Annotated in this window: 50 protein-coding genes and 1 pseudogene (2 of these 51 cut by a window edge); 29 read left to right on the top strand and 22 right to left on the bottom strand. The window is 40.5% G+C overall.

Going from position 1 to position 57,671, the window contains the following annotated elements; genetic code table 11:
* Positions 1 to 155, bottom strand: partial view of a polyphosphate kinase 1 gene (gene ppk1 / locus SJ2017_RS08800; RefSeq protein WP_080915512.1) — the 5' portion only. Its footprint begins 1,972 nt before the window's first position; 155 of the gene's 2,127 nt are visible here — the first part of the coding sequence; its start codon is at positions 153 to 155; its stop codon lies beyond the left edge, outside the window.
* A 328-nt stretch (positions 156 to 483) separates the two neighbouring features.
* On the opposite strand from ppk1, the gene yegD reads away from it, so the two are divergent.
* The 3 genes from yegD (at position 484) to SJ2017_RS08815 (ending at position 2,908) form a co-directional block, all read left to right on the top strand.
* The gene (gene yegD / locus SJ2017_RS08805; RefSeq protein WP_080915513.1) at positions 484 to 1,848 is read left to right on the top strand and encodes a molecular chaperone; all 1,365 of its coding nucleotides are present in this window, start codon (positions 484 to 486) and stop codon (positions 1,846 to 1,848) included.
* 92 nt (positions 1,849 to 1,940) lie between these two features.
* Positions 1,941 to 2,363 (top strand): CreA family protein, encoded by a 423-nt coding sequence (locus tag SJ2017_RS08810; RefSeq protein ID WP_156003436.1) that lies wholly within the window; start codon positions 1,941 to 1,943, stop codon positions 2,361 to 2,363.
* Between the two features lie 62 nt (positions 2,364 to 2,425).
* Positions 2,426 to 2,908, top strand: a complete 483-nt coding sequence (locus SJ2017_RS08815) for a zinc ribbon domain-containing protein (RefSeq protein WP_080915515.1) — start codon at positions 2,426 to 2,428, stop codon at positions 2,906 to 2,908.
* 449 nt (positions 2,909 to 3,357) lie between these two features.
* Here SJ2017_RS08815 and SJ2017_RS08820 read toward each other — a convergent pair whose 3' ends face one another.
* The 5 genes from SJ2017_RS08820 to pdsR all read right to left on the bottom strand — a co-directional run bounded on the left by SJ2017_RS08820 (position 3,358) and on the right by pdsR (position 10,058).
* A complete protein-coding gene (locus SJ2017_RS08820) occupies positions 3,358 to 4,422 on the bottom strand; it encodes an alanine/ornithine racemase family PLP-dependent enzyme (protein ID WP_080915516.1) in 1,065 nt (354 codons plus the stop codon).
* The gene (locus tag SJ2017_RS08825; RefSeq protein ID WP_080915517.1) at positions 4,419 to 5,624 is read right to left on the bottom strand and encodes an N-acetyltransferase DgcN family protein; all 1,206 of its coding nucleotides are present in this window, start codon (positions 5,622 to 5,624) and stop codon (positions 4,419 to 4,421) included. Before SJ2017_RS08825 ends, SJ2017_RS08820 begins: the two co-directional genes overlap by 4 nt.
* A 299-nt stretch (positions 5,625 to 5,923) precedes the next feature.
* Positions 5,924 to 7,120 carry a cystathionine beta-lyase gene (locus SJ2017_RS08830; protein WP_080915518.1) on the bottom strand — a complete coding sequence of 399 codons (1,197 nt, stop codon included), beginning with the start codon at positions 7,118 to 7,120 and terminating at the stop codon, positions 5,924 to 5,926.
* 80 nt (positions 7,121 to 7,200) lie between these two features.
* Positions 7,201 to 9,366, bottom strand: a complete 2,166-nt coding sequence (gene pdsS / locus SJ2017_RS08835; protein WP_080915519.1) for a proteobacterial dedicated sortase system histidine kinase — start codon at positions 9,364 to 9,366, stop codon at positions 7,201 to 7,203.
* Positions 9,366 to 10,058, bottom strand: a complete 693-nt coding sequence (gene pdsR, locus SJ2017_RS08840) for a proteobacterial dedicated sortase system response regulator (RefSeq protein ID WP_065108291.1) — start codon at positions 10,056 to 10,058, stop codon at positions 9,366 to 9,368. The genes pdsS and pdsR overlap by 1 nt, the downstream gene beginning before the upstream one ends.
* A gap of 230 nt (positions 10,059 to 10,288) precedes the next feature.
* Here pdsR and pdsO point away from each other — a divergent pair, with 230 nt between their 5' ends.
* The 3 genes from pdsO to SJ2017_RS08855 all read left to right on the top strand — a co-directional run bounded on the left by pdsO (position 10,289) and on the right by SJ2017_RS08855 (position 14,300).
* On the top strand, positions 10,289 to 11,104 hold the full coding sequence (pdsO, locus tag SJ2017_RS08845) for a sortase-associated OmpA-like protein PdsO (RefSeq protein ID WP_174567607.1): 816 nt from the start codon (positions 10,289 to 10,291) through the stop codon (positions 11,102 to 11,104).
* 80 nt (positions 11,105 to 11,184) lie between these two features.
* Entirely contained in the window at positions 11,185 to 13,692 is a 2,508-nt protein-coding gene (locus SJ2017_RS08850; protein WP_080915520.1) for a marine proteobacterial sortase target protein, read from the top strand.
* A complete protein-coding gene (locus SJ2017_RS08855; protein WP_080915521.1) occupies positions 13,689 to 14,300 on the top strand; it encodes a class GN sortase in 612 nt (203 codons plus the stop codon). Before SJ2017_RS08850 ends, SJ2017_RS08855 begins: the two co-directional genes overlap by 4 nt.
* Here SJ2017_RS08855 and SJ2017_RS08860 read toward each other — a convergent pair.
* Both SJ2017_RS08860 and SJ2017_RS08865 read right to left on the bottom strand, forming a co-directional pair.
* Positions 14,292 to 15,317, bottom strand: coding sequence for a GGDEF domain-containing protein (locus SJ2017_RS08860; RefSeq protein WP_080915522.1), 1,026 nt, complete (start codon positions 15,315 to 15,317; stop codon positions 14,292 to 14,294). The two genes, SJ2017_RS08855 and SJ2017_RS08860, sit on opposite strands and share 9 nt — an antisense overlap.
* 193 nt (positions 15,318 to 15,510) lie before the next feature.
* Positions 15,511 to 16,398: a hypothetical protein gene (locus SJ2017_RS08865; RefSeq protein WP_080915523.1), complete on the bottom strand. Its 888-nt coding sequence runs from the start codon at positions 16,396 to 16,398 to the stop codon at positions 15,511 to 15,513.
* A 545-nt stretch (positions 16,399 to 16,943) separates the two neighbouring features.
* On the opposite strand from SJ2017_RS08865, the gene SJ2017_RS08870 reads away from it, so the two are divergent.
* Positions 16,944 to 17,789: a LysR family transcriptional regulator gene (locus SJ2017_RS08870; RefSeq protein WP_080915524.1), complete on the top strand. Its 846-nt coding sequence runs from the start codon at positions 16,944 to 16,946 to the stop codon at positions 17,787 to 17,789.
* Between the two features lie 43 nt (positions 17,790 to 17,832).
* Here the strand turns inward: SJ2017_RS08870 and SJ2017_RS08875 are convergent, their stop codons facing one another.
* Positions 17,833 to 18,207, bottom strand: a complete 375-nt coding sequence (locus SJ2017_RS08875; RefSeq protein WP_080915525.1) for a diacylglycerol kinase — start codon at positions 18,205 to 18,207, stop codon at positions 17,833 to 17,835.
* A 221-nt stretch (positions 18,208 to 18,428) separates the two neighbouring features.
* Here SJ2017_RS08875 and SJ2017_RS08880 point away from each other — a divergent pair, with 221 nt between their 5' ends.
* Together SJ2017_RS08880 and SJ2017_RS08885 are read left to right on the top strand one after the other, a co-directional pair.
* Positions 18,429 to 19,268 carry a DNA ligase gene (locus tag SJ2017_RS08880; protein ID WP_080915526.1) on the top strand — a complete coding sequence of 280 codons (840 nt, stop codon included), beginning with the start codon at positions 18,429 to 18,431 and terminating at the stop codon, positions 19,266 to 19,268.
* Positions 19,269 to 19,401: 133 nt separating this feature from the next.
* Positions 19,402 to 19,875, top strand: coding sequence for a low molecular weight protein-tyrosine-phosphatase (locus tag SJ2017_RS08885; RefSeq protein ID WP_080917443.1), 474 nt, complete (start codon positions 19,402 to 19,404; stop codon positions 19,873 to 19,875).
* Between the two features lie 51 nt (positions 19,876 to 19,926).
* On the opposite strand, the gene ylqF is transcribed toward SJ2017_RS08885, so the two are convergent.
* Positions 19,927 to 20,871, bottom strand: coding sequence for a ribosome biogenesis GTPase YlqF (gene ylqF, locus SJ2017_RS08890; RefSeq protein ID WP_055024412.1), 945 nt, complete (start codon positions 20,869 to 20,871; stop codon positions 19,927 to 19,929).
* Between the two features lie 118 nt (positions 20,872 to 20,989).
* Complete coding sequence (locus tag SJ2017_RS08895; protein WP_055024413.1) at positions 20,990 to 21,829, bottom strand: isopenicillin N synthase family dioxygenase; 840 nt, start codon at positions 21,827 to 21,829, stop codon at positions 20,990 to 20,992.
* A gap of 181 nt (positions 21,830 to 22,010) precedes the next feature.
* On the opposite strand from SJ2017_RS08895, the gene SJ2017_RS08900 reads away from it, so the two are divergent.
* Positions 22,011 to 22,931 (top strand): bifunctional methionine sulfoxide reductase B/A protein, encoded by a 921-nt coding sequence (locus tag SJ2017_RS08900; RefSeq protein WP_080915527.1) that lies wholly within the window; start codon positions 22,011 to 22,013, stop codon positions 22,929 to 22,931.
* A 107-nt stretch (positions 22,932 to 23,038) separates the two neighbouring features.
* Here SJ2017_RS08900 and SJ2017_RS08905 read toward each other — a convergent pair whose 3' ends face one another.
* Together SJ2017_RS08905 and rne are read right to left on the bottom strand one after the other, a co-directional pair.
* Positions 23,039 to 24,598, bottom strand: coding sequence for a SulP family inorganic anion transporter (locus SJ2017_RS08905; RefSeq protein ID WP_055024415.1), 1,560 nt, complete (start codon positions 24,596 to 24,598; stop codon positions 23,039 to 23,041).
* Positions 24,599 to 24,789: 191 nt separating this feature from the next.
* Entirely contained in the window at positions 24,790 to 28,092 is a 3,303-nt protein-coding gene (gene rne, locus SJ2017_RS08910; protein WP_080915528.1) for a ribonuclease E, read from the bottom strand.
* A 605-nt stretch (positions 28,093 to 28,697) separates the two neighbouring features.
* On the opposite strand from rne, the gene rluC reads away from it, so the two are divergent.
* Positions 28,698 to 29,654 carry a 23S rRNA pseudouridine(955/2504/2580) synthase RluC gene (rluC, locus tag SJ2017_RS08915; protein WP_080915529.1) on the top strand — a complete coding sequence of 319 codons (957 nt, stop codon included), beginning with the start codon at positions 28,698 to 28,700 and terminating at the stop codon, positions 29,652 to 29,654.
* Positions 29,651 to 30,307: an HAD-IA family hydrolase gene (locus SJ2017_RS08920; protein WP_080915530.1), complete on the top strand. Its 657-nt coding sequence runs from the start codon at positions 29,651 to 29,653 to the stop codon at positions 30,305 to 30,307. Before rluC ends, SJ2017_RS08920 begins: the two co-directional genes overlap by 4 nt.
* A 167-nt stretch (positions 30,308 to 30,474) precedes the next feature.
* Here the strand turns inward: SJ2017_RS08920 and SJ2017_RS08925 are convergent, their stop codons facing one another.
* Complete coding sequence (locus SJ2017_RS08925; protein WP_080915531.1) at positions 30,475 to 31,086, bottom strand: Maf family protein; 612 nt, start codon at positions 31,084 to 31,086, stop codon at positions 30,475 to 30,477.
* Between the two features lie 240 nt (positions 31,087 to 31,326).
* Between SJ2017_RS08925 and yceD the strand changes: the two genes are divergently transcribed.
* The 10 genes from yceD (at position 31,327) to SJ2017_RS08975 (ending at position 39,386) form a co-directional block, all read left to right on the top strand.
* Entirely contained in the window at positions 31,327 to 31,851 is a 525-nt protein-coding gene (gene yceD / locus SJ2017_RS08930; RefSeq protein ID WP_055024419.1) for a 23S rRNA accumulation protein YceD, read from the top strand.
* 17 nt (positions 31,852 to 31,868) lie between these two features.
* On the top strand, positions 31,869 to 32,039 hold the full coding sequence (gene rpmF, locus SJ2017_RS08935) for a 50S ribosomal protein L32 (protein ID WP_011496728.1): 171 nt from the start codon (positions 31,869 to 31,871) through the stop codon (positions 32,037 to 32,039).
* Positions 32,040 to 32,054: 15 nt separating this feature from the next.
* Positions 32,055 to 33,083 carry a phosphate acyltransferase PlsX gene (gene plsX, locus SJ2017_RS08940; protein ID WP_055024420.1) on the top strand — a complete coding sequence of 343 codons (1,029 nt, stop codon included), beginning with the start codon at positions 32,055 to 32,057 and terminating at the stop codon, positions 33,081 to 33,083.
* Positions 33,084 to 33,092: 9 nt separating this feature from the next.
* Positions 33,093 to 34,052 (top strand): beta-ketoacyl-ACP synthase III, encoded by a 960-nt coding sequence (locus tag SJ2017_RS08945; protein ID WP_055024421.1) that lies wholly within the window; start codon positions 33,093 to 33,095, stop codon positions 34,050 to 34,052.
* Between the two features lie 124 nt (positions 34,053 to 34,176).
* Positions 34,177 to 35,103, top strand: coding sequence for an ACP S-malonyltransferase (gene fabD, locus SJ2017_RS08950; protein ID WP_055024422.1), 927 nt, complete (start codon positions 34,177 to 34,179; stop codon positions 35,101 to 35,103).
* A gap of 9 nt (positions 35,104 to 35,112) precedes the next feature.
* Positions 35,113 to 35,859 (top strand): 3-oxoacyl-ACP reductase FabG, encoded by a 747-nt coding sequence (gene fabG, locus SJ2017_RS08955; RefSeq protein ID WP_080915532.1) that lies wholly within the window; start codon positions 35,113 to 35,115, stop codon positions 35,857 to 35,859.
* 159 nt (positions 35,860 to 36,018) lie between these two features.
* Complete coding sequence (gene acpP / locus SJ2017_RS08960) at positions 36,019 to 36,252, top strand: acyl carrier protein (protein WP_011496723.1); 234 nt, start codon at positions 36,019 to 36,021, stop codon at positions 36,250 to 36,252.
* Between the two features lie 197 nt (positions 36,253 to 36,449).
* Positions 36,450 to 37,694, top strand: a complete 1,245-nt coding sequence (gene fabF, locus SJ2017_RS08965) for a beta-ketoacyl-ACP synthase II (protein WP_080915533.1) — start codon at positions 36,450 to 36,452, stop codon at positions 37,692 to 37,694.
* A 280-nt stretch (positions 37,695 to 37,974) separates the two neighbouring features.
* Positions 37,975 to 38,460: an acyl-CoA thioesterase gene (locus SJ2017_RS08970; protein WP_055024425.1), complete on the top strand. Its 486-nt coding sequence runs from the start codon at positions 37,975 to 37,977 to the stop codon at positions 38,458 to 38,460.
* 53 nt (positions 38,461 to 38,513) lie between these two features.
* Positions 38,514 to 39,386: an NAD(P)-dependent oxidoreductase gene (locus SJ2017_RS08975; protein ID WP_080915534.1), complete on the top strand. Its 873-nt coding sequence runs from the start codon at positions 38,514 to 38,516 to the stop codon at positions 39,384 to 39,386.
* A gap of 132 nt (positions 39,387 to 39,518) precedes the next feature.
* On the opposite strand, the gene SJ2017_RS08980 is transcribed toward SJ2017_RS08975, so the two are convergent.
* Positions 39,519 to 41,027, bottom strand: a complete 1,509-nt coding sequence (locus tag SJ2017_RS08980) for a methyl-accepting chemotaxis protein (protein ID WP_080915535.1) — start codon at positions 41,025 to 41,027, stop codon at positions 39,519 to 39,521.
* A gap of 400 nt (positions 41,028 to 41,427) precedes the next feature.
* Here SJ2017_RS08980 and pheS point away from each other — a divergent pair, with 400 nt between their 5' ends.
* From pheS to lpxM, 4 genes are all read left to right on the top strand, one after another.
* A complete protein-coding gene (pheS, locus tag SJ2017_RS08985; RefSeq protein WP_055024428.1) occupies positions 41,428 to 42,411 on the top strand; it encodes a phenylalanine--tRNA ligase subunit alpha in 984 nt (327 codons plus the stop codon).
* A gap of 15 nt (positions 42,412 to 42,426) precedes the next feature.
* A complete protein-coding gene (gene pheT / locus SJ2017_RS08990) occupies positions 42,427 to 44,814 on the top strand; it encodes a phenylalanine--tRNA ligase subunit beta (RefSeq protein WP_080915536.1) in 2,388 nt (795 codons plus the stop codon).
* Positions 44,815 to 44,818: 4 nt separating this feature from the next.
* Positions 44,819 to 45,118, top strand: a complete 300-nt coding sequence (gene ihfA, locus SJ2017_RS08995) for an integration host factor subunit alpha (protein ID WP_080915537.1) — start codon at positions 44,819 to 44,821, stop codon at positions 45,116 to 45,118.
* Between the two features lie 194 nt (positions 45,119 to 45,312).
* Complete coding sequence (lpxM, locus tag SJ2017_RS09000) at positions 45,313 to 46,248, top strand: lauroyl-Kdo(2)-lipid IV(A) myristoyltransferase (protein ID WP_080915538.1); 936 nt, start codon at positions 45,313 to 45,315, stop codon at positions 46,246 to 46,248.
* Positions 46,249 to 46,332: 84 nt separating this feature from the next.
* Here the strand turns inward: lpxM and SJ2017_RS09005 are convergent.
* The 6 genes and pseudogenes from SJ2017_RS09005 to SJ2017_RS09030 form a co-directional block, all read right to left on the bottom strand.
* Positions 46,333 to 47,463: pseudogene (locus SJ2017_RS09005) on the bottom strand (ribosomal protein uL16 3-hydroxylase).
* 71 nt (positions 47,464 to 47,534) lie between these two features.
* Positions 47,535 to 48,905 (bottom strand): adenylosuccinate lyase, encoded by a 1,371-nt coding sequence (purB, locus tag SJ2017_RS09010; RefSeq protein ID WP_065108269.1) that lies wholly within the window; start codon positions 48,903 to 48,905, stop codon positions 47,535 to 47,537.
* Between the two features lie 40 nt (positions 48,906 to 48,945).
* Positions 48,946 to 49,566 (bottom strand): high frequency lysogenization protein HflD, encoded by a 621-nt coding sequence (gene hflD / locus SJ2017_RS09015; protein WP_055024434.1) that lies wholly within the window; start codon positions 49,564 to 49,566, stop codon positions 48,946 to 48,948.
* A gap of 3 nt (positions 49,567 to 49,569) precedes the next feature.
* Positions 49,570 to 50,688, bottom strand: coding sequence for a tRNA 2-thiouridine(34) synthase MnmA (mnmA, locus tag SJ2017_RS09020; protein WP_080915539.1), 1,119 nt, complete (start codon positions 50,686 to 50,688; stop codon positions 49,570 to 49,572).
* Between the two features lie 140 nt (positions 50,689 to 50,828).
* Positions 50,829 to 51,308 carry an NUDIX hydrolase gene (locus SJ2017_RS09025; RefSeq protein ID WP_080915540.1) on the bottom strand — a complete coding sequence of 160 codons (480 nt, stop codon included), beginning with the start codon at positions 51,306 to 51,308 and terminating at the stop codon, positions 50,829 to 50,831.
* 35 nt (positions 51,309 to 51,343) lie between these two features.
* Entirely contained in the window at positions 51,344 to 51,991 is a 648-nt protein-coding gene (locus SJ2017_RS09030; RefSeq protein WP_080915541.1) for an rRNA large subunit pseudouridine synthase E, read from the bottom strand.
* A gap of 284 nt (positions 51,992 to 52,275) precedes the next feature.
* Between SJ2017_RS09030 and SJ2017_RS09035 the strand changes: the two genes are divergently transcribed.
* On the top strand, positions 52,276 to 54,501 hold the full coding sequence (locus SJ2017_RS09035) for an NADP-dependent isocitrate dehydrogenase (protein WP_080915542.1): 2,226 nt from the start codon (positions 52,276 to 52,278) through the stop codon (positions 54,499 to 54,501).
* A gap of 246 nt (positions 54,502 to 54,747) precedes the next feature.
* Here SJ2017_RS09035 and cspD read toward each other — a convergent pair whose 3' ends face one another.
* Entirely contained in the window at positions 54,748 to 54,954 is a 207-nt protein-coding gene (cspD, locus tag SJ2017_RS09040) for a cold shock domain-containing protein CspD (protein WP_055024439.1), read from the bottom strand.
* 196 nt (positions 54,955 to 55,150) lie between these two features.
* Between cspD and clpS the strand changes: the two genes are divergently transcribed.
* Together clpS and clpA are read left to right on the top strand one after the other, a co-directional pair.
* A complete protein-coding gene (gene clpS, locus SJ2017_RS09045) occupies positions 55,151 to 55,459 on the top strand; it encodes an ATP-dependent Clp protease adapter ClpS (RefSeq protein WP_055024440.1) in 309 nt (102 codons plus the stop codon).
* Positions 55,460 to 55,518: 59 nt separating this feature from the next.
* Positions 55,519 to 57,671 carry the 5' portion of an ATP-dependent Clp protease ATP-binding subunit ClpA gene (gene clpA / locus SJ2017_RS09050; RefSeq protein ID WP_080915543.1) on the top strand. Its footprint extends 106 nt past the window's final position, so only the first 2,153 of its 2,259 coding nucleotides appear in the window; the start codon lies at positions 55,519 to 55,521; its stop codon lies off the right edge, out of view.

Consider the following 57,671-nt stretch of genomic DNA (forward strand, 5'->3'; position numbering starts at 1 on the left):
AAAAACTCATCCATGTTACTTGAAAAAATCCCTAAGAACCTCACTCGCTCAATGAGTGGTACAGAAGTATCATAAGCTTCCTGTAATACACGTTCATTAAATGACAACCAAGACAGTTCTTTATCAACGAATTTTAGATGACGGGATTCAGTCACATTTTGCTCCTGCAAAGCATTGCGGTAATACTTTCATAAAAGCCATAATCGAATGGTGCGAAAATAATACGGTAGGGTGGAATAGCTAATTCACTGTTTAATATGAATAAAGTTCAAAAGGTATTTTAATGCAGTAATATGACAATTTTGTGATGTTATTGAGGCGAACACTGTTTTCAGTAAATTCAATAGTGCAACAAATTGATTAAGCAAATTAAACCAATTGATGAAATTGTCAGCTAAATAACAGTGAACACTAAACTTTATAAGATCCGAAATAAAGCTTGTGTTATTTTTAGCATTGATTTGAAATTTTGAGTGGTAAGAAATGTTTATTGGGTTTGATTATGGCAGTGCAAACTGTTCTGTTGGCGTAGAAAAAAATGGTGAAGTGAGTTTAATTCCAATAAATGGTGATAGTCATTTTTTATCCTCTACTTTATATGCAATGGACAGAGAGTTGATTGCTGAAGCGGTATATCAACGCATTGCACCAGAACTTCAGCCAGAATTTGCTCAGTTACGTTCATCTCAATTAAGCCGTGCACGCCAAGTTCGCCATGAATTAGATATTTACCCTGACGAACAAGTGGTTTTTGTTGGACCTGAAGCGATTGACGCATACCTAGAATTACCTGATGAAGGTTTTTATGTCCGGTCGCCAAAATCATTTCTTGGCGCCAGTGGTTTACGTCCAGAACAAGTTGCTTTGTTTGAAGATATCGTGACATTGATGATGCTAGAGGTTATGTCCCGTGCAAACAAATTAATTAATGAACCGATTACGCAAGCCGTTATTGGCCGACCTGTTAACTTTCAAGGTATTGGTGGTGAGCAAAGTAATCAGCAAGCACAAACGATATTAGAAACGGCTGCAAAACGAGCTGGATTCGCCGAAGTACGTTTTTTGTTTGAGCCAATGGCAGCAGCGATGGATTATGAAGCCTCCATGGATAGCAATCAAACCGTGTTAGTTGTGGATGTGGGAGGCGGTACGACTGATTGCTCTATGGTGAAAATGGGACCAGAGCGTCAGCATAAAACCGATCGCTCAGATGATGTTCTTGGTCACAGTGGTCAGCGTGTTGGCGGTAATGATTTAGATATTGCCGTTGCCATGAACTGTTTTATGCCGCATCTTGGTTTAGGCTCGAAACTAAAAAATAACTTAACAGTGCCTCGCCAACCATTTTGGAATGGGGTTGCTGTGAATGACATTAGTGCGCAGCGTGAATTTAGCGCATTGTCTACTGCTAAGTTGATTGATGAACTAATCAAGGATGCACAACAGCCACAATTACTGACTCGACTAAAATCCTTAAGGTTGCACCAAATGAGTTATCAGTTTGTGCGTCAAGCTGAGCAATCAAAAATTGGGTTATCCTCAGCCTCAACGTATGCTGCAGACTTAACGTTTATAGAGCCAGAATTTGACGTCACTGTTAATCAAAATGAGTTTGAAATCGCTGTTGAGCAACCCATTGCTAAGTTAGTCACTATTATGAAGCAAGCGGTAGATGAAGCTGGCGTGTTACCTAATGTTGTTTATGTAACAGGCGGGACGGCAAAAAGTCCGGTGATACATCAATGCATTGCTGATCAGTTTACTGGTGCAGATATTGTTGTTGGCGATCACTTTGGCAGTGTAACCAGTGGGTTAGTGCGCTGGGCAAGCAAAGAATTTAACTCTTAAGGAAAAGTCGCTTTATGTTTTCTCAATCAAGCTTATTTTTAAACAAAAAACTATCGTCAGCCTTACTGATTGTTGCAACAATTTTCCTCACAATGAGCTGTAGTGATGATGTGGGTAAAGTCAGTTTAGGGGTGTTTACCACTAAAGATATTAAGCTCAATATGATGGTTGATCCCATTGTGACAGGGGTGACTTGTCATGTGGCAAGTATTGAAGCTGATTTAAGCTTTTCAGACCCATCAGATTCAGCTATTTCATGCCGCCAAACGGGTGAAATTACACCGGAAATGATTGCTGCAATTGATATGTCTGCATCGGGCGAAATTGTGTTCAAAAAATCAAAAAGTATCTTTTTTAAGACGATGAAAATACGTCGCATCTTTGATAAAGAAAACCAAACACTAATGTATGTTTCTTATTCTACAAAAGAAACCTCAGGAAGCTATAAGCACAGCCTGTCGACAGTGCCTTTATGGGGAACTAAAGCTTACAGCCAGGTGCAAGCTACAAACTAGTATTTATGGTGTATTAAAGACTTAGATATAGTAACAAAAACAACAATAGCTAAGGTGACTACATGGATTGTCCTTTTTGTCAGAATGAATTAAATGATGGCGCGCTTAAATGTGGTCATTGTCTTGAATATTTATCTAACCATGTGTGCCCTGATTGCCATGGCACATTACCGTTAGAGGCTAAAGTCTGTATGCATTGTCATTATCGCTTCAGCCAAATAAGTATTGATGTCACCCAGTTGTCTATGTCATTTAATTCAGAAGTGTTGGCATCATTGTTATTCAGATTTCGGTTTTTACCCCAAGAAATTGTCACTGATGAAGATAAGATTACGATTAATACACCAGGCATTTTTAGGCTATGGAATAACACTGATGAAGTGCCATGGAATAAGATTGCGGGCTTTAATTATCGTAGCGGCATTATTTGGGACAAAGTCGAAATTGAAACCCGAGGTCAAAAGCCCAGCACTATTCTTGGATTATCGAAAGATAACAGCGAACAACTGCGTAAAGTGCTGCAATCAATCGTGAATGCGAATTAGTATTAATTTTTTGGGTTTTTATTTCGGGATAAAGTGAGATCCACATCGGTTTTAAGAAAACGTTATGTGTCCATTGAGTGAAATTTAATACACCAGATATTGGTTCAGCACTCAATTATGCCCTGAAAACTTATAAGGGTTCAGTGGTTAATGACGCTGGGCGATAAAGATCGTATTTTATATAGTTCAGGTACGGAAGTCTTAAATTAAATTGTTTCTCAAGTTGAACTAGACATAATGGCCAATGTCGGCATTTACCAATGTTAGAAAACCACAATATACAGTTAACTCATTTATAGGATTTGTATAAAATCAATAAATACAATGATAAAGGGAGAATAATGTCGGCCCTTATATTAAGTTATGATTGGTTATGCCTGATATTAAAGTAGCGATAATGGCTTAATCAATCACACCTATTAAGCCTGTTATTATCTAATTTTAAATGCCTAAGTGGTGCTGAAAACCTTATGGACATAACGTGATGACATACAGGATAAAAGAGCACTGTAGTCCAGTGTAAATTTAACAATTTGCCCGACTAGTAGCGGTTCACCGGTTGTTTCGATGATCAAATGATCACTTGTTGATGACATTATTTGCATTCCTGTTGGGGGGCTAAGCCCTGTGACACAAACATCTTGGCGTCCTAATGCAAGAATGGCTTGAGAGACAGTGCCTCTATCACAAATAATATCCTTTTCTCCAAAAGCATTTAATCCTCTTGAACCCCATGGTAAAGATGGTTTTATTTTGGACTCAATGACTTCAGCGCTTAACGTTACTGCATTATCATGTAGCCCAATAATTTTCTCATTCATTAACGATTCAAAGCCTAAAAATATGGCTTCTCCGATCCGAAGGTTATTTACTCGCGTTAAATTTGTACTCGTAAGCGCCCAATTAATTGAAGCCGTATTTCCTCCTGAAATAATGTCGAGATGAATACCAAACTGAGCTTCTATCTCGTTGGCTAAGTCTGATAATAGGCTCATTTTTATATCGTCAGGTGCGATACCATATCGACAGGCTAGATTTGCACCGATCCCCCTTATTGTTATATTGGGTAAAGAAATTATTTTACGGATAAAGCCAACTATGCGCTCAGGCATGACACCTTCTCTTAAATCGCCTAGTTCAACCATAATAATGATCCCATGGTTGATATTTGATTGTTTTGCCGCGCGGGAAAGACTCTGTATAACAATAATTTCAGTATTTAAGCTAATTTCACAGCACCTAACTACAGTTGCGACCTGGCTGAGCATTGGAGTCCGCATCAACATCTTTGAAGTAGTAATACCTGCATTAGTCATTCTTTGGATGTTTTCGATTCTTGAATCTGCAAACATCTTTGCACCTGCAGTGACAAGCACTTTAGCTATGATGGGATGACCTAAAAAAACTTTGGTTACAGGAGTTACTGATATGTTTTTTAACGAAAGTTTACCTATTAGGAACTGTGCATTTTGCTGAATTTTAGTGCAATCTACGTCTAACCTAGGATACTTCATCCCTGCTCAACAAATTTGTTTTCGATTAATGGATATTTTGACAATACTATTTGTAATAGATGCTCTATTGGTTGCGATAAGGGATCGGTAACGGGTATGCCAAATTGAGTTGAATAACCGCTTATTGCGGTGAGCACCTCATCTGTAGACATCTGTTCGTGGTTGAGTGTTAACCCAATAACTGATGTATTTGCAAAGGTCTCAATTAAATGAATTTCTGATGCAAGGGAAGGCATTGACATATTAGGAAAGTCGCTACGAAATGTGCGTTTGGGGGCATGTTGCAAAATAACCGCCGTCGGACAGCTGCCACGTAGAATGAAAGAGCTAGTAGAAAAAGCAGGGTGACTCAATGCGCCTTGTCCTTCAATTATAATAATATCTGGGCTTTCGATTTCATAGGCTTTGAAAATTACAGATTCCAGTTCACCCGCACAAAACTGGGAAGGAACTGCATCGAGGGCAACAGAGTAGGGCGCTCCTTGCATTATGCCTGTTTGTCCTGTAGCTACCATTACAACATTAAGGCCTTGTTTACTCAATTCATTTGCCAACAATGTTGCTGTGGTTCGTTTTCCTAATGCGCAATCAGTCCCCATTATTGCAATTCTTGGGCAATTAACATTGTGGATTTTGCCACTAAATGTTTGTAGCTCCTCTTTTCTCTTGGGCTTTCGAATATCTAATATCTGGACATTATGCTGAATGCTGGCTTGTAAAAATATTGGGTCGTCAGTTAAGAACTCATGTAACCCATTGACGATATTCATTTTTAGTGAGATGGCAGATAGGATGACGTTTTTGTCTAAATCTGATAAAAAACCGCTGGAGGGAGCAATTCCAAATATGAAAAAATCGGGTATGACCTTTGTAAGGATGATAGCTTCTTCAATATTAGCGACGATAGGAATGTTATTTTCTTTTTGATCAAGTACTTGACCAGAATCTAAGCCAGCAAGTTCACTGTCAATAACTGATAATATGCGGTACTTTTGAGAATGCCTGATCAATCCGTTAGCTGTCTTACCATCAATTTTTCCAAAATTACCTTCACAATATACCATCGCTGTTTGTTGAGGCAATTTGCCTTTATGATCAGGGGAAACGCAAGCTTCAGAGTGTGTTATGTTGAAATTATTATCAGTCTTCTTATCACTAACTAGGTTAGTAGTTTCTGTCAATACGGAGTGTAAAATTGGCATAGTTAAGCCTTGTGTAAGGCTTAGGAGGGCGACTAAGGAATGCCGAGATGTTAGGTCGGAAAGGAAAAGAAGTCCCTACTAAGCGGTAGGGAGAAACAACACAATAGCACATTTATTAGATTATAAGTGGATAATTCATTCGCCATGATAAAGCTTGAGTATGTATAAATTACGATTGGCTCAAAGTGAGTGTTTCCATTTTAAGTTGTTGATGTTAAATAGTACAAGCAAGGACAATAAAAAGGCTAAACACATGTGTTTGGCCTTTTTATTTCTATTCACCTGATCGTTAATTGAGCCTAACGGTTAGACTCAACATCAGCATAACGCTCGAATGCAGCAGTTAAATCTGCAATCAAATCATCAGGATCTTCTAAACCGATGTGAAGTCTAATCAGCGGTTTGCTGCTATCCCATTGAGTGGCGGTTCTCAGTTTATTAATACCAAAAACACCAAGGATGAGGCTTTCATAACCCCCCCATGAAAAGCCCATTTTAAAGTGGCGCATATTTTCTACAAATGCAGTGACCGAAGCTAAGTTACCTTGTTTTAATACGAACGAGAATAAACCGTTACCACCACTAAAATCACGTTCAAAAAATTCATGGCCAGGACAAGTATCAAAGGCTGGATGACGGAGATGATCCACTTCTGGACGGCTTGCTAACCAATTAGCGACTATACGTGCATTTTTATCATGTTGAGCCATGCGTACGCCCAAAGTACGTAATCCTCGAGCAGCCATATAAACATCATCTGGCGAGGTGGTTTGTCCCATCAAATAGCTATTTTCACGCAATTGTTCCCAATGTGCTTCATTAGCTGTCGCTGTTCCCATCATGACATCAGAGTGGCCAACAATGTACTTGGTTGCAGCTTGGATTGAAATATCGACGCCCATCTCAAATGGACGTGAGTTGATTGGCGATGCCCAAGTATTATCAAGCATTACCACAATATCATGTTCATGGGCTATACGACTTAATGTCGGTACATCTTGAATCTCCATAGTGATAGATCCTGGAGATTCTAAGAACAAAACTTTGGTATTAGGCTGAATAAGTTCTTTGATGCCTTCGCCAATTAATGGATCGTAGTAGGTGGTCTCAATTCCAAAGCCTGCCAGTAACTTATTACACAAGTCTCGTGTTGGCTCATAAGCACTGTCGACCATAAGTAAGTGATCGCCACTTTTTAGAAATGATAATAAAGCACCACTAATAGCGCCTGAACCAGAAGGGTATAATGCAGTGCCGACACCGCCTTCAAGCTCACTTATTGCTTGCTGGAATGAGAAGTGAGTCGGTGTTCCACGTCTACCATAAAACATTTCACCATTAGTTTTGTTTTTTATCGCAAAACGCATGTCATCCATCGTGTCAAAAACGACAGTAGATGCACGAAATACGGGCGGATTAATAATGCCCTTTGTGAACTTTTTGTCTCGGCCAACACTGACAATTTGAGTGGCTAATTTATCTTGCTGGTGACTCATAAATGCATTCCCAATCTTTACAAGGTGATAGGCGTATTTGCTATTTTAGCCATCCTAACATCTATACGGCTAAAATAAAGTTATTTTACTTCAGTTACAGGGAAGGTGAGCGTGAAAGTAACTCCCGTTCCATCTGCAAGGTTATCAGCTTTTATTGTCCCTTTATGGAACTCAGTAATTAGTCTGCCAATGTATAGGCCTAATCCTAAGTGTGGCTTACTTTGCACCCCTTGAGGACGGATCGATACCATTGATTCGAAAATTTGCTCACTCATGTTGACTGGCAGTAACGGTCCTTTATTGGTGACTTTTAAGGTAGCGATTTTGCCAGATAAGGTTAACGATACTTGTATGGGATCTTGAGTACTAAACTCAATAGCATTATTAATTAATTTATCCATCAATTGCGCTATGTACTCGGGCACGCCATTCATCATCATTTGGTTTGTCGCAATGCCGATTGCAAATTCGTTGTCTGGATAAGTATATTGATAGCCTTGCATACAACCACTGACAACCTGTTGCAGCGGAAATTCACTGCGCTCGGCGTGGGACAAACTTGCTTCTAGCCGCGTGGCTTCGCTTAAGTTATTTAAGATTAAATGTAGGCGGCTAACGCCTTCTTGAGCACGATTAACGTATTTTTCACTTGCTGGTTCAAGTGGCTGCAAGCTTAAATGCTCAAGTGAAGATCGAACAACAGCAACAGGAGTTCTAAGCTCATGAGATAAGCGAGATGACATGTTTTCAAGGTAGTGAGTATATTGGCCTAATCGTCCGACAATATTGGCAAAACTTCGTGATAAATCCCCAATCTCATCACGGGTTTTAGAAGGCACAATTTGCTGTCTAACTCTGCCTTGGCTATCGATGGCTTGCTCTGACTGATCTCGTAACTTACGTATGCGGCTAGAAATACTTGAGGCGAAAATAAATAAGGCAAGTGTACCCATGCTCATAATCGTTAAGATGACATTAAATAGCTTTTCTAATGCACGGTTACGCAATGTACGAATGCCATGCGTGGTTTCTTCAGCAATGACAGCACCCATCACTTTATCATCAATCCAAATAGGGCTCGCAGCAGCCAATACCACCGCTTTATTGTCAGGCGTTAAACGCCAAGTTGAGCCTCGTTTGCCATTTAATGCCTGTTGAATATGACTACCGCTTAGTTCGGTAGAGTCTTGCAACGAGTCGACAAAGTCCTGTGGCGGCTTGGTAAGGATTTTATAATAAAGTGGTAATAAGTAATCTTTTTTAAACTGACCCCAAGCACTACTGGTTTGAGTTTCAGCCAAACTGGATGACCAAACATTGTTATTGGCACGGATATCTCCAGATTTTGCTAACACTCTGCCATGGTTATCGACGACCCAAATCCGAGAGCTGTTATGGCTCATCCCCTTAATGATATTTTCAATTTCTGGTGATGGCACCAGTACCGTACCAAGATGGGCGACTGAATCGATGGCTGAGGTACCAATTATCGTATTTACTGTGCGAGTTTTAATATCATCGACATTGTATATTGCAAAACCAAGCTTGCTTCCCACCATAGATAATGGCAAGCGAAACTCGACATTGTAACCTTCAGCAGTACTTAACCATTGACCTTGGATACGGATCTCTGGAGTAACAGGCATGGATAAAGTGGGATCTTGCGGTAGCTCAAACGCACTTAACCAACCATCTTCTGTGTTGGCAATAATATAACGACGAAATTGTCCATCTGGCGCTTGTGTGGCGATGACTAAATGATCGTTCTTGTCGACCCGTAAACTATTTTTATTACGAAATACCACATGCTTATCATTGACTTGAAAAAAGCCATATAAATACCCAGCATATTTACCCACCATGTGAGTAAAGTGAATATCGACAGGTTGGTTTTCATTTCGATTAAAGATCACGTGCTCATTAGAGTAGTTAATCATTCGATGTTGGTATTGCTGCCAATCGTGCAGCTTACCATCTAATTGGATTGGACCAGAAAGCGGGTAGGCGTATAAGTCACGACCTTTTTCAACCTGACTTAAAAAGCTGGCTTGATGATTAAACAGTTTTGGCCGTTCATGTAAAGCGGTGGCTAAAGCTTGAGTTGTACCTTCAAGGGTTTTTTCCTGACCGTGACGTAAGTACTTTTCCATTTCCCATACATACTCGTACCCAAGCCAAGGTAAGCACAGCAAAAATAGCGATAAAATGACAACTTTGGCCCTTAGTCCAATGGGAATATTAAACATTAATTGACACTGTCCCAGCGATAGCCCATTCCGTAAACCGTATCAATACAATCAAAGTTTTTGTCGGCACTAATAAATTTTTTACGGATCCGTTTAACGTGAGAGGTAATTGTACTGTCATCTACAAATATCTTAGCTTCTTGCATTAAATCTTGGCGACTTCTGACATGACCAGGGTGTTTCGCCATGGCGTGTACCATCCAAAATTCAGTCACCGTGAGCTCAATCGGTTGTTGATTCCAATACACTTGAATACGATTACCATCAATGGTTAACGCGCCGTGTTCAATTAAATTATCTTCTACGTTGGCTGCGCCGATAAGTTCTGAACGTCTAAACAATGCAGCAATACGTGCGATTAAATGCGGGAAGCTAACATCTTTTGATAAATAATCATCAGCGCCTAAACGTAAACCACAGACAGTATCAAAATCGCTGTCTCTAGCGGTTAAAAAAATGATCGGTAAACTGCTAGACATTGAACGTAGTGACTGACATAAAGTAAAGCCACCGTCGATTTCACTCTCTAGGCCAATATCAATGATGGCTAGATCTGGTAATCGAGCATTAAATGCCAGCATCGCAGCAGGTCGGTTGGCATATCCCTGTACGCTGTAGCCCTGTTGCTGCAATAACTCTTTGTAGTTTTCTCTAATAGCGACTTCATCTTCAACGATGGCGATTCTTTTCATCTATTTAATTTTTGTTTTGGCTTATAAGGCTGACTATACATGATTTTAACTGCAAAAAAATCGCCTCAGACACATTGCCATATTGTTGCCACATTTCATCTGCACATTGCCACTTTTATGCCCTGAGGTTGCCATTTCTGAGGTGTTTAATAGTGACATCAACTTAACGACACGCAGTAAACAAGTTGTTGAGTTCATTAATCACATTAAAACACTGAAAGGAAAATATCATGAAAAAACAACTAATCGCCATCGCTATCATCAGCAGTCTTTCTTTTTCAAATGTGTCACTAGCAGATGATGTTAATCATTTCGATGCAAGCGCCTATGACAATGATAACGCTAATACTGAGTTGGTAGTACAGGATGAGGAAAGAGAGCACACAGAAGAATTGGTTGGTCTCACATCAGGTGCTGTACTTGGTGCTGTCGTTGGTGGACCCGTTGGCGCCATCATTGGAGCATTCGCAGGTACGTTAATTGGTAAAACTGTCGGTGATGATACCGAAATTCAGTCGCAAAAAGAGTTATTAGCTCAACAGAAATTATCTATCGAAATGCAAACCTCAGAGCTTACTGCATTACATGAAAAGCAGCAGTCGCTTGCTGAGGTGACAGATGAATACCTTCATGTTCAAGCTCAGCTCTCTGATTTAAAAGCGGCGCAACAGCAGCAATTACAAGAGTTAGCGATTGGCTTAAATGTTCAGTTTAAAACGGGCTCTTCGACCATTGAACCTCATTTTGAGCAACAACTTGATGATGTGGCGTATTTGATGGCGTTATCACCGGAATTAAAACTGGATTTAACCGGATATGCCGATAGACGTGGAGACAGTAAATTTAATCAAGCTCTGTCAGAGCAGCGATTAATAGAAGTGACAAGTTACTTAGTGAGTCAAGGTGTGTCAGCAGAGCGATTACATTCTCAAGCATATGGTGCTTCAGCGCCATTACATGAGCAACAAAGCTTTGAAAATGACTTTTTTGACCGAAGAGTGACATTAAAAGTTATGCCTGTAGGTGAAGCATTAGCTGCCAACTAATTTACCTACTTCATTATCGCCTTGAGCAAGGTGCCATTAGGTATTGGTTTAGGGCGATATTGAATTCATGGAGAGAGCAAATGAAAGGTATCAACTCAAAAGCACACTGCTACGCCATTGCCGATAAGGCATGCCTGTCAGGTTATGAATCTAATAAGCCAACTCCTAGTGATAGAAGTTGTAACAACTGTGGTCAATCAATACTCGGCTACAGCGTTTCTGCATCTGTGTTACTTGGACTAATGGTTTTAAGTGTATTGTTTCCTGTTTATGCCATGGCTACATCGGTTACAACTGATCTCGAAACGGTGATTCCGATTGAAAGTCGGTATCAAGAAGTCACCCAAGGAGTACTACGTTATCAGCAAGTTGGTCAACAGTATGAAAACTTGCCGTTAAGCACGGATGTAACAATGAATGTTTCTGGCTGGACAAATCGGGTGAGTGTTAAGCAAACCTTTATGAATAATTCGTCTGAGTGGATAAATGGCAGTTATGTGTTTCCTTTATCTCATGACAGTGCCGTAGACAGTATGCGCTTAATTATTGGCGATCGAAGTATTGAAGGTGTTATTCAGCCTAAAAAGCAAGCAAAAGCTAATTTTGAAAAGGCAAAATCTCAAGGTAAAAGAGCAAGTTTAGTGAGCCAGCAACGGCCCAATATTTTTACCACTGAGATCGCGAATTTGGGCCCTAGCGAAACTGCAATTGTGGAGATCACTTATCAAGAGAAGCTGAATTATAAAGAAGGCATGTTTAGCTTACGCTTTCCTATGACGATTACCCCCCGTTATACACCGGCGCATTTACAACGACAAGATAGCCAACAAGGCTTGGCGTCATCAGCTGAAAAAAGTAACGCGGACATTAAACAGCATTCTTATTTGTCTTATCAATCTCTTTCGAGCAAGTTACCTGATAGCGTCACTCGTTACTTACCTGAATATTTCATTGACGAAACTCAGTCTGAAATCTTGTCCGACCCATACTTGCAGCAAGACTTGAATGTGGGGCTGGAAGAGTCAAATCATAACGCATTAATGGTGAATATGACGGTAAATTTAGATGCGGGTTTTGATGTGAAAGCAGAGGCGATAACAAGTCCCTACCACAAGATCGCTAAGGTGCGACAAGCAGCTCAAGTTCAGTCGTTTTCGAATCATCAGCAATGGCTTGTTTCGTTTGCCAAGCCAGAAAAAGCGAATAAAGATTTTGTGCTTCAATGGCGGGCAGAGCATCAAGAGTCTTATCAACCAATCGCTGCAGTATTTTCTCAGCAGGGCCAAACCCATCAGAAGAAGACTGATTCGGCTAACTCAAAAAATGATAATTCACCTCATGTATCTGGACTAAAAGATGTTCAATATGATCTTGTGATGCTATCGCCGCCACTGATAAGTGAAAAGCATACTGAAGATACCTCACATACACCCAGAGAGTTAATTCTAGTGATTGATACCTCTGGTTCGATGCAGGGTGCTGCGCTTTCACAAGCTAAGCAATCTATCCTCTATGCATTAGCTGGGTTAAGGGCTCAAGATAAGTTTAATATTTATGAGTTTAATCATAAGGTTAATCGGCTATCTCAGCAGTCTCTCGCTGGCACAAGTAGTAATATTGGCCGTGCGCATCAGTTTGTAAAAGGGTTGCAAGCCAATGGCGGAACTGAAATTGGCAAAGCCTTATCTGTGGCGTTACAGGTTGAGCAAGCACAAGCAGTATCTGATATAAGCCACTTTTTAAGACAAGTTATTTTTATTACCGATGGCGCAGTGAGTAATGAACATGGCATTTTTCAACAGATTGAAGCGGAGTTAGGACAAAGCCGTTTATTTACTGTTGGTATTGGCGCTGCTCCTAATTCTTACTTTATGGAGCGCGCGGCTTTATTTGGTCGAGGTACGTTTACTTATATTGGTAGTACATCAGAAGTGAACCAAAAAATAACTAAGTTAATGGCAAAGATTGAAAAACCAGTTGCCACCAATGTTTCTTTGACGTATGCCGATGGGACAATACCGGATTATTGGCCAGCACAAATTCCTGATTTGTACACAAATGAGCCCATATTGGTCAGTGTTAAGTCGCCAGCTTACAACCAACAAGACTTTATTGTATCGGGTTATACCCAAGGTCAGTACTGGCAAAAACAGATTAAACGTCAGGATAATACCTCTGCAAGTCACAATGCTAGTGGGCTAGATTTGCTGTGGGCTAATGCACAAATTCAGGCTATTGAAGCAACTCGCACACAAGCGAATCAGCAGCGGATTAAAAAACAAGTTGAAGCGCTTGGTATGAAGTATCACTTAGTGACTTCACAAACGAGTTTGGTTGCCATTGATACTACACCGGTTAAACCTATGGCAGAGATGGCCGTGCAAAAACGAGTGAAGAGACATCTGCCAGCAGGAAGAAATCAATCAGTAGGAGTGCTTCCACAAACCGCAACCTCAAGTCGTTTGAATGTGCTAATTGGGCTTAGCCTGTTACTGATAGCCTTATTAAATGCTTGTTGGTTAAAAGGGTATTTACCAGGTCAGAAATTGATATTACCGAAGAAACCTAACGAGGAGGCTTGCTTATGATTTCTATGAAATGGATTATTCCTTGCAGTGTTGCCTTGATTGGACTGAGTTTTTTATCACATGGAGCGTATATGCAAATTAAAGCAAACTTTGCGCAATTTCTTATTGGACAAGCGTGGACTAAAACCTTAGCCGATCAACGTCCTCATAAACCTTGGCGCTGGGCTGACACACATCCAGTTGGGAAGCTTAAACTCTTTGCTGATAAAGAACATGATTTTTACCCAATTGGTCAGCCTATGTTTGTACTAGCGGGTGCTTCAGGCAGAAACCTCGCTTTTGGTCCTAGTTTATTGCTTAATGGAGCAGGGATTGGCGAGCAGGGTAATACCATCATTGCGGGGCATAGAGATACCCACTTTCTGCCTTTACAAAATGTCAAAAGAGGCGACATTGTTGAGCTACAAACATCCCAAGGCGTGTTACAGCAATACCTTATCGTAAGTACCGATATTGTTCACGAAACACAAACCGAGGTGTTAGATATGACAACGGATAATCAATTAACCTTGATTACATGCTATCCATTTGAAGATTTATCAGCCAACAGTGATTATCGTTATGTGGTGACGGCTAAAAAAGTCAACGGCAGTCATCGCCTAATTTGAGATTGGCATGACCCTGTTTCTACCTAGCCTTTTAGCTTCATATAGTAGAGTGTCTGCACTTTCAATCAGTTGACTACTTGTTTGCTGGTGCTTCCACTCGCTAACCCCAAAAGACGCAGTAATGTTATCAATGCGAGCTTCACTACGGCGGTCTTTTACACTGAGTTTTTCTATTGAACGGCGCATTGCTTCTGCAAGTTGTCTTGCTACGCGTTGTTGGCTATTGGGGATAATTACTGCAAATTCTTCACCGCCAAATCGATAGAGTTTTACACCATCTCGACAAGATTCTTGTAAGCGTTTAGCGACCACTTTAAGTACTAAATCCCCTAGCTGGTGGCCGTAAGTGTCATTAAACTGCTTGAAATGATCAATATCAATTAGGATTAAACAAGCTCCATTGGGCGACTGATTGACCAACGCAGAAATGTCATCATCAAATGCACGCCGATTTAATGCTTCTGTTAATGCGTCATAAAGCACATCTTTTTCGGTTTCCGCTAGACGTTGTTTTAAGGCATTGATTTCTGATTGTGCTTTATCAAGCTGCTGGGTAAAACTGGTTGTACTTGAATGAATGTTTGCAGATTCGCTGACGATATTTTTGACAACTTTTATCACTTGTTCCAACGAAAAGCCTTGATTTTCCAGTTCTGCTAATTTGCTGAATTCTTTTTGGATTTTTGTTTGAAAAGTGGTTGTATCGTGGTTGGTGTCTTTAAGAGATTGAGACAGTTCGCAAACCATTGCATCTAGGTTCTGGCGCATGCTTCTTACGTCTAATTCAACAGGATCGGCAATATGTTGTCGATATAGTAACTCGCTCGAAGTCGGAGAGTACTGTTGGTTTTGTGCAATCGTAGCATCAAGCGCAATGTTTAATTTTGGATTAGACTCTGAAACGTAAGCATACCAGAGAGCATAATTGGTTGGCGTGGTAGGGATGCTATGTTTTAGCATCAATGGGACAGCTTTTTTTAAATTTAATGCCGCTGTTTTCAGTAGCTCGTTAGACATTTAATCCCTCATCTCTGATACATCACTTAGCGAATTAAGGCAGGAGTTTAAAACGTTGCACTAATTTTAGGCCAAGCTGAATTAAATACAATTTGGCCAATGAGGGCTTAGTTTTCTTGAACGCGTTAAACTTGCTAAATGATTTAAAAATAACGTCAAACTCAGCACCATAAGATAGGATGCTCAATTTATATTAAAAAGAATAAGATACCGCAAACATTGGGCCAGTGAAACTGTAATTAATATTATAATCAAAGGTTCTAAATTCAGTGTCTAAGATACTACGAGATTGCTCAATATCAACATCAACATCATAATAATTATAGGCTAATGATAAATGCCAGTTCTCACAAATAATAGCTTGAACCCCAGCTCGAATATCAACTAAAGAACCTTTTACATTGTCATATTTTATCGCAAAGTATTGTGCATGAGCATTAAATACCCAGCCAGGGTAAAACTCATAACTTCCGTAAACACCTACATCAGGTAACGGAGCGGTAAGGGCATTATCAACAATACGAGGGGTAAAAGTTGCTGTGTCACACAAGGCATTTGGATCGCTTCGGCTTTCACATAAGCCTATATTGCCTTCAAATACGGTTTCAACAAACATTGTATGTAAGCCGATTGAAGCACCCACTGTATAATTATCACCTTCCCAAATGTCGTAGCCATAGCCTAATCGAAGAATATCAATATTTAAGGTTGTCGAAATTTTGGCTTCACCATCAATTAAAAAGTTATCATCGTTATCACCAAACTCAGGGATTTCGATATCAAATCCTAATTGAGGTGTATCTGCGTTACGGTGCAGTGACTTCCAGTCAAGATAGATATTGTGGCGGTCGTTAAAACTATATGTGAATTCAAAAAAAGGCAGGAATTGCTCTTCAGTAAGTAGCAGATCATCTTCGAAATCTAATAAATAATAACTATTAGTATCTTTGGCGCTTTTAACAAGCATTGTGGAGTCGGAACTGGCATAAAAAGCACCTATGGTGAATTTATACTCATCTGCATTAACATGGCCAGAAAAACTGGCTGCAGCTAAAAGTCCTACGAAGGCTTGCTTTAACATTTATTCTCCGCACTTTAAAATTACTTAAATCAGTAAACTGTGCTTTTATTGTTATTGTTAATCAGGGTTATATCTTATTATGTAGTCATACTAACATTATGTAACTAAATGTGAAGCTTTTGTTGCTGTAAAAATGTAAAAATGAGAACTAAGATCACGATTTATTCGTATTAAACATTTGGCGGTAAAACTATAGAACTATAAGTCTATTTTAAATTGTTTTATTTCAATGGTTTATGGTTGTTGCTTGTCGGCTTTTTTTCATTACTATTTATTTAGCTAGCACGTTTTAATCATCTTTAAATTAGCATTATTTAATGTGTCAGAAGAACTTTAAATGTCATCTTTTTGACTGCGCGTTAACAAATATGTAACGAGCAAGGTGTGGAGAAATATACCCCAAATGGTTAAAGAAAAGCTGCTTCAACTAAGTCCTATACTTAAGTCATATGCGTAAATTAAATTTGATTACACGCTGCCATAATTTTGCTATAAATCGCGATTAGACTGTTTATGTTTTGTTAGACATTGAGTAAAAATCCATTATGGATACTGATTTATTAAAAACGTTTCTTGAAGTTTATCGTACTCGTCACTTTGGCAAGGCTGCTGATAACTTATATATCACCCGCAGTGCAGTCAGTTTTAGGCTAAAGCAGCTTGAATCATTGCTAGGTGTTATTTTATTTGATCGTGAACGCAATAATATCAAACCAACTCCTGCGGGTGAGCGAATGTTAGCCCATGCTAATGCCGTATTAACTGCTCTGGAACGCGCCAAGCAAGATGTTTCCTTAATAGAGCAGCACAGTGTTCAGTTGTCGATAGGCATGGGCCATAATATTTGGGAAAGTTATTTAAAAAGGGCAATACAACCTTCATATAAAACTGAACACGGCCTGTCGCTTCGTACTGATGTGATTACTTCAGCTGTGATGGCAAAAAAGATGGCAGAAACGACACTGGACATCGCATTAAGCTTCGATCCTTTCCATATTGATGGCATTGATACAATTACCTTAAGCCAAGTAAATTTATTACTTGTTTCTACTCAAGCTAATTTGCATATCTCTGATTTAGCTCTTTCGCACTATGTCAAAGTGGATTGGGGCACTGCTTTTAATATTACTCATGCACAAGAGTTAACAGCACTTCCATTACCCGTTTTGCATACGAGTTCAGCGCAAATTGCCCATGACTTTATTATCCAAAATAAAGGGTGTGCATTTTTACCTGAAGTTATGGTTACAGAGGATATTGCCTGCGGAAAATTGCATCGAGTTTGTGATGTGAAAGAAATCCGGCGCCACGTTTATGCATCCTATGCGCTAACAAGTGAGCGAATGAATGAAATTGAAAAAGTTATTGGTTTATTAAACCATATTGCATGAAAGCCTGAACACATTATGGCTGAACCGCTAAATTGTGAATAGGTTAAAGCAGGTAAGCATGAGTTAAAATCCCTATCCAAGTCAGTCCACATAATAATAAACTGAGAAATACTGCTGCAGAGGCAACATCTTTTGCTTGGCCGCTTAGTGGGTGAATTTCATCGCTAATGCGATCGACTACGGCTTCTATCGCTGAGTTAAGTAGTTCAGTTATCAGTACAATAAATAGTGTCATGATCATGAGGACTTTTTCAATCACACTGACATCGACTATTAAAGCGATGGGAACAAGGCAAAGACATAATATTAGTTCTTGTCTAAAAGCAGCTTCATTTCTCCAAGCGCTGGTTAACCCTTTAAATGAAAAACCTGTTGCTCGTATGATGCGTTTAATACCGTGATTATTAGTGGGTTTCATAGGTGACCTAATTATTGATGATATGTCCTAAACCTTTAGCATTGTAAGCTAAATAAGCAAATCAGCCATATTTGACTAAACTGTATTTGAATCATTAATCATTTTAAATATTGGTTTTTAAAATGGTTAGTATAATCAATGAGTTCAATAAATAAAGAACCGTAAAATAAGTACGATAGGATATTGCCACCACCATCACTCAAATTAGCAAGGATGCTACTATGTTTCGATTTATATTGTCAGTGTTAATTGTGTTTATGGCTTTGCTGATTTCAGATGCCGTAGATGCTAATAATAAGCCCGCGCTCCAACTCGCTATGCGTTACCAAACCGACACCGATGTTACTCAATACTTGATCAGTGAAAAGCTTGATGGAGTAAGAGGCTATTGGGATGGAAATCAAATGCTGTCGCGTTCGGGAAGAGTCATGATTTTACCCGATTGGTTTACTGCAGATTTCCCCAAAACAGCATTAGATGGAGAACTTTGGATTAAGCAAGGTGAATTTGATGCGGTATCAGCGTTAGCTCGCAGTTCACATTCACATCATGCTGAGTGGAAGTTGGTAAAATATATGATTTTTGACTTGCCAGAGCATGGGGGGATGTTTGTTGAGCGCGTAAAAGCAATGCAACAAATAGCCTTAGAAAGCAGATATATTGAGGCGATAGAGCAACAGGAGCTTGTCTCTACAGCGCAATTAATGGCTCAACTTGATCATGTTATTGCAAACAATGGTGAAGGGTTAATGCTTCATCTTAAATCTGGGTATTACCAAATTGGCCGCAGTCAGAATATTGTAAAGTTAAAACCTAAATATGATGCTGAAGCGCGTGTTATTGGTTTTAATGAAGGTAAAGGAAAGTTCGAAGGCTTGATGGGTTCACTTAAGGTTGAAATGCCAAATGGAAAACAATTTAATCTTGGTTCTGGATTTTCTAATGAGCTACGACATAATCCGCCTCCTTTGGGCGCTATTATTACTTATCAATATTTAGGACTCACTAAAAATGGCATTCCACGGTTCGCTCATTTTCTGCGTGTTAGAGAGTCGCAATAACAATAACAATAACAAGAATAATGAATAAGTATGAGCAATAGAGTTTATGTCTAGGTTTATATAGAATTGAGCCGTTAACACGGTGAGGAGTAATTTAGTGAGCTTGACTAATACACGTAACGTTACCAGTAAAGTGGATTTCAGCAAGATAAAATCGGTATTGTTTGTCTGTCTAGGTAATATTTGCCGCTCACCCAGCGCTGAAGCGGTGTTTCGTTCGCAGGCCAAATCATTTTCATTAACGGTAGAAATTGATTCGGCGGGGACAGCTGCATATCATCAAGGCAATCCACCAGATCCTCGCTCTATAGCAGCAGGTGAGAAGAGAGGATTAGATTTTACCAATATGCAGGCGCGGCAAGTACTCGATAGCGACTTTGAACACTTTGATTTAATACTTGCGGCAGACAAGAATAACCTTAATGACTTACTGAGGCGTTGTCCTGCTCAATATCAACATAAACTGCAGTTGATATTATCTTTTACTGATACGGAAGGGGAAGCAAGGGAAGTGCCTGATCCTTACTATGGTGGCGAGCAAGGTTTTGAATTAGTTCTTGATTTGCTTGAAGCGAGTTTAAGTCAGTTGGCAAAGAAAATGTCGTAAACAAAATGTCTTAAAATAAAGGCTTACCGAGTGGTAAGCCTTTTTTGTTCATTAACCTTGTTGGTGTCGCTTGCCTGAGCGTTTTAGCTTTTCTTGTTCAAGTTTTTGTTGCTTTAACGCCTCTTTTTCAGCTAATAGTCTAGCGACTTCGGCTTTTTCAACTTCTGCCATTTCAGGCGTTTCTAGTGTTAGTAAACCTGTTTTTCCAGAGCGGAATTCATGCAGTAATAATTCAGACGCCTTATGTAAATCGATACGGCCACCAGGTCTAAGTGCACCACGTTTACGGCCAATCGCTTCGAGTAATTCTATATCGGTTTCCGGGAGCTCGGCGAGCTTGTATCGCTCGCAAATCGCTTTAGGATAAGCTTGTAAGAAATATTCTGCCGCAAACATAGCAACATCTTCGTATTCCATTGCGGTATCTTTAATAGCACCGGTTACTGCCAAGCGGTAACTACTTGATTCATTGTCAACTTTTGGCCATAAGATGCCTGGCGTGTCTGATAGTACAATGCCATTTTTGAGATTAATACGTTGCTGACGCTTGGTCACAGCGGGCTCATTACCGGTTTTAGCGATAGTTCTGCCTGCCAGTGTGTTGATAATGGTTGATTTTCCGACGTTTGGGATCCCCATAATCATCGTACGTATATCTTTTTCTACTTTGTCTCGAGCTGGTACTAATTTACGACAAATATCAGGAATGCTCTTAACTTGCCCTGGTTGAAGCGTGGTAATGGCTGTTGCTTTAACGCCTTGCTCTTGTTCAAGGTATTCAATCCAGCGAGCAGTGACTTCCGGATCGGCTAAGTCAGATTTATTGAGTAATTTGATACATGGCTTATCGCCCCTTAACGTTGACACCATAGGGTTTTCGCTACTGTATGGAATACGTGCATCTAAAACCTCGATGACAAGATCGACTTGAGGCATTGCCTCTTCAATCTCTTTACGAGCTTTGTGCATGTGTCCTGGGTACCATTGAATTGCCATGAGTTTGCCTTTTTTAAACCACTACTTACAAGGGGGGCATATTCTACCTTGTTATGCCTCTAAAAGATAAAAAAAAGCGCCAAAAGACGCTTTAAACTGCTTGGAAACGTTAACAAACTTAAATTACACCAAGTTCTCTTAATCTTTCCATTAAATAACTGTCTGCAGTATAGCGTTCAGAAAGCACAACTTCAGGGTTAGGATGTAAAAATAGTGGCAAAGAGATCCTTGATTTAGTTTTATCTGTGCCTTCTGGATTGATCACACGATGCGATGTCGAAGGGTAATAACCACCAGAGGCTTCTTGTAGCATGTCGCCGATATTAATAATGATATTACCAAAGTCACTTGGGACATCAATCCAAGTATCGTCCTTGGTTTGAACCTGCAATCCTGGTTCATTCGCTGCTGGTAAGACAGTGATAAGGTTAATATCTTCATGGGCTGCTGCTCGGATTGCACCCAGTTCTTCATCACCTAACATTGGTGGATAGTGCAACACTCTTAATAATGTCTTTTGACTATCTTCAATCATTTTAGGTAAAGGAATAGAGAAGTGCTTGGCGACGTCCTCAGGCGCATACTGTTCAATCCAGCCGAGTAGTTCAGCGGCGAGCTGATTTGCATGTTTATAGTAAGCAAGAATATTCTGTTTTAATGATTCAGGAATACGACCCCAAGGGTATACGTGAAAATATTCTTTGATATCTTTTACTGTATGTCCTTTTGCCGTTTCAGATATTGATGCTGGGAAAAAGCCATCTTGGGTTTCAGGTTTAAACAGAAAATCCTGTTTTTGTTCTGATTGAAAAAACTCATACCATTCTTTATAGATGGTTTCTACGAGCTCTTTGCTAATAGGGTGATTTGATAAAACACCAAATCCGGTCTCACGTAATGACTCAACAAATTGCTTTGCGCAATCTTCTGAGCGGTAATCAATGGTTTCTAATTTCATATTTTCTACTTATTGTTTTATTTGACCCATGCTGATTTTAACCTTGGTCACACTTTGTCGCAATTTTTTGAAGTAAAAACAGGTCTAATAAGTCGAATTAGTGATCTTTATTCGGCATACTGCCATATCTAAAAAATTGCTTTAAAGTATGAAGGTCTAGATTGAAGTTAGGACGATGCAAATGAACGAATTAACTGAGTTTGAAAAGTATGTCATTGAGCAAAAAGGAACTGAACGTCCATTTAGTGGAGAGTACGTCAATCATGATGCAGAAGGCTTGTACTTATGTAAAAAATACTTAAACCCATTATATAAAAGCGAATTTAAATTTAATGCTTACTGTGGATGGCCAGCATTTGATGACGAAATTCACGGTGCTATAGATAGAACGCTGGATGCTGATGGTCAACGCACAGAAATTACCTGCCACGAATGCGGTGGCCATCTTGGCCATGTTTTTAAAGGCGAAATGTTAACGGGTAAAAATACACGTCATTGTGTCAATTCAACTTCGATGGTGTTTAAAAGCAAAGAAGAAATTGAAAATGAACGTTCAGCAAAAGCAAAGTCGATGGAGTTAGCAACTTTCGGTGCTGGCTGTTTTTGGTGTATCGAAGCGATATTCCAACGTCTAGACGGTGTTGAATCTGTAATTTCTGGCTATAGCGGCGGTGGAACTGAAGATGCGCATTACGAAGCGGTCACCAGTGGAACTACTGGCCACGCAGAAGTTGTTCAAGTGACTTATGATCCTAGCGTGATAAGTTATCAAACATTACTTGCGGTATTTTTTGCGATTCATGATCCGACGACATTAAATCGCCAAGGCAATGATAAAGGCCCTCAATATCGTTCGGTTATTTTTACTCATGATGCCAAACAAGTTGATGCTGCGACTATTGCTATCAGTAAACTGATTCAGCAAGGTATTTGGCCTAAACCTATTGTGACAGAAGTAACAATGTTTGAAGCCTTTTATCAAGCAGAGAGTTTTCATGAAAATTATTTTGCCAATAATGCAGAGCAGCCGTATTGCCAAATTTTAATTAAGCCTAAGTTCGAACAAGCGATGAAACAGTTTGAGGCTATATTAAAAAAGTGAGTAAAGATGCCAGTTTTTAAGCTATCAATAACGTATTAACATAAAAAAGGCGAACTGAATAGTTCGCCTTTTTTATGTATAAATTAGCTTTAAATGGCTAACGTATTTTATGAGTCAAGTGCATCATCTGCGACTTTGTAGTGTGGATCTTCGATAACATTAATCTCAACTAAGTCACGTGCTTTATGTAGTAACTCTTTACAGTCAGGGCTTAGATGTCTTAAATGCAGTCGTTTACCCGCAGCAACATAACGTTCTGCCAAGGTATCAATAGCATCTAATGCTGAGTGGTCAGCAACACGTGAGTTTTGGAAATCCACAATCACATCTTCAGGATCGCCAGCAGCATCAAATAACTCTAGGAAGTTTGAAACTGAGCCGAAAAACAGCGGGCCATTCAGTTTATAGACTTTCCAATCGTTAGCATCGGTACTGGTTTCAACGTTGATGTGTTTAGCGTGCTCCCATGCAAATACAAGTGCAGACACAATAACACCAACAAACACAGCAAAGGCTAAGTCAGTAAATACGGTTACCGTTGTCACTAACACAATAACAAAAGCATCATGCTTAGGTACTTTACGCATGACTTTAAAACTTGCCCACTCAAACGTGCCTAATACCACGATGAACATTACACCGACCAATGCGGCAAGTGGAATGATTTCGATGAACGCAGCACCAAACAGAATAAACGCAAGTAAAGCTAGTGCAGCTGTGATACCAGATAAACGGCCACGACCACCAGAGTTGATGTTAATCATTGATTGACCAATCATCGCACAACCGCCCATTGCGCCAAAGAAGCCACTGGTAATGTTACCCACACCTTGACCAACACATTCTTTGTTACCACGACCACGGCTGTTTGTCATTTCATCGATTACCGTTAAGGTTAGTAACGATTCGATTAAGCCAACTGCCGCTAAAATACAGGCATAAGGTAAAATGATATAAAGGGTTTCTAAGGTAAACGGCACACTCGGAATTGAGAAGCTTGGTAAGCTGCCAGCAATAGTGGCTTGCTCATCACCACTCATTGTTTTCAAGAAGTCGAGTACATTGCGTGTATCTAAGTCTAGTCCAACAACTAATGCGGTTACTGTTAAAATTGCCACCAATGAAGAGGGGATAGCTGTGGTTATTTTTGGTAAAAAATGAATAATTGCCATGGTCAAAGCAACTAAGCCAAGCATTATCATTAACGGCTCTTGACCTAGCCATACCATGTTGCCTGCAGCATCTTTAACTTGGAATTGACCAAGTTGTGCTAAGAAAATCACAATAGCGAGACCATTAACAAATCCGATCATCACTGGGTACGGTACAATACGGATAAATTTACCGAGTTTAAATATACCTGCAGATATTTGAATTATCCCCGCCAGCACGACCGCCGCAAATAGGTATTGAACGCCATGTTCAACAACTAGTGATACCATGACAACAGCCATTGCACCGGTTGCACCAGAAATCATTCCTGGACGACCACCAATTACAGCAGTGATTAACCCCATAATAAAGGCTGCGTATAAACCTACCATAGGTTCAACTTGTGCGACGAATGCAAAAGCAACAGCTTCTGGAATAAGCGCAAGAGCAACAGTTAAACCAGATAGAATATCTGCTTTGCTACTGCTGGTTTTATGACGTAGTAGATCGAACATTTAGCCTCTGAAAACAATTGAAGTGTTTGAAAATTAAAGTGTGCGTATGTTAACAAAATTTAATGCTTCACTAAACCTGAATTTAAGCTTAATTCAGTTTAATTACTATATTTGACCAACGTAGACTCAAAAAAAAACCACGCTATTTAGCGTGGTTTTTAAGGAGCCTATATTAGGCTCAGTATTTGAGTTTATGCTTTAGTGGTATCAGAAGATGCACTGTTAGCTACTTTTGATTTTACCGTTTCAGCATCAGGTTGTGATTTTTGGTATTCACGACCTTTTGGTACAGCTTGCTGCTGACGCACTTCAGATACAGGTTTAGTTGTTTCTGACATTACCATTGAACCAAAGCGACTAGCAGCAGTTTTTTTAGCTGGTGCATCAGTTTTCGCTTCTGTTTTAGTTTCGGTAGCAACTGGTGCGGTAACCACTTTACGTTCGATTGCAGCAGGCTTAGCCATTGGTGCTGATGCAATTGAATTATCTTTAGTTACTGTTTCAGCTTTTACTGGTTCAGTTTTTACAGTCTCAGCTTTTGCAGGCTCAGCCTTAACTTCAACCTTAGCTTCAACTTCAACATTAGCTTCAACTTCGGTAGGTTTAACTGCATTGTTTGATGTTTCAGCTTGCGGTGCTGTTTCGATAACGTCTGCAGTTTCAGCTACAGGTGCTTCGACTGGCACTTCAACTTCACTAGCTGATTCAACAGGCGTCTCAACCTTTTCTGAAGCCTCGACAACTTTTTGAGTGTCAGTTGACGTTTCTTCTTGCGTAACTTCAACTTTATCGTCAGTCACAGCTGGTGTTTCAGTTTCTACAGTTTGAGAAGTAGGAGCTTCAACAGCAGGAGCTGGCTCTGTAGTGACTTCTACTGCAGCTTGTTCAGCATCAAGTTGCTTTTCTAGTTCATCTACAGGCGTAAATACGGCTGCAGAAGGTGCTGTTTCATCTTCATCACGGCGACGACGTTGTCCAGCTGCACGAAGATGGCGTGGGCTACGACGGCTGCGACGTTGACCTTGTTTCTCTTCGTTGTCTTCTGAGGTTGCTTCATCTGAAGCGTCCGATGATTCAACTTTAGCAGGAGCAGTTGCTTCAGAGGCTGCATTATTTGTTGCAGCTACAACGTCAGTTGTTTCAACAACAGTTTCAGCTTTTGGCTCAACCTTAGTTTCAACAGTGGTTTCAGTTGGAACTTCTGCGCTGGCTTCAACTTTAGATACCGTGGCATCTAATGAGGGTTTAGCAGCTACAGATTCAGCATTCGCTTCAGTTTCAACTTTCGCCTTGTTGTCTTTCCTTGGGCGACGAGTGCGTGTTGGTTTAGCTGATTGCTCCGCATTTGGCTTTGCAGTTACGTCAGCAGATTTAGCATTTTCAGCTACTTCAACTTCATTTAGTTTTGCTTCACTTTGTTCGTTCTCGATACGAACTTTACGACGCATATTACGACGTTGACGACGCTCTCTTGCAGCTTCTTGCTTAGGAGACTTCTCTCCTTCTGGGCGAGACTTATCTGCAGGCTTGTTAGCCTTGTTACGTTGGTCGTTTTTAGACTGACGTTTTTCTTGTTGCTCTTTATTTGCAACATCTCTGTCAGCCTTCTTATTACGGCCTTTGTTGTCTCTGCCTTTGTTGTCAGCATCATTACGATTATCACTGCGGTTATCGTTACGGTTGCGACGGTTGTCATTTCGGCGAGAGTCATTACGACGGTTACGGCGATTATTTTGACCTTCTTTGCGATTCTTATCAGACTGCTTCGATTCTTTCTTAGCAGGTTCATCTGATGAGAATAGCTTGCTGATAGCAGAAACCATTTTAGCGAAGAAACCAGGCTCTGACGGCGCTGATTCCGTTGCTTTTGGTTTTGCTTCGACAGCAGGTTTTGCTGCAGCTTTCGGCGTACCGAAACCTTTAATCGCAGGTTGAGGCGCTTCAGTACGTTCAAGTTTGCGTGGCTCGTATAATTTAGCTTCAGGCTTTTCTACACGCTTGTAGCTTGATTCAACGACTTCATCGTCGCTTCTTAAACGAGATACACGGTAGTCAGGTGTTGTCATGTGAGAATCAGGAATGACATACACTTCAACATTGTGACGTTCTTCTGTAATGCGAATTGCTTTACGTTTTTCATTTAATAAGAACGCAGCAACATCAACAGGAACAACAGCTTCAATTTGAGACGTGTTCTCTTTAATGGCTTCTTCTTCCATTAAACGAAGAATAGAAAGCGCTAATGACTCAGTACTACGAATTGTACCTTGGCCATGACAGCGGGGACATAAATGCGCTGCTGATTCGCCAAGAGAAGGGCGTAGGCGTTGACGAGACATTTCCATTAAGCCAAAACGTGAAATACGGCCAAGCTGAACACGAGCACGGTCTAAATGAACCGCATCACGCATTCTATTCTCAACTTCACGTTGGTGTCTAACTGGCGTCATATCAATGAAGTCGATGACGACTAAACCACCTAAATCACGTAAACGTAACTGACGCGCAATTTCGTCTGCCGCTTCTAAGTTGGTGTTTAACGCTGTTTCTTCGATATCGCCGCCTTTTGTTGCACGGGCTGAGTTGATATCGATTGAAGTTAGTGCTTCCGTTGGGTCAATTACGATTGAACCACCAGAAGGCAAGCGCACTTCACGTTGGAATGCGGACTCAATTTGAGATTCGATTTGGAAGTGTGTGAACAATGGTACTTCAGACTCGTAACGCTTAACACGTTCAACGAAATCAGGGCGTACTAAACCAATATGCTGTTTTGCTTCTTCATAGATACGTGGATGGTCAATTAGTATTTCGCCCACATCACGACGTAAGTAATCACGGATTGCACGAACAATCACGTTACTTTCTTGATGAATCAAAAATGGCGCAGGTTTACTCTGAGCTGCTTCTTGAATTGCTTCCCAGTGGTGTTGTAAAACTTTTAAGTCCCACTTTAATTCAGCAGCATCTTTACCAACACCAGCAGTACGTACAATCAGACCCATACCATTTGGTACAGTTAACTCTGACATAGCCGCTTTAAGCTCAGTACGCTCATCACCTTCGATACGACGCGAAATGCCGCCAGCACGAGGATTATTTGGCATCAGAACTAAATAAGAGCCAGCAAGAGAGATAAACGTTGTTAAGGCAGCGCCTTTATTACCACGTTCTTCTTTATCGATTTGAACGATAACTTCTTGGCCTTCAGATACCACTTCTTTGATATTTGGGCGGCCTTGGAAAGAGTATCCTTTAGGGAAGTATTCGCGAGCGATTTCTTTTAATGGAAGGAAACCGTGACGGTCAGCGCCGTAATCAACAAACGCAGCTTCTAATGAAGGTTCTACGCGAGTAATGGTGCCTTTATAGATATTTGATTTTTTTTGTTCATGGCCTGGGCTTTCGATATCCAGATCATACAATTGTTGCCCATCTACTAGGGCAACACGCAACTCTTCCGATTGAGTTGCATTAATTAACATACGTTTCATGATGACTTAATTCTTCTAATAAGGTCATCAAACGTCGAGATTTCGTTGCATTACGGGCCTAAAATTGTTGTTCACTAAGCCTCACGGCTGGTTTTTAGGCAAGTTAGGGGCGCATTGCTGTAAGACGCATTCGCTGCGTGTCGCGACCTATTTATGGCTTATTTTTTAATAATTACAAAAACAAGGAATTCGTTGTTAATCGCCAACAAACCCCATAAATTTAAATTTCTTTTCCGGTAATGCCCAAGACGAATCTGTCTGTTTGATAACAAGCTAAAATTTGTTCGAATAGGGGGGCGTAGGTTTTCAGGAAAACTTAGTAAATAATGATTAAGCAGACGGTTTAACTGTAAAAACGATACTAATCGAATTGTGATGTTTACAATTTGCAAATCAATGACTTGCTACCTGTCGTGCTCATGAATTCTACTGAAAAAACACCGTAATGATTTGAGCTTGTGAACAATTTATTCACTGTTTATCCTCAATCACAGCGCAAATATAGCAATAAACAATTTATACAGCAATAAAAACCACACATTCTTATTGTCCCATCCAAGCAAAACTTAGGGTACAATGTGCCTCGTAATTACTATAGGCGCATCATGAATACAGAAACTCCCACGAAAGTTCAGTTGGTCACCATTGATGAAGATCATTTTGAGCAACGCATTGATAATTTTTTACTCACCAAACTTAAAGGTGTCCCTAAAAGCATGATTTATCGTATTGTGCGAAAGGGCGAGGTTAGAGTTAACAAAAAACGCATTAAACCTGAGTACAAATTACAAATTGATGATGTGGTTCGTATTCCACCAGTCAGAATGGCTGAGAAAGATTACCGAACAGCGCCGTCACCTAAATTATCTAAAGTGACTCAGCTAGAACAGCGTATTATTCATGAAGATAATCACTTAATCGTATTAAATAAGCCGGCTGGGATTGCAGTTCACGGTGGCAGTGGTGTGGATTTTGGTGTGATTGAGGGCTTACGCTCTTTGCGTCCACAGCAAAAGTTTTTAGAACTAGTACATCGTCTGGATAAAGATACCTCAGGGGTTCTCCTCATCGCTAAAAAGCGAAGTGCATTAAAGCATTTGCATGATCAGTTACGTAAAAAAACCATGCAAAAAGATTATTTGGCGTTGGTGCGTGGTGATTGGCAAGCGAAAGATAAAATCGTTAAAGCGCCGCTGTTAAAAATTACTCTTAAGTCTGGTGAACGCATTGTTCGTGTGAATCAAGAGGGTAAGCCTTCTGAAACTCGTTACAAAATCATGCAGCGTTATCAAGGTTGTACCCTTGTAAAGGCAAGCCCTGTCACTGGCCGTACTCATCAAATCCGTGTTCATTGTCAATTTGCGGGCCATGCTATCGCTTGTGATGATAAATATAGCGAACAAAAATTTGATGATGCAATGCGCGAAAAAGGGTTAAATCGTCTATTTTTGCATGCGGCAGAACTTAAATTCATTCATCCAGAGAATGATGAAGTCAAAATAGTGAAAGCGCCATTAGATGACGTATTACAATCAACATTAGAAAAGCTGAAACGCGCATGAATCAAGACACAATTAAGCAGTATGAGTTAGTGATTTTTGATTGGGATGGCACATTAATGGATTCAATTGGTAAGATTGTTGATTGCATGCAATGTGTTGCTAAAGAATTGAATTTACTTGTGCCGTCAGAGCAACAAGTTCGAGATATCATTGGATTGTCTATATTACCAGCGATGGAAAAATTATTTCCTGACAATCCTGAACAATATGATGCACTGCTTGAAGCTTATAAAAACTATTATATGAATATTAACGCGACGCCTTCGCCTTTATTTGATGGTATTGAGTCAGTGCTTTCACAGATTAAAGCCAATGGGCAGACGCTTGCTATCGCGACAGGTAAACGCCGAGCAGGCCTTGACCGTATGCTTACTGAGACAGGCTTAGGTCATTATTTTATTGCAACACGTTCGGCTGATGAGGCGGAATCTAAACCGCATCCATCTATGATTACTTCATTGCTTGAAGAATTGGACATCTGTCCAAGTAAAACGGTAATGATAGGTGATTCAAAATTAGATATTGCGATGGCTAATAATGCTGGCGTGAATAGTATTGGAGTGACTTATGGCGCTCATAGCCTAGAAGATTTACTAACCCAGTCACCGACAAATACAGTTAATTCGCCGCAAGATATTCTGTTGCATATATAAGTTGACTCTTTCACAAAAACTCGTCGACGGTTGCAAAACATGGTTCTATCAGCCGCAGCTCAATCTGCGGCTTTTTATTATTTATTTTTTGGTTAATTAAGCTTTCTACGGGCCTTGTAAACTTCTAGAAGGGGTTGGGTTTTCTAGTAAAATATTATTTGTGTATTTTATTGAGATGTCAGAACGTCTAATCCATGGCATTTTAACAAAGCGATAAGCTTAATCAGTGGCAAACCAATTAATGTATTTGGGTCATCACCAGCTAATTTGTCAAATAGTGCAATTCCTAAGCCTTCAGACTTAAAACTTCCTGCACAATATAACGGTTGCTCAAGCTCTACGTAACGAGTTATTTCTTCAAGGGTTAACTGCCTAAAGTGAACAGTAAAGGGTTCTACGATGGAATGGGCTTGTAAACTATCGCTATTAATGACACTAAGGCCAGTATAAAAGGTGATAGCTTGGCCTGAAGCTTGTTGTAATTGTTTGATTGCATTGTCTTGTGTCAGTGGTTTACCGATAATATTGCCATTAATAACGGCTACTTGATCTGAACCAATGACCAGTGCCTCATCGTTTGTCTGACTTGTTTGCTGATATAGTTTAGCCCCTGCGAGAGCCTTGGCTTTTGCTAGTCTTAATACCAACTCTTCAGCGTTTTCATTCTCTAGTGCTTTCTCGTCTGTTTCAGGTGAAATACAGTCAAATGGAAGCTGCAATTTACTGAGGATTTCTTTGCGATAAATGGATGTTGAAGCTAAGATGATTTTTGTATTCATGGGGTGCGATTCGTCTATTTGTCCAATTGCGACTATATTAAGTCAAAATTGCGTTCAAATGCAGTAAATTTAGTCGGATCACGCTTGTGATCGCTCGCGGTCACAGGTAATATTTCGCTTCGATCAATTTTAATGTTGGCGTTTTAGTTAATCGTTCATTTTGTTTGGTTATGTATTTAACCGCAATTTGGATAAATTTCCTTTGACTCTAGCGTTTTCAAACTATAATATGCGCGCCTTATGCAAACAGTAAAGATACCAGTATCAATTGATCCTATTCGAACTGCTGCCAGTGGTCTTCGTTATGAAGGCATTGTGCCAGGCAGACAGAATAAGCGATTAAACGAGTTATGTGCTGGCGATTGTTCCGATGTGACAGTGTCGTTAGAATGTGGCGTCGATATTCAGGGGATAGTCTACCTTAGCGGGAAGGCTGTGACGGAGCTCACTCTGCTATGTCAACGTTGCATGACACCATATACCACAGAGGTTACGGTCGACTTCTCCTTTAGTCCTTGTAAGACTCAAGAAGAAATCGATGAGCTCCCGGATGCGTATGAGCCGATTGAGTGCAATGAAATTGGTGAAGTTCGTCTGCATCAGTTGATTGAAGATGAATTGATAATCGCTATGCCAATTATTCCTATGCATCAGAATGCTGATTGCAATCTAGGAACAAGTGACATAGCTGTAGGCGAAATCGAGCCCTCTCAAGAGGAGCGTCCAAATCCGTTTGCAGTGTTAGAAAAACTGAAGAGCAAGTAATCTAGGAGACAAGTCAAATGGCTGTACAACAGAATAAAAAATCACGTTCAAAGCGCGGCATGCGCCGTTCACACGATGCATTGAGCACTGCTCAATTATCTGTAGACGCTACTAGCGGTGAATTACATCTACGTCACAACGTGACTGCTGATGGTTTCTACCGCGGTAAAAAGGTTATCAACAAGTAATTTGTTGCTAATCTTATGACGGATCTGACGCTCGCGTTGGATGTGATGGGGGGCGATAATGGCCCTTCCGTCACAGTGCCTGCAGCCTTGCAGGCACTTAAATTCAATTCCCAACTATCATTAATTCTTGTAGGCAATCAAGCCGAGATTGATCCCTTTTTAGTTGAGATTGACAGTGCCATTCGTGCACGCATTCAAATTGTTCATACCACTGAAGTTATCACCATGGGTGATAGGCCTATTCATGCCATTCGTTCTCGTAAACAAAGTTCTATGCGTCTTGCATTAGAACTTGTTAAAGACGGCAAGGCACAAGCGTGTGTGAGTGCGGGTAATACAGGTGCTTTAATGGCACTCGCTAAAATATTACTCAAAACCTTACCGGGTGTTGATAGACCCGCTTTAGTGAGTTGTTTGCCTGCTGTTACAGGTAAGCCTGTATATCTATTAGATCTTGGCGCTAATGTGTCCTGTGATTCTGAAACCCTTTTTCAGTTTGCAGTCATGGGCTCTGTTTTATGTGAAGCTGTCCATAAACGTGCCAAACCCAAAATTGCATTACTTAATGTCGGAATAGAAGACGTTAAGGGAAATGATCAAGTTCAACAAGCCGCTCAATACTTAATTGATACCGAGCAAGTCAATTACACTGGATTTATTGAAGGTGATGAAATATTCACTGGAAATGTTGATGTCATTGTTTGTGATGGATTTGTCGGCAATATCACTTTAAAAACTTCTGAAGGAATAGCGAAGTTACTCGTACATCAGTTAAAACGAGGCTTAACGCAAGGTTTATTCGTTCGGATGTTGTCTAAACTCCTCGCTCCACGTATACAATCTGTGCTTAGTAAGATGAACCCCGACCACTATAATGGTGCAAGTCTGATAGGATTGCGCGGAATAGTAGTAAAGAGTCACGGAAATGCAGATGAAGCAGCATATTTACAAGCAATTAATTTAGCTGCTACAGAAGCGAAACGTCGTCTTCCAGAAATGATTAAAGATCGTTTGGAGACGATTCTTTTAGACATCAATAACTGATCTCATTATATGCATACAAAAATTCTCGGAACTGGTAGTTATCTACCGGTGCAAGTTCGTAGTAATCACGATCTAGAAAAAATGGTTGAAACTTCAGATCAATGGATTGTGGAGCGTACAGGAATATCTGAACGCCGCATTGCTGCTGAAGATGAAACTGTGACCACGATGGGATATCAAGCAGCATTACAGGCATTAGAAATGGCCGGTGTTGAGGCCAGTGAGCTTGATATGATTGTTTGTGGTACTACGAGCGCAAGTAATGCTTTTCCTGCTGCCGCATGTGAAATACAAAAATTATTAGGCATTCACACCATTCCTGCTTTTGATATTGCCGCTGCATGTTCAGGCTTTGTTTATGCATTATCTGTAGCTGATCAGTTTGTTAAAACCGGTGCAGCAAAGAAAGTATTGGTCATAGGTGCTGATGTGTTATCACGTCTGTGTGATCCTGAAGATAGGACCACAGTGATTTTATTTGGTGACGGCGCTGGTGCAGCCGTGATTGGTGCAAGTGAACAACCCGGTATTATTTCAACGCACATATATGCAGATGGCCGTCAGGGCGATTTATTAAAGTGTTCATTCCCACCAAGAGCGGCAGAGTCGTCAGAAGCCGTTAGCTTCATGACAATGAAAGGGAATGATGTATTCAAATTTGCTGTCACTCAGCTATCACATGTTGTAACTGAAACATTGCGAATTAACAATATTGATAAATCTGAGATTGATTGGTTAGTACCTCATCAAGCTAACTTCAGAATTATCAAAGCAACAGCTAAAAAGTTGGATATGAGTTTAGACAAAGTCGTATTGACCTTAGCAAAGCATGGCAATACTTCTGCTGCATCAGTGCCTATTGCATTGGACGAAGCAGTAAGAGATGGTCGAATTCAACGTGGTCAGCTTATATTACTTGAAGCATTCGGTGGCGGATTTGCTTGGGGTAGTGCATTAGTAAGATTCTAGATTTTTTGTAATATCACCAGTAAGCTACTAGACACCTAAAGACATAGATTTCTGTGTCTTTTTATTTATAGTATTGGTGAAGTTCTATTTCATTTTTCATGAACGAAAAAAGGTAATAATTATAATGGAAAATATGGCTTTCGTTTTTCCTGGACAAGGTTCACAAGCTGTTGGCATGTTAGCTGATCTTGCGGTTGAATTTCCCATTGTCACAGAAACTTTTTCTCAAGCAAGTGCGGTTTTAGGTTACGACTTATGGGCGTTAACACAAGATGGTCCTGCTGAAAAACTTAATGAAACAGATAAAACTCAACCTGCATTATTAACAGCAAGTGTTGCTATTTGGCGTGCGTATGAAGAAAGTGGTGCAGCTAAGCCTGCATTACTAGCAGGTCATAGTTTGGGTGAGTACTCAGCACTAGTTTGCGGTGGCGTAATAGCATTTGAAGACGCAGTGAAATTAGTTGAGCTGCGTGGCCAATTAATGCAACAAGCGGTTCCTGCTGGAACAGGGGCAATGTTTGCTGTAATTGGTCTTGATAACGATTCAATTGCAAAAGCCTGTGAAGAGTCTGCCAATGGTGCAGTCGTCAGTCCGGTAAACTTTAACAGCCCTGGCCAAGTGGTTATTGCTGGTGAAAAAGAAGCAACTGAAAGAGCTGCTGCTGCATGTAAAGCTGCTGGTGCTAAAATGGCTGTTGCACTACCTGTGAGTGTGCCTTCACATTGTGCGCTTATGAAACCTGCGGCAGAAAAGCTTGCTGCTGCACTTGAAGCTATTACGTTTAATGAGCCAACGATCAATGTTATCAATAACGTTGATGTTGCTGCTCCTACATCAGAGTCAGATATAAAAGATGCGTTAGTACGCCAATTATATTGCCCAGTGCGCTGGAGCGAAACAATTGAGTTTATTGCTTCTCAAGGTGTTACTGAACTTGTTGAAATGGGACCTGGAAAGGTACTAACAGGGTTAACAAAAAGAATAAATAAATCGTTAAAGGGGCAAGCTGTGAATAATGCTGCGTCTTTATCTGCTTTAATCCAATAAGGAAAAGACATGAGCATTAGCATGAATTTAACAGGCAAAGTAGCTTTAGTTACAGGTGCAAGCCGTGGTATCGGCCGCGCTATATCAGAAACTCTGGTTGAAGCTGGCGCTGTAGTTATTGGTACTGCAACAAGTGAGAAAGGTGCTGCAGCAATTCAAGATTACCTTGGTGATAAAGGTCATGGTTTAGTTTTAAACGTCACCGATAGTGAGTCAGTTGCGCAATTATTCGCCCAGATCAAAGAAAAAGCCGGTGATGTTGATATTCTGATTAACAATGCGGGTATTACTCGTGATAATTTATTGATGAGAATGAAAGATGATGAGTGGCAAGATATCGTTGACACCAATTTGACTTCACTGTTTAGATTATCTAAACCTGTTATGCGTTCTATGATGAAAAAACGTAATGGCCGCATTATTAATATTGGCTCAGTTGTAGGTACAATGGGCAATGCAGGGCAAGTAAATTACTCTGCGGCAAAAGCTGGATTGATCGGATTTACAAAATCTCTTGCTAGAGAGATTGCATCTCGTCAAATAACAGTTAATGCTATTGCACCAGGTTTCATTCAAACTGATATGACTGATGAGCTAAATGAAGAGCAACAACAAGCCATTATGTCTCAAGTTCCAATGGAACGTTTAGGACAAGCACAAGAAATTGCTAATGCTGTTTTATTCTTGGCATCTGACTCAGCTGCTTACATAACAGGTGAAACCCTGCATGTAAATGGCGGAATGTACATGGTTTAATCGCCTTTTATGGCAACGACTTTATTGAATCTCGTTTGATATCAAAGTATGATAATTTTCGTGGTTAGACCACGAAAACTAAGCTTGCATTGTCAGCTGGATCGAATAAACTACTCGCAATCTTACGCAAGTGTGTAATTTGAATAGGAAAGAAAACTAATGAGCAACATCGAAGAACGTGTAAAGAAAATCATCATTGAGCAACTTGGCGTTAAAGAAGAAGACGTTAAATCAGCTGCATCATTCGTAGACGATTTAGGTGCAGATTCTCTGGACACTGTTGAATTGGTTATGGCTCTAGAAGAAGAGTTTGACACCGAGATCCCTGATGAAGAAGCTGAAAAGATCACTACTGTTCAAGCAGCGATCGATTACGTTTCAAAGAATCAGTAATCCCAGATTTACAAAAACAGGTGGCATTTATGCCGCCTGTTTTTGTTTCTGAAGTCGATTTTTTTCGACTAGACTTATTTTCAACGCGTTAATCCTTCTGCTCGATTCTTATCTGCCCAATTAACCTTGTTTGTTGGTGATGGATTAACCAATTATCTTTATTTGGCTTATGCCTATTTATTTCAAAGGTGAATACTGTGTCTAAACGTCGTGTCGTGATTACAGGCCTAGGACTAGTTACTCCAGTGGGTAACGATGTTGATACTTCTTGGCAGTCTTTATTAGCGGGTAAAAGTGGTATTGCACCCATAACTAAATTTGATGCATCTGAATACGGAACTCGTTTCAGCGGTTCAGTAAAAGACTTTGACATCGAACAGTACTTATCACGCAAAGATGCTCGCAAAATGGATTTATTTATCCAATACGGTATGGCTGCTGGTATTCAAGCCATGAACGATGCCGGTTTGGATATGTCACAAGAAAACCCTGCAAGAGTGGGTACCGCGATTGGTGCGGGAATGGGCGGAATGCCATTAATCGAACAAAACCATGCCGCATTATTAAAGTCTGGTCCTCGTAAAGTGTCTCCATTTTTTGTGCCGAGTACCATTATCAATATGATCTCAGGTCACTTATCAATAAAATATGGTATGACAGGCCCGAACTTTGCTGTAACAACAGCTTGTACGACAGGTGTCCACAATATCGGTTTTGCTGCACGTACAATCGCCTACGGTGATGCAGATGTCATGGTTGCTGGCGGCGCAGAGGATGTGACTTGTCCATTAGCTGTTGCCGGGTTTGGTTCAGCAAAAGCATTATCAACACGCAATGATGACCCAACGGCAGCAAGTCGCCCATGGGATAAAGACCGTGACGGTTTTGTTATTGGTGACGGCGCTGGTGTAATGGTTATGGAAGAATACGAACATGCCAAAGCACGTGGTGCAAAAATCTATGCTGAGTTAGTTGGTTTTGGTATGAGTGGTGATGCATTCCACATGACATCACCTCCAGCTGATGGTGCAGGCGCTGCAGCAGCAATGGAAAATGCCATCAATGATGCGCAAATTGACAATGAAAAAGTGGGCTACATCAATGCCCATGGCACTTCAACTCCTGCTGGAGATAAAGCAGAAGCTGCAGCAGTTAAGTCAGTATTTGGTGAACATGCTTATAATTTATTAGTCAGCTCCACTAAATCTATGACAGGCCACTTGCTCGGTGCTGCGGGTTCTGTAGAAGCCATTGTGACCATTCTTGCTTTACGAGATCAAATCGTACTGCCAACCATTAATCTTGATAATCCGGATGAAGGTTGTGATTTAGATTTTGTGCCTCACACTGCTAAAGCGCATCGTTTTGACTATGCATTATGTAATTCATTTGGCTTTGGCGGCACCAACGGTTCGCTTTTATTTAAAAAAGGCGATGCGTAAAGCGTGCAAAGTGAGTGTGTTACTTTAATTAAAAGTGTGAATAAGCAGTAACTCTGGTTACTGCTTTTTTTTGGCCTGCTTTTTTCTATAACGACCGTTTTTAAGTTTATTTTACTCATAGGCCTCACTTTCAGAATTAAAATGAAGAATGTTTGATTTATTGCGGTTTAAATTATAATTATTCATTCAATCGAGATATTTATTTAAACTTAGGCGTTTTTAACCACTTCTGATTAGAAATATCGTAAACTGGCGACAGTGCATAAAATTAGGAGGCATAATGGCCGGAGTAGACAGAGAAATTACATTACGATTTTTGGCAGAGCCAGCAGATGTCAATTTTGGCGGCAAAGTCCATGGTGGCGCCGTGATGAAATGGATTGATTTGGCAGCCTATGCAGGCGCAGCAGGTTGGAGCGGTAAATACTGTATTACTGTTTATGCAGGCGGTATCAGGTTCGTAAAACCGATTCATGTGGGTAATATTGTTGAAGTCAGCGCCAAAGTTATTTATACCGGCACATCTTCTATGCATTTAGGTATTGATGTAAAAGCTGGCGATCCTAAAGAACCTGAACGTCACTTAACGACTCATTGTATTGTGATTATGGTTGCAGTAGACGATGACGGTAAACCGACTTCCGTACCTGAATGGATCCCGGAAACTGAGGATGACATTCGGTTACGAGATTCTGCACTAAGATTGATGGACATGCGTAAACGCATTGGCGCAGAAATGGAAGCCCATGTAAAACCAGCGCTTTAAAGGTTACAATCAATACGTTTTCATCTCATAAATAACAATGATAAGGGAAAGGTATGGCAAAGGTCGCTTTTATTGGTTTAGGTGTAATGGGTTATCCAATGGCGGGGCATCTGGTAAAACAGGGGCATCAAGTGACGGTTTATAATCGTACTACGGCCAAAGCAGAGCAATGGACTAAAGATTACACTGGCCAATTAGCGTTGACACCCAAGTTAGCCGCAGAAGATCAAGACATCGTATTTACTTGTGTTGGCAATGACGAAGACTTAAAACAAGTTATTCTTGGCGAAAATGGTGTTATTCATGGTATTGCTGATGGCGCTATTTTAGTTGATCACACGACAGCTTCAGCTGATGTTGCTCGAGATATTTCGGCCATATTAGCAAGTAAAAATATCGAGTTTATGGATGCACCTGTATCTGGCGGTCAAGCTGGCGCTGAGAATGGCGTGTTGACTGTGATGATGGGTGGAAAACAAAACGTATTCGAACAAGTCAAACCTGTTATTGATGCCTACAGTCGTTGTGCTGAGCTTTTAGGTGAAGTCGGGGCCGGTCAATTAACAAAAATGGTTAATCAAATTTGTATTGCGGGTGTGGTTCAGGGCTTATCCGAAGGATTACATTTTGCTAAAAGTGCAGGGCTTGATGGATTAAAAGTTGTAGAGGTGATCAGCAAAGGCGCTGCGCAAAGCTGGCAAATGGAAAATCGTTACCAAACCATGTGGCAGGGTGAATATGATTTTGGCTTTGCTATTGATTGGATGCGTAAAGATTTAGGCATTGCGCTTGCTGAAGGGCGTAAAAATGGCAGCCATTTACCAGTGACTGCATTAGTTGATCAATTCTACTCAGAAGTACAAGCAATGAAAGGTAACCGTTGGGATACCTCAAGTTTGTTAGCAAGACTTGAAAAAGACCGTTAACAGTCATTATTTACGTTTGACATAAAAGCGCGTTAACTGAATTGTTAACGCGCTTGTTCGTTTATGGTGCTTTTTATAAAGTTCTTTCTAATTAAAGGCTTTGTTAAAGACGTTTTATCAAATTATGAGGTGTTAAACCTTCAAACCTATCATCAACTTATCTAACGCTTCAGCGGTGCGATTAAGTTCATCACAACCAGACACGGACATATTGGCCGCTTCTTCAACGTTATGAGACTGGTTCCTGATTTCCATCAAGTTAGATGCAATTTCGTTTGCTACTGCTGATTGTTCCTCTGCAGAAGTGGCAATTAACACACTCATTTCAAATACCTTACCACTGTGATGAGCAATACTTGCTAAATCCTCACCTGTTTGAAGTACATGTTTCTTGCCTTCTTCAGCCTGCTCGACGGTACGAGACATCACTTGAGTCAGGTTTTGTGAGCCAGACTGTAATGCTTCAATCATGGTTTTGATTTCAACTGTTGCAGATTGCGTGCGACCTGCAAGTGTTCTGACTTCATCAGCAACGACAGCAAAACCTCTTCCTTGCTCTCCGGCTCTTGCTGCTTCAATTGCCGCATTCAGAGCGAGTAGGTTGGTTTGCTCAGAAATAGCATTAATTGTTGTAACAACAGCATCGATCTTACTGGCGTTATCATTTAATACATTAACAGCATCAGATGCGTCAGCAATTTCTGTTGACAATAAATCAATGGCTTGCACCGTTGTGGCAATGTCTTCAGAGCCTGCGGTAACTTGATTATTTGCCTCTTGTGTCTCTGATGACGATTGCTCCGCGTTACGGGCAACTTCTTTTACTGCTGCTGTCATTTCTTCCATCGCAGTCGCTAATGAATCTAAATGTTGACGCTGATTCACTGCAACTGTTTGACCGTCCTCAGCAGTGGCTCTAAACGATTGTACAACCTGCCTTATTTGCTCTGCTGCCTGTGACATTTGTAAGACTAGTTTATGTTGTCTGTCTACTAACGTATCGACACTAATTGCTAATAAACTAAACTCATCAGGTACTTCAAAAAAGTTTAATCGACTACTCAAGTCACCGTCTGCTGCGCGTCTCAATGCCATTACTGTGGTATACAATGCACCACCTATGAAGGTTGAAATATAGTAAGAAAAAAGCAAAATGATGATGATGATTGCAGCGGTTAAAGCATAGGTTAAGTTATTATTTTTACTAGCTTTTTCTTCTGTATTGCTATGAGGGATTAATGTGGTGATGACAATATCGTAATTATTAATGTTACTCAGCACTTCAAATCCAGCTGCTGTTTCAATTGAGCCACCACCTTGACGTGCCATTTGTTGAGCTTGGTGGCCTAATGATGAAACATTGACAGCGTTACTATTGCCGTTGATATTTGATAAAAAGGTTTGTTTTTGTTCTTCATTAAGCAAGTCTAGTGCGACTTCTACAGCGTGGTTATAAGTGTTATTGAGCGCGATAGCTTCATCTATTTCTGCTTCTGCTAACGTCGATTTAAAACTAGTGGTTAACGCTATCGTAAGTAACAAAATCAGTAAAATTGGCACCATAGCCAAAATGGTGAATTTTGCCTTTATTGTTAGTTTTATTAAAAATTGGTCAATCCATCTAAATTTTACTTCTTTCATGTACGCCTCTACATAATATGACTCGCTACTAATGTATATCGGATCTTGTTCGGTAAACTTTAGTTGGATTATAAATTGCTGGCTTTTTGCTCATATTTTATGCTGGAGTCAAGATAGAAGCTGTTGTGAATTGCTTAAGTTTGATGTGAGATTTATGTGTCAATACAATCCATTAAACATATACATGACTTGATGAGCTAAAAGCGTATAAATACTCAATTTTACTGGCTTAAATTGTAATAAATGCTAGTAAAATTAACCTAGCTCACGTAAAATTCCATCTTTTGTTTTAACCCCATGCTCTAAGTGTAAAGCGTGCTTTAACACTAAGACTAATAATGTCGCCTGAACCTTAGGCGCCCTAACGCATTTGATATGCAAGAATGCAGTGGAAGATATAATGCAGCAGTTAACTGAGATCGTAGAACAAGCCTTAGAAGTGATAGGTAAGGCCAGTGATCTAAAGGCATTGGATGATATCCGTGTCGATTACCTTGGTAAGAAAGGTAAAATCACTGACATGATGAAATTAATGGGCAGCTTAAGCCCAGCAGAAAAGCCTGCTTTTGGACAAGCAGTCAACCAAGCTAAACAAGCTGTACAGAAAGAACTTTCTGCACGCATTGAAGGCTTAAAATCTGCGGAATTAGAAGCACAACTTATCGCTGAAAAAATCGATGTGACGCTACCCGGTCGTACAATTGAGATGGGTGGACTTCATCCTGTCACACGTACTATCGAACGTATCGAAACTTTCTTTGGTGAACTTGGTTTCTCAGTTAAGAATGGTCCTGAAATTGAAGATGACTTCCATAACTTCGACGCACTAAATATTTCAGAACATCATCCTGCACGTGCCGATCACGATACCTTTTATTTTAACCCTAAAGTCATGCTACGCACGCAGACTTCAGGTGTTCAAATCCGCACGATGGAACATGAAAAACCACCATTACGTATTATTTCTCCAGGCCGTGTTTATCGTAATGACTACGATCAGACTCATACGCCAATGTTCCACCAAGTTGAAGGCTTGTTAGTGGATGAAAAAGTTAACTTTGCGGAGCTAAAAGGCATTTTACATGACTTTTTACGCAACTTTTTCGAGGAAGATTTGCAAGTTCGTTTCCGCCCATCTTACTTCCCGTTCACTGAGCCATCAGCTGAAGTTGATGTAATGGGTAAAAACGGTAAATGGTTAGAAGTATTAGGTTGTGGCATGGTACATCCTAATGTACTTCGCAGTGTCGGTATCGACCCTGAAAAATACTCTGGTTTTGCTTTTGGTATGGGTGTTGAGCGTTTAACGATGCTACGTTACGGCGTTAACGACCTACGTGCCTTCTTCGAAAACGATTTACGTTTTCTTAAGCAATTCAAATAACGGAGCAATAAACAGATGAAATTCAGTGAATCTTGGCTTCGTGAATGGGTTAACCCATCAGTAAGCCGTGAAGACTTATCTCACCAAATCACTATGGCAGGTCTTGAAGTAGATGGCGTAGATGCAGTAGCGGGTGAGTTTAGTGGTGTCGTTGTGGGTGAAGTGGTTGAATGTGGCCAACACCCAGATGCAGACAAATTACGTGTAACAAAAATTAACGTAGGTGATGAAGAACTTATCGACATCGTCTGTGGCGCGCCTAATTGCCGCTTAGGATTAAAAGTTGCGGTTGCTATGGTAGGCGCAGTGCTTCCTGGCGATTTCAAAATCAAAAAAGCCAAATTACGTGGCCAACCATCATTTGGTATGTTGTGTTCGTACGGTGAATTAGGTATCGACATCGAAAGTGATGGCATTATCGAATTACCAACAGATGCACCTATTGGCAAAGATGTGCGTGAATACCTAGATCTTAACGATGCGGTTATTGATGTAGATTTAACGGCTAACCGTGCTGACTGTCTTGGTATGGCAGGTCTTGCTCGTGAAGTTGGTGTATTAAATCGTGAGACTGTAACAGAGCCTACATGGGAAGCTGTGACAGCAACAATCGACGATAAAGTGGCAATTAATGTCATTGCTGATGAAGCGTGTCCTCGATACTTAGGTCGTGTGGTTAAGAATGTTAACCTTGCTGCCGCAACCCCATTATGGATGCAAGAAAAATTACGCCGTAGTGGTATTCGCTCAATTGATCCAATCGTTGATATCACCAACTACGTCTTGATTGAGTACGGCCAGCCAATGCATGCGTTTGATTTAGCAACGCTAACTGGTGCGATTCAAGTACGTTTAAGTGATGGTGTAGAAAAGCTGAAATTGCTTGATGGCAATGAAGTGACTGTACCTGATGACACTTTAGTTATTGCTGATGACACTGGCTCAATTGCCTTAGCAGGTGTGTTTGGCGGCGAAAAAACAGGTGTGACTGAGAAGACTCAAGATATCTTGCTAGAGTGTGCATTCTTTGCTCCGCTTGCGATCATGGGTAAATCACGCCGCTTAGGTCTACATACCGATGCTTCACATCGTTTTGAGCGTGGTGTTGACCCAGAACTACAACACAAAGTAATGGATCGTGCTACTCGCCTTGTATTAGATATTTGTGGCGGCGAAGCAGGCCCTGTGGAAGAAGCTGTTACAGAAGCAAATTTACCTAAGCCGGTTAACTTAATGCTTCGTCGTAGCAAACTAGATAAGATTTTAGGTCATCATATCCCTGATACTGATGTGACTGAAATCCTTGAACGTTTAGGCTTCACCGTGACTGCCAAAACAGACACTTGGGACGTTGTTACTGCAACTTACCGTTTCGATATGGCGATTGAAGAAGATTTGATTGAAGAAGTTGCGCGGATTTATGGATACAACAATATCCCGAATATTGCGCCTGTTGCTTCGTTAACCATGTCTGATCACAAAGAAGCAGATATTTCATTACGTAAAGTACGTAATGTGCTAGTCGCTCGTGGTTTCCAAGAGGCAGTGACGTATAGCTTTGTTGATCCTAAACAGCAAAACCTTGTTCATCCTGACGCGCCAGCGATGATTCTACCGAACCCTATTTCAGTAGAAATGTCAGCAATGCGTTTATCTATGTTCACTGGACTATTAACGTCAGTAGGCTATAACCAAAGTCGTCAACAAGGTCGAGTGCGTTTATTCGAGACGGGTTTACGCTTTGTACCTGATGCCAAAGCAGATTCTGGTGTTAGACAAGAACCAATGATTGGTGCGGTAATTTCTGGTGTTCAAAATGACGAACATTGGTCTATGGACTCAAAAACTGTCGACTTCTTTGATTTAAAAGGTGATTTAGAATCAATTATCGGCTTGACAGTTTCAACTTCTGAATTTACTTTTAGAAGTGCAACACATTCTGCTCTTCACCCAGGGCAATGTGCTGAAATACTACGAAATAATCAAGTTATTGGTATCATTGGTGCTGTCCATCCTAGTTTGGAAAAGCCTTTTGGACTCAATGGCAAAACAATTATTTTTGAGTTAGAACTGGACGCTTTACTGCATGCCAGTTTGCCGCTAGCCCAGACTGTATCTAAGTTTCCTGCAAATCGACGTGATATTGCTGTTGTTGTTGATGAAGAAGTTTCTGCAACTAATGTTATGAATTTGATAAGAAAAGTTGGCGAAAATCAGTTGGTTGGCTTAAACTTGTTCGACGTATACCGAGGTAAAGGTGTAGAGGCTGGCAAAAAGAGCTTAGCAATCGCACTTACATTACAAGACATTACTCGTACACTTGAAGAAAAAGACATTACTGAAACAGTTGATTCAGTTGTCTCTGCACTTAAGACCGAGTTCAACGCATCGTTGAGGGATTAAAAGTATGGCACTTACCAAAGCCGAAATGGCAGAACATCTTTTTGAAACGCTGGGCATTAACAAACGTGTTGCCAAAGAGATGGTTGAGTCTTTCTTTGAAGAAATTAGAGAAGCTCTTGAAAGTGGTGAGCAGGTCAAGTTATCTGGCTTTGGAAACTTTGATCTGCGCGATAAGAATCAAAGACCGGGAAGGAACCCAAAAACTGGTGAAGATATTCCGATTTCAGCCCGTCGTGTTGTGACTTTCCGTCCAGGACAAAAGCTGAAAACTCGAGTAGAAGGATCTAACTCGGCTAAGAAATAATTTCGCTTTCGTTGTAAAAGCCACTCTGAAGAGTGGCTTTTTTGTTTGTATATTTAGCAAAACATCAACGATTGTCGTGAATGGCGTTAAAATGTGTGCCGTTGGAATTATATAATTGGTATTATATGACGTTGAAACATTCCTTTTGTTTATATCGTTTTTTGTTCGTGTTGTTGTAATCTCTGAGGTTTCTTTTGGCTAGACAAGCAAAACATTTCGATCGTCGGTTCACTCTTTCCTTACTTCACCCACGATATTGGGGCTCATGGTTAGCAATTGCTGTTTTATTTATTTTTGGCATCTTACCTGCCAGAGTACGTGATCCCATTTCTCGTTTACTGGCTAAGTTAGTGATGCGAATTGCTAAAAAACCTATTCAAGTGGCACGGATTAATATTCAAACGTGTTTTCCTGAAAAGTCTGCTGATGAAGTTGAGTCGCTAATTAAAGCAAACGTAGATATGTTTGTTTTAGCCTTGTTGTCACAAGCTGAGCTTTTGATTAGGTCGAATGAGCATATTAAACGTCGAGTGACGATAGCTGGTTATGAACATGTACAAGCTGCGAGGGACGCGGGCCAGCCCATTATCTTTATTATGCCTCATGTTTGGCCGATTGATTATGCTGGGATCAGGTTAAATTTAGCACTGCCAATGGTAACCATGGCGAAAGCCCACAGGAACGGTTTGTTTAACTGGTTTAGTAATCGCCTACGTAGTAGTCAAAAAGGGCGGGTTTACATGCGAGAAGCGGGTATACGCGCGTTAATCAGTGAATTACGTCAAGATAACAGTTTCTTTTACTTACCAGATGAAGACTTAGGACCCGAACAAAGTGTTTTTGCGCCTTTACTTGGAACGGAGAAAGCTACTTTGCCAGTGGTTGGCCGTCTTGCACAGGCGGGTAAGGCGAGGGTTATTCCTGTAAAGATTGGCTATGACACCGAGAAATATCAATTCAACTTAACATTAATGCCTGCAGTTGATGAGCAAGATATGGTTGGCAAGGATAATGAGGCCATCGCGCTTAATAAGATGGTGGAGCAAGTGATTATTGCTTACCCTGAGCAATACATGTGGTTTTTGAAGTTTTTAAAAACAAGGCCAAATGGTCAGTCTGAATTGTATTAGCAGTAACAATCGCTATTATACAAAAGGCGCTTAACCCAATGGGTAAGCGCCTTTTTTGTATTAATACTTCAAGACCTTTACACGCTATTCAGCGAAGTATAACCAACCTTGATTGACACATAATGTGAGTAATGTAATGACTGCGGGTAAATCTTTCCAGTTCAGTAGAACTGACTGACAGATGTGATGCTCGTTACTGACGATATCGATAATCTCACTCTCTATATTGTCAACGTTTACAGCTTCACCATTGATATAGATTTGTGCTTGTTTATCGTTTTCTAGTGACAGAATTTTGAGTCCGCCGACGCGTTGTAAGCTTGCACCATCTTCAATGGCTTCAATCACATCTGCTGAACTAATTGCTTGTTCAAATGGATTAATGTCTAGCTCAAAACGGTTTTGGCTTAACATTTTCCCAAGCATTGTTTGATATTGGTTTGGATCGTTTGCTAGTTGGGCTAATAAATCCATAATCCCTTGTTGTTGTACTTGGCTTACTTGGCCTTTATTTGCGACTTCTTCATTCGAAGTAAAACGGTGTTGGCCACAATTATTGTCAATCAATGCATCAGCTAATTCTGTTAATAGTTCTTGTTGGCTTGGTGCTCTAAAACCGATGGAATAACTCAATGCCAGTGACAATGTTTCGCCGCAGTGGGGAAAACCTGGTGGAATGTAAAGGATGTCACCTTTAGTTAATACCACATCGATAATTGGCTCAAAGTCATCCACTAATGGGCTATTTATATCGCCGCCACGTTGTTTATGGGCGCCTCTATCACCGACTTTTCAGCGACGCTCGCCTTCGCCTTGAATAATGAATACATCATAATTATCGATATGAGGTCCTACACCGCCTTTAGGTGTTGCAAAAGACACCATCAAATCATCAAATCGCCAATCTGGTAAAAACCGGAATGCTTCAACAAAAGCTTGTGACTCAGGATACCAATGGTTAACTGCTTGTACTAATAGTTGCCATCCATCTTCGCCGTATTCGTCATAGTCCTCAAAGGGACCTTGTATGACATTCCAACCATCCGATTTCGTTTGGACAATACGAGAAGAAATATCTTCTTCCATTGCCAAACCTGCTAATTCATCGGCAGAAATCGGATCTTCAAAGGCATGAAAAGCATTTTTAATGACAATAGGCTTTTTTTGCCAAGTGTCTTTGATAAACGCCGCAGTATCAAAATTTAATGTATACATAGTCAATAAAAAGGCGACAGCTCTGCTGAGATGTCGCCATTCCTTAATTTAAACAGATAGCTGTTTATAAATTACTTTAACTCATCAACAAACGCTTCAGCGCGGCCGATGTAGTTAGCTGGTGTCATTGTTTTAAGTTCAGCTTTAACACTGTCAGGCAGCGCTAAACCATCAATGAATGTAGCAAGTTGTTCGCCATCAATACGCTTACCACGTGTTAACTCTTTTAATTTTTCATATGGCTTTTCGATACCGTAACGACGCATCACAGTTTGTACCGGTTCAGCCAGTACTTCCCAGTTCTTGTCTAATTCGGCACGTAAATTTTCTTCATTCACTTCAAGCTTACTGATCCCTTTCATTGTTGCTTGATAAGCAATTAATGAATGAGCCATACCGACACCAAGGTTACGCAATACGGTTGAGTCCGTTAAGTCACGCTGCCATCTTGAAACGGGTAACTTAGCAGCAAGATGTTGCATAAGTGCGTTAGCAATACCAAGGTTACCCTCTGAGTTTTCAAAATCGATAGGGTTAACTTTATGTGGCATCGTAGAAGAACCAATTTCGCCAGCAATAGTACGTTGCTTAAAGTGACCTAATGCAATGTAGCCCCAGATATCACGATCGAAATCGATAAGAATAGTATTGAAACGAGCAACAGCATCAAATAGTTCAGCAATGTAATCATGCGGTTCGATTTGAGTAGTGTATGGGTTCCAGTTAATACCAAGGCTTGTTACAAAGCGTTGTGACAATTCATGCCAGTTAACTTCAGGGTAAGCAGAGATGTGTGCGTTGTAGTTACCAACAGCACCATTGATTTTACCCATGATTTCAACAGCGTTGATTTGGTTAAGTTGGCGTTCTAAACGAACTGCCACGTTTGCCATTTCTTTACCTAATGTAGAAGGTGATGCTGGTTGACCGTGTGTACGTGACATTAACGGTACAGATTTGTTTTCTGCCGCTAATTTTTTGATTGCATCAACAATTTCAAGACACTGAGGTGCTAATACTAAATCACGTGCTTCTTTAAGCATTAACGCATGAGATAGATTGTTAATGTCTTCAGAAGTACAAGCGAAGTGAACAAATTCGTCAATTGCAACTAACTCAGCGTTGTCTGCAATTTTTTCTTTAATGAAATATTCAACCGCTTTAACGTCGTGGTTGGTGGTTCTTTCAATTGTTTTAACGCGTAACGCGTCTTCTTCGCTGAAGTTATCCTTGATGCTATCCAGTAAAGTTAATGCTTCTTCGCTGAATGGCGGAACTTCTTCAATCTCTGGGCAACTAGAAAGTAGTTTTAACCAGTTAATTTCAACTTGAACACGGTATTTAGTTAAACCGAATTCGCTGAAAATGCCTCGTAAAGAGGTGGTTTTGCTACCATAACGACCGTCTATCGGAGAGATAGCAGTCAGTGCAGAAAGATCCATTTGAAGCTCCTTGATGAACTTTTGTTGTAGGGTGATACGATTAATTATTTTTACGGCTACTAATAGCAGTATCCACAATGGCTTTACGAGCAAAAACGAGGTGGCGACGTTTGCCTCCGAGTTGGCGCCATAAAACTGCACTACGCATAGCTGATAAAAGTAAAGCACGGATTTTTTGTTGTACTTGCGGTTGTTGCAAGCAAGCTGGATTACCAGAAATTTGTAATTTGGGGCCAAGCTCACTGATCACATCGCTGTATATGCTCGCTAAACTCGCAATGATTTGTTCATCGGTAATGGCGAAGTGATGTAATTGACGGTGCACTTGGTTGATACGTTCGGCTAGCATACCTAACCCATTTGCTGAGCGAGCGAGCTTACGTTCTAATGCGAGCATCCCAACTAGGTAGCGAGTGGTTTCAACATCTTTGCTGTTGCCATCACCTAACTGATTCTCAATCAGTTGGTACCCTTTATTGAGTGCTTGTTTATCTTGATAAATTTCTGAAACAGAATCTGGGTCAGTCACCATAATGGTGTTCAGACTCGCAGCAAGAGCTGTTTCGTCTGAATCGCCATGACGCGCGAGATGTTGAACTTGAGCAATCGCTTGTAAAATACCTGCAAACGCCATAGTGCGTTCAAATAATACTTGGCTCACGCTCTATCCTCTAATTAGTGTATCGATAATACCGCCGCCTAAGCAGACTTCACCATCATAAAAAACAGCAGACTGACCAGGAGTCACAGCAGCTACTGGCTCATCAAATATCACGCTAATTTTGTCATCACCTTCAGTCGTCACGGTGCAGTTAACATCTTGCTGACGGTAACGTGTTTTCACGGTTATCTTAGCTGGTGAACTTGGGCCTTTGCGGTCAACCCAATGAAGTTGACTTACTGTCATGCCATTTGACATCAGGCGAGGGTGGTTTCCACCTTGGCCGACAATTAAAACATTACGCAATAAGTCTTTTTCAACTACGTACCAAGGATCGTCATTACTGTTTTTCATGCCACCAATGCCAAGCCCTTTACGTTGACCTAGCGTGTGATACATCAAACCTTGGTGGGTTCCGATGACTTCGCCTTCAGCGGTTTCAATATCACCAGGTTGCGCTGGTAAATATGTACCTAAAAAGTCAGTGAACTTTCTTTCACCGATAAAACAGATACCTGTACTGTCTTTTTTATCATGGGTAATTAAGCCCATTTCTTTGGCGATATCACGAACTTGAAATTTTTCTAGTTCGCCGACGGGAAATAAACTTTTAGCGACTTGTTTGTCACTTAAGGTATACAAGAAGTAGCTTTGATCTTTGTTGTTATCAATACCACGTAGCATTTGAGTGGTACCGTCCTCGTTATCACGGCGGCGAACGTAATGTCCCATCGCAATAAAGTCAGCATCTAAAATTTCATCTGCAAATTCTAAAAATGCTTTAAATTTGATTTCTTTGTTGCACATAATATCTGGGTTAGGAGTACGACCTGCTTTATATTCAGCAAGGAAGTGCTCAAATACATTGTCCCAGTATTCAGAGGCGAAGTTAACTGTGTGAAGCTTAATGCCTAGCTTGTCACATACTGCCTGCGCATCTTTTAAATCTTCAGCTGCAAGACAATATTCATCCGTGTCATCTTCTTCCCAGTTCTTCATAAACAATCCCTCAACCTGATATCCTTGCTGTTGGAGCAAGTATGCAGAAACTGAAGAATCTACACCGCCGGACATGCCTACGATGACTTTTTTACCATTTGAATCGGGATTGATTGATGTCATAAAACCTAAAAACCAGTGAAATTACGGATACAAGAGATGAACATGTGGTCGAGTCGAGTGCTTTTCAAGTCAACAAACCCAGTCTTTATTCGTAGATAAATACCTTACGAAAATCTCTAAATTGTGCGGCGCATATTCTATCATGCATTATTGTTGTCGGCTATCACCTGTAAGTCACTATTAATCAGTGATAATGGGCTGTGAGCTTTATGTAAAAAGTCTTCTACGGATTTAATGACTAACGGGCTGCGAAGGACCACTTTACGTTGTTTAATTTCATCTAAAGTTAACCAGTGACACGCGATAATGTCGTTGTCTAGTGGTATGCATTGGTCGTTATCTTGCCATTCAGCTGCAAAAGTAAAACGCACAAAAGCCAATTCTTCACTGGCACTATATTGATAAATGCTTATAAGGCCAGTTAATGTAACATCCAGCCCAGTTTCTTCTCTAACTTCTCTTCTACAGGCCTGCTCGAGTGTTTCATGGGCTTCAATATGGCCAGCGGGTTGATTTAGACGTAGTTGGTTATCAATGAGTTCTTCAACGAATAAAAATTTTCCCTGACTATGGATGACGCAGGCGACAGTCGTATTAGGCTTATAGCGAAGTGTTGACATGGTGTCGTCCTCTCATCATTTTTATTATTAATGTGTTACTGCTTAATGGTTTTATAAGCACCATTAGGCAAGTCATCTAAACTCCATTGACCTATTTTATAGCGAATTAATCTTAGAGTGGGGTGGCCAACATGAGCGGTCATTCTTCTAACTTGACGATTGCGGCCTTCACAAATTTGTATTTCTAACCATGTAGTGGGGATAGACTTTCTTTCCCTAACAGGCGGAACTCGTTCCCAAACTGTGGGCTCTTCAATCACCTTAACGTTCGCTGGTAATGTCATTCCATCTTTTAATTCAACACCTTGCTGTAATGCAGTAATTGAGTATTCGCTAGGTTCACCCTCAACTTGCACCCAATATGTCTTGAAAGTTTTTTTATTCGGTTGGGTTAATTTTGCCTGTAATTTGCCGTCATTGGTCAGCAATAATAATCCTTCGCTGTCTCTATCCAATCTGCCAGCGGCATAGACATCTTTTACCGGAATAAAATCTTTCAAAGTTTGTCTTCCTGATTCATCAGTAAATTGACATAGAACATCAAAAGGTTTGTTAAATAACACTATTATCGGATTTTCAACAGGTTTACTTACCGCGCGCTTAGTCGGCTTACGGTGTTTTTTATTTACTTTGGAAAATGCAGGTTTAGTGCTAAAACGTTTGGGTTTGTCATTTGCTGACATACATAAGCCTATTTAGGATGAAATTGATTCATTTTGTATAGTTTACTTGGCATTGGGCCTTAGTGGAATTTGAATCTTACAGATAATGGTCTATGATGTTGGCCTAAAAAATGTGATCTGTGCCCGTTTTTACACAAGCAGCCACACATTATTTTTCTAATTTCATAGGGATTTGTGCCATATACAACTGACATCGGCTTATAGATTGATGCAGTTGAAAGGTAGATAGTTATTACAATAATAAAATTATAAAAACACTTTATTTCAATAATGTAGGAAAAAGCATGAAAGATAATTCTCCAACGATCATTTATACTGAAACTGATGAAGCACCCGCATTAGCGACGCTTTCATTACTCCCAATCATCCGTACATTTACCAATGCTGCTGGTGTTAAAGTAGAAACCCGAGATATATCTTTATCAGGCCGTGTTATCGCCAACTTTCCTGAAAAGTTAACAGCAGAACAGAAAATTTCTGATGCGTTAACAGAGCTTGGTGTGATGGCGGGGACGCCTGAAGCAAATATTATCAAATTACCTAATATCAGTGCCTCAATTCCACAATTAAAAGCCTGTATCGCTGAGCTACAAGCCAAAGGTTATGATATTCCGAATTATCCTGACGAACCTACCACAGATGCTGAACGTGAAGTTCAAAGCCGTTATGACAAAATTAAGGGCAGTGCAGTAAACCCTGTTTTACGTGAAGGTGACTCTGATCGTCGTGCGCCAGGCTCAGTAAAAAATTATGCTAAGAAAAACCCGCATTCAATGGGTAAATGGGAAAGTAACTCAGCTTCTCACGTTGCTCACATGCAAGAGGGTGACTTTTATGGCAGTGAACAATCTGTCACTGTTGCCGAAGCTGATAAAGTTAGCATTGTATTAACTAAAGCTGATGGTCAAGATGTTGTGCTTAAGCAGGACTTGCCTTTACAAGCCGGTGAAGTCATCGACACTGCCGTGATGAGTAACAAAGCGCTTGTTGCTTTCTACGAGCGTGAAATTGAAGCTGCAAAGTCTGAAGATGTTTTATTATCACTGCATTTAAAAGCAACCATGATGAAAGTATCAGACCCAATTCTATTTGGTCATGCAGTTAAAGTGTTCTTTAAAGATGTGTTCACTAAACACCAAGCATTGTTTGATGAACTCGGCGTTGATGTTAACAATGGCTTTGGTGATGTCTACGCAAAGATTGCAACATTACCAGAAGCAAAACGTGCTGAAGTAGAAGCTGATATTGCAGCTGTTTACGCAAAGCGTCCTGCACTTGCGATGGTTGATTCTGATAAAGGAATCACCAACTTACATGTTCCTAGTGACATCATTATTGATGCGTCAATGCCAGCTGCTATTCGTTCATCAGGAAAAATGTGGGGCCCTGATGGCCAATTGAAAGACACTAAGGCTATGATCCCTGATCGTTGTTATGCCGGTGTTTACCAAGAAACAATTGCATTCTGTAAAGCCAATGGTGCGTTCAATCCAACAACAATGGGCAGTGTGCCAAATGTTGGTTTGATGGCGCAAAAAGCTGAAGAATACGGTAGTCATGATAAAACATTTGAAATTGAGACTGCTGGTTTAGTGAAAGTTATCGACAGTAATGGCAATGTATTAATGAGCCATAATGTTGAAACTGGCGATATTTTCAGAATGTGCCAAGTTAAAGATGCACCAATCCGTGATTGGGTAAAACTTGCTGTAAATCGTTCACGTTTAAGTAATACACCTGCAATTTTCTGGTTAGACAGTAACCGTGCGCATGATGCGCAGTTAATCGCAAAGGTTGAGCGTTACTTAAAAGATCACGATACAGACGGATTAGATTTACAAATTCTAGCGCCTGTAGCTGCAACCCGTGCGACACTTGCACGTGTGCATGAGGGTTTAGATACCATTTCAGTAACGGGTAATGTTTTACGAGATTACTTAACTGACTTGTTCCCAATTCTTGAGCTGGGTACCAGTGCGAAAATGCTATCTATCGTGCCACTAATGAATGGCGGTGGTTTATTCGAGACAGGTGCGGGTGGTAGTGCGCCTAAGCATGTTCAACAAGTTGAGAAAGAAGGTCACTTACGTTGGGATTCATTAGGTGAGTTCCTTGCGTTAGCGGCATCGCTTGAGCATTTAAGCCAAACGCAAAATAACCCTAAAGCACAAGTATTAGCCGATACGCTTGATGCTGCCATTGGTCAGTTCTTAGATAGCAACAAGTCACCTTCACGCCGTGTCGGTGAGCTTGATAACCGTGGTAGTCATTTCTATTTAGCGATGTACTGGGCTCAAGCATTAGCGGCTCAAGCGAAAGATGCTGATTTAGCCGCTGAATTTAGCGCGCTTGCTGAATCATTAACGACTAATGAAGCTGCAATTGTTGCTGAATTAAATGACTCGCAAGGCCCAGCGGTTGATTTAGGCGGTTATTTCCGTTTAGACGCTGTTAAAGCTGAGAAAGCGATGCGTCCTAGCCAATTGCTTAATTCATTTATTACAGGCTAAGCGATAATCGGTTTAAAAGAGCGATTAATTAAAAAGCAGAGATGAACGTCTCTGCTTTTTTATCTCTGCAGCTTTATACCTGAGCTAAAATCTAAGATGAACAAAGTAAATGTCGAGGCTAAGTTGAAGGTGATGGGGTAGTTTTTGTTTGATTTATAAGCAAACGATAAATTATTTACATTATTTATGTGAAATAAAAAAGGCAGAGATTAAAATCTCTGCCTTTTTGTTTTATAGTTTCAACGACTATTTAGTCGGTGAAATGGCTGAAGCATGCATCCCTTTAGGGCCCTGCTCAGTTTCGAAATCTACAGGTTGGCCCGCTTTAAGCGTTCTATAACCTTCCATTTCGATTGTTGAATAATGTGCAAATACATCTTCGCCACCCTGATCTGGGCAAATAAACCCGAATCCTTTGGCGTTGTTGAACCATTTAACAGTTCCGCTTGCCATACTTCCACTTCCTTCTGTTGTCTACTTACCAGTAAGATAGTAAAACTTATTTTAATCAGCGGTCTTTTATTGCCGCCTCAGAACAGAATGAAATTTGTACGAAAAGATGTCAAGTAAAAATTAACAAAATGACAACATTTAATTAATTTAATAATATCAATTGGTCTTGTACCAAACTAGAGGCTAGTATTAACACATGGGTAGATTAGGCAGCGTAGAGCACACAGAAGAGCGTGTTGAATCGGAGCTACAACCACCTTCAATGTATAAAGTCGTGTTAAATAACGATGATTACACTCCGATGGATTTCGTGATTGAAGTGCTACAACGTTTTTTTAATAAGGATGAACAACAGGCCACGGACATTATGTTGGCTATCCATCACCAAGGTAAGGGAATATGTGGTGTTTATTCGTTTGGCATTGCTGAAACGAAAGTGTTACAAGTAAATCAATTTGCCAGAGAAAACCAACATCCGTTACTGTGTACATTAGAAGCCGCATAGTGAACAGTTGTTTCTCCATCGGTAACTCTGCAGTTTATGAGTATTTTTAGGGGGTGCTTATGCTAAACAAAGATCTTGAAGTCACCTTGAACCTAGCGTTTCAACAAGCTAGAGATTCACGTCATGAATATATGACGGTAGAACATTTATTATTAGCATTAATCAATAATCCATCGGCCAAAGAAGCACTACTGGCTTGTGGCGCTGATATTACTCGTCTTCACGAGGAAGTATCTAACTTCATTCAACAAACAACCCCGTTAATCGCTGAAAGCACTGAAGAGCGAGAAACTCAACCAACATTAGGATTCCAACGTGTTCTGCAACGCGCAGTGTTTCATGTGCAGTCTTCAGGTCGCAATGAAGTCACTGGCGCAAATGTGCTGGTGGCAATTTTTAGCGAGCAAGAATCACAAGCTGTTTACTTATTACGTCGCTGTGAAATTACCCGCTTAGATGTGGTCAATTTTATCTCACATGGTTTGCCTAAAGATGATGATAATCAGGAAATGAATAACCCTGAAGCATCAGAAGAAGGAACTGAACAAGCTGAAGACAGAAGTTTATTGTCCCAGTTTGCGACCGATTTAAATCAAATGTCTAAGGGTGGTGTGATTGATCCACTCATTGGCCGTGATGATGAAGTTGAACGTGCAATTCAAACCTTATGTCGTCGACGTAAAAACAATCCACTACTTGTTGGTGAAGCTGGTGTGGGTAAAACGGCTATTGCTGAAGGGTTAGCTTATCGAATCGTTAATGAGCAAGTCCCCGATGTGATTAAAGATGCAACCGTATATTCGTTAGATTTAGGTTCATTACTTGCCGGCACAAAATACCGTGGTGATTTTGAGAAACGCTTTAAAGGTTTGCTTAAAGAACTGGGTAAAAATGAGCATGCGATTCTGTTTATTGATGAAATCCATACCATCATTGGAGCAGGTGCCGCTTCAGGTGGCGTGATGGATGCGTCTAACTTGCTTAAACCGTTATTATCTAACGGGACATTACGTTGTATGGGCTCAACGACTTTCCAAGAATATCAAAGCATTTTTGAAAAAGATCGAGCGTTAGCAAGACGTTTCCAAAAAATCGATATCAATGAGCCGTCAGTAGCTGAAACCACTAAAATCTTATTGGGGCTTAAATCTAAGTATGAGGAGCACCATGGTGTTCGTTATACTCAAGCGGCAATCAGTTCTGCAGCGAGTTTATCAGCGAAGCACATTAATGATCGTCACTTACCAGACAAAGCCATTGATGTGATTGATGAAGCGGGTGCGAGAATGGTGATGTTACCGCAAAGCAAACGTAAGAAAACCATCGGTCAACCTGAAATTGAAGCGATCATCGCTAAAATTGCGCGCATACCTGAGAAGTCCGTATCATCAACTGACAAGGATTTACTCAAAAACCTAGAGCGTAACCTTAAGATGTTAGTGTTTGGTCAAGACAAAGCCATTGAGGGGCTGAGTTCTGCTATTCGATTATCTCGAAGTGGTTTAGGTGCGGAGAAAAAGCCGGTTGGTAGTTTCTTATTTGCAGGTCCTACTGGTGTTGGTAAAACCGAAGTTACCAATCAATTAGCCGCATGTTTAAATATGAAGCTGATTCGATTTGATATGTCTGAATATATGGAGCGTCATACTGTATCTCGTTTAATCGGCTCGCCTCCTGGTTATGTTGGTTACGAGCAAGGTGGTCTATTAACTGACGCCGTCATTAAAAACCCGCATTGCGTTGTATTGTTGGATGAAATTGAAAAAGCGCACCCTGATGTTTATAACTTGCTATTGCAAGTGATGGATCATGGTACGTTAACTGACAATAATGGCCGTAAAGCAGACTTTAGAAATGTCACCTTAGTGATGACCACCAATGCTGGTGTCCAAGAGTCTATTCGTACTTCGATTGGCTTTAAACAGCAAGACAATAGCTTAAATGCGATGTCAGAAATCAATAAAGTCTTCTCACCGGAGTTCCGTAACCGTTTAGATTCAATTATTTGGTTTAATCATTTAGACATGACGATAATTGCCAAGGTCGTTGATAAGTTCTTAATTGAGTTACAAGCTCAATTGGATGAAAAACGCGTTACTCTAGAGGTCACTGATGAAGCTCGTACTTTACTGGCTGAAAAAGGCTACGATAAGAACATGGGCGCAAGACCAATGGGTCGTGTTGTCACTGAGCTAATCAAGCGACCATTAGC

The organism is Shewanella japonica, from assembly GCF_002075795.1.
GTDB lineage: Bacteria > Pseudomonadota > Gammaproteobacteria > Enterobacterales > Shewanellaceae > Shewanella > Shewanella japonica.

Excerpts from the sequence above, each read along its gene's own strand:
- SJ2017_RS08895 (WP_055024413.1), bottom strand. The coding sequence starts at position 21,829 with ATGAAATTAGAAACCATTGATTACCGCTCAGAAGATTGCGCAAAGCAA.
- rluC (WP_080915529.1), top strand. The coding sequence starts at position 28,698 with ATGAATACAGAAACTCCCACGAAAGTTCAGTTGGTCACCATTGATGAA.
- SJ2017_RS08970 (WP_055024425.1), top strand. The coding sequence starts at position 37,975 with ATGGCCGGAGTAGACAGAGAAATTACATTACGATTTTTGGCAGAGCCA.
- SJ2017_RS08905 (WP_055024415.1), bottom strand. The coding sequence starts at position 24,598 with ATGTTCGATCTACTACGTCATAAAACCAGCAGTAGCAAAGCAGATATT.
- pheS (WP_055024428.1), top strand. The coding sequence starts at position 41,428 with ATGCAGCAGTTAACTGAGATCGTAGAACAAGCCTTAGAAGTGATAGGT.
- SJ2017_RS08870 (WP_080915524.1), top strand. The coding sequence starts at position 16,944 with ATGGATACTGATTTATTAAAAACGTTTCTTGAAGTTTATCGTACTCGT.
- pdsO (WP_174567607.1), top strand. The coding sequence starts at position 10,289 with ATGAAAAAACAACTAATCGCCATCGCTATCATCAGCAGTCTTTCTTTT.
- pdsS (WP_080915519.1), bottom strand. The coding sequence starts at position 9,366 with ATGTTTAATATTCCCATTGGACTAAGGGCCAAAGTTGTCATTTTATCG.
- SJ2017_RS08815 (WP_080915515.1), top strand. The coding sequence starts at position 2,426 with ATGGATTGTCCTTTTTGTCAGAATGAATTAAATGATGGCGCGCTTAAA.
- SJ2017_RS09035 (WP_080915542.1), top strand. The coding sequence starts at position 52,276 with ATGAAAGATAATTCTCCAACGATCATTTATACTGAAACTGATGAAGCA.
- SJ2017_RS08865 (WP_080915523.1), bottom strand. The coding sequence starts at position 16,398 with ATGTTAAAGCAAGCCTTCGTAGGACTTTTAGCTGCAGCCAGTTTTTCT.
- SJ2017_RS08820 (WP_080915516.1), bottom strand. The coding sequence starts at position 4,422 with ATGAAGTATCCTAGGTTAGACGTAGATTGCACTAAAATTCAGCAAAAT.
- SJ2017_RS08900 (WP_080915527.1), top strand. The coding sequence starts at position 22,011 with ATGAACGAATTAACTGAGTTTGAAAAGTATGTCATTGAGCAAAAAGGA.
- mnmA (WP_080915539.1), bottom strand. The coding sequence starts at position 50,688 with ATGACATCAATCAATCCCGATTCAAATGGTAAAAAAGTCATCGTAGGC.
- SJ2017_RS09030 (WP_080915541.1), bottom strand. The coding sequence starts at position 51,991 with ATGTCAGCAAATGACAAACCCAAACGTTTTAGCACTAAACCTGCATTT.
- SJ2017_RS08945 (WP_055024421.1), top strand. The coding sequence starts at position 33,093 with ATGCATACAAAAATTCTCGGAACTGGTAGTTATCTACCGGTGCAAGTT.
- fabG (WP_080915532.1), top strand. The coding sequence starts at position 35,113 with ATGAGCATTAGCATGAATTTAACAGGCAAAGTAGCTTTAGTTACAGGT.
- SJ2017_RS08850 (WP_080915520.1), top strand. The coding sequence starts at position 11,185 with ATGAAAGGTATCAACTCAAAAGCACACTGCTACGCCATTGCCGATAAG.
- clpS (WP_055024440.1), top strand. The coding sequence starts at position 55,151 with ATGGGTAGATTAGGCAGCGTAGAGCACACAGAAGAGCGTGTTGAATCG.
- pheT (WP_080915536.1), top strand. The coding sequence starts at position 42,427 with ATGAAATTCAGTGAATCTTGGCTTCGTGAATGGGTTAACCCATCAGTA.
- SJ2017_RS08925 (WP_080915531.1), bottom strand. The coding sequence starts at position 31,086 with ATGAATACAAAAATCATCTTAGCTTCAACATCCATTTATCGCAAAGAA.
- rpmF (WP_011496728.1), top strand. The coding sequence starts at position 31,869 with ATGGCTGTACAACAGAATAAAAAATCACGTTCAAAGCGCGGCATGCGC.
- purB (WP_065108269.1), bottom strand. The coding sequence starts at position 48,905 with ATGGATCTTTCTGCACTGACTGCTATCTCTCCGATAGACGGTCGTTAT.
- SJ2017_RS08980 (WP_080915535.1), bottom strand. The coding sequence starts at position 41,027 with ATGAAAGAAGTAAAATTTAGATGGATTGACCAATTTTTAATAAAACTA.
- SJ2017_RS08825 (WP_080915517.1), bottom strand. The coding sequence starts at position 5,624 with ATGCCAATTTTACACTCCGTATTGACAGAAACTACTAACCTAGTTAGT.
- SJ2017_RS08860 (WP_080915522.1), bottom strand. The coding sequence starts at position 15,317 with ATGTCTAACGAGCTACTGAAAACAGCGGCATTAAATTTAAAAAAAGCT.
- SJ2017_RS08875 (WP_080915525.1), bottom strand. The coding sequence starts at position 18,207 with ATGAAACCCACTAATAATCACGGTATTAAACGCATCATACGAGCAACA.
- cspD (WP_055024439.1), bottom strand. The coding sequence starts at position 54,954 with ATGGCAAGCGGAACTGTTAAATGGTTCAACAACGCCAAAGGATTCGGG.
- plsX (WP_055024420.1), top strand. The coding sequence starts at position 32,055 with ATGACGGATCTGACGCTCGCGTTGGATGTGATGGGGGGCGATAATGGC.
- ihfA (WP_080915537.1), top strand. The coding sequence starts at position 44,819 with ATGGCACTTACCAAAGCCGAAATGGCAGAACATCTTTTTGAAACGCTG.
- fabD (WP_055024422.1), top strand. The coding sequence starts at position 34,177 with ATGGAAAATATGGCTTTCGTTTTTCCTGGACAAGGTTCACAAGCTGTT.
- pdsR (WP_065108291.1), bottom strand. The coding sequence starts at position 10,058 with ATGAAAAGAATCGCCATCGTTGAAGATGAAGTCGCTATTAGAGAAAAC.
- SJ2017_RS08830 (WP_080915518.1), bottom strand. The coding sequence starts at position 7,120 with ATGAGTCACCAGCAAGATAAATTAGCCACTCAAATTGTCAGTGTTGGC.
- SJ2017_RS08975 (WP_080915534.1), top strand. The coding sequence starts at position 38,514 with ATGGCAAAGGTCGCTTTTATTGGTTTAGGTGTAATGGGTTATCCAATG.
- rne (WP_080915528.1), bottom strand. The coding sequence starts at position 28,092 with ATGAAACGTATGTTAATTAATGCAACTCAATCGGAAGAGTTGCGTGTT.
- yegD (WP_080915513.1), top strand. The coding sequence starts at position 484 with ATGTTTATTGGGTTTGATTATGGCAGTGCAAACTGTTCTGTTGGCGTA.
- acpP (WP_011496723.1), top strand. The coding sequence starts at position 36,019 with ATGAGCAACATCGAAGAACGTGTAAAGAAAATCATCATTGAGCAACTT.
- yceD (WP_055024419.1), top strand. The coding sequence starts at position 31,327 with ATGCAAACAGTAAAGATACCAGTATCAATTGATCCTATTCGAACTGCT.
- SJ2017_RS09025 (WP_080915540.1), bottom strand. The coding sequence starts at position 51,308 with ATGTCAACACTTCGCTATAAGCCTAATACGACTGTCGCCTGCGTCATC.
- SJ2017_RS08920 (WP_080915530.1), top strand. The coding sequence starts at position 29,651 with ATGAATCAAGACACAATTAAGCAGTATGAGTTAGTGATTTTTGATTGG.
- SJ2017_RS08810 (WP_156003436.1), top strand. The coding sequence starts at position 1,941 with ATGAGCTGTAGTGATGATGTGGGTAAAGTCAGTTTAGGGGTGTTTACC.
- SJ2017_RS08855 (WP_080915521.1), top strand. The coding sequence starts at position 13,689 with ATGATTTCTATGAAATGGATTATTCCTTGCAGTGTTGCCTTGATTGGA.
- SJ2017_RS08880 (WP_080915526.1), top strand. The coding sequence starts at position 18,429 with ATGTTTCGATTTATATTGTCAGTGTTAATTGTGTTTATGGCTTTGCTG.
- ylqF (WP_055024412.1), bottom strand. The coding sequence starts at position 20,871 with ATGGCAATTCAATGGTACCCAGGACACATGCACAAAGCTCGTAAAGAG.